The organism is Fodinicola feengrottensis, assembly GCF_039530045.1.
GTDB classification, from domain to species: Bacteria; Actinomycetota; Actinomycetes; order Mycobacteriales; family HKI-0501; genus Fodinicola; species Fodinicola feengrottensis.
In genome coordinates this window covers 124,510-171,571 of record NZ_BAAANY010000042.1, presented here as the reverse complement: position 1 = coordinate 171,571, position 47,062 = coordinate 124,510, and the positions used below count along the sequence as shown (strand labels likewise).

Annotated in this window: 45 protein-coding genes and 1 pseudogene (1 of these 46 cut by a window edge); 22 read left to right on the top strand and 24 right to left on the bottom strand. The window is 67.9% G+C overall.

Annotation, left to right across the window (positions count from 1 at the left end):
• Positions 1 to 320: 320 nt before the first annotated feature.
• The gene (locus ABD301_RS39070; protein ID WP_344315084.1) at positions 321 to 1,208 is read right to left on the bottom strand and encodes a hypothetical protein; all 888 of its coding nucleotides are present in this window, start codon (positions 1,206 to 1,208) and stop codon (positions 321 to 323) included.
• A 202-nt stretch (positions 1,209 to 1,410) separates the two neighbouring features.
• Between ABD301_RS39070 and ABD301_RS39065 the strand changes: the two genes are divergently transcribed.
• Together ABD301_RS39065 and ABD301_RS39060 are read left to right on the top strand one after the other, a co-directional pair.
• Positions 1,411 to 1,803, top strand: a complete 393-nt coding sequence (locus ABD301_RS39065; RefSeq protein ID WP_344315082.1) for a (R)-mandelonitrile lyase — start codon at positions 1,411 to 1,413, stop codon at positions 1,801 to 1,803.
• On the top strand, positions 1,800 to 2,123 hold the full coding sequence (locus ABD301_RS39060; protein ID WP_344315081.1) for a cupin domain-containing protein: 324 nt from the start codon (positions 1,800 to 1,802) through the stop codon (positions 2,121 to 2,123). Before ABD301_RS39065 ends, ABD301_RS39060 begins: the two co-directional genes overlap by 4 nt.
• 6 nt (positions 2,124 to 2,129) lie before the next feature.
• Here ABD301_RS39060 and ABD301_RS39055 read toward each other — a convergent pair whose 3' ends face one another.
• A complete protein-coding gene (locus ABD301_RS39055) occupies positions 2,130 to 3,197 on the bottom strand; it encodes a bacteriocin fulvocin C-related protein (RefSeq protein WP_163568311.1) in 1,068 nt (355 codons plus the stop codon).
• A 182-nt stretch (positions 3,198 to 3,379) separates the two neighbouring features.
• On the opposite strand from ABD301_RS39055, the pseudogene ABD301_RS39050 reads away from it, so the two are divergent.
• Positions 3,380 to 3,625: pseudogene (locus tag ABD301_RS39050) on the top strand (VOC family protein); the annotation flags it as partial.
• A gap of 42 nt (positions 3,626 to 3,667) precedes the next feature.
• On the opposite strand, the gene ABD301_RS39045 reads toward ABD301_RS39050, so the two are convergent.
• Together ABD301_RS39045 and ABD301_RS39040 are read right to left on the bottom strand one after the other, a co-directional pair.
• Positions 3,668 to 4,327 carry a peptidoglycan recognition protein family protein gene (locus ABD301_RS39045; RefSeq protein WP_344315080.1) on the bottom strand — a complete coding sequence of 220 codons (660 nt, stop codon included), beginning with the start codon at positions 4,325 to 4,327 and terminating at the stop codon, positions 3,668 to 3,670.
• A 110-nt stretch (positions 4,328 to 4,437) separates the two neighbouring features.
• A complete protein-coding gene (locus ABD301_RS39040; RefSeq protein ID WP_344315079.1) occupies positions 4,438 to 5,121 on the bottom strand; it encodes a hypothetical protein in 684 nt (227 codons plus the stop codon).
• Between the two features lie 218 nt (positions 5,122 to 5,339).
• Between ABD301_RS39040 and ABD301_RS39035 the strand changes: the two genes are divergently transcribed.
• Entirely contained in the window at positions 5,340 to 6,602 is a 1,263-nt protein-coding gene (locus ABD301_RS39035) for an MFS transporter (RefSeq protein WP_344315078.1), read from the top strand.
• 6 nt (positions 6,603 to 6,608) lie between these two features.
• The gene (gene hemW / locus ABD301_RS39030; RefSeq protein WP_163568313.1) at positions 6,609 to 7,826 is read left to right on the top strand and encodes a radical SAM family heme chaperone HemW; all 1,218 of its coding nucleotides are present in this window, start codon (positions 6,609 to 6,611) and stop codon (positions 7,824 to 7,826) included.
• A 176-nt stretch (positions 7,827 to 8,002) separates the two neighbouring features.
• On the opposite strand, the gene ABD301_RS39025 is transcribed toward hemW, so the two are convergent.
• From ABD301_RS39025 to ABD301_RS39015, 3 genes are all read right to left on the bottom strand, one after another.
• Positions 8,003 to 8,674: a nitroreductase gene (locus tag ABD301_RS39025; RefSeq protein ID WP_344315077.1), complete on the bottom strand. Its 672-nt coding sequence runs from the start codon at positions 8,672 to 8,674 to the stop codon at positions 8,003 to 8,005.
• A gap of 118 nt (positions 8,675 to 8,792) precedes the next feature.
• Positions 8,793 to 9,257, bottom strand: coding sequence for a MarR family winged helix-turn-helix transcriptional regulator (locus tag ABD301_RS39020; protein ID WP_344315076.1), 465 nt, complete (start codon positions 9,255 to 9,257; stop codon positions 8,793 to 8,795).
• Between the two features lie 147 nt (positions 9,258 to 9,404).
• Entirely contained in the window at positions 9,405 to 9,932 is a 528-nt protein-coding gene (locus ABD301_RS39015) for a DUF4870 domain-containing protein (protein WP_163568314.1), read from the bottom strand.
• Positions 9,933 to 10,279: 347 nt separating this feature from the next.
• Here ABD301_RS39015 and hrcA point away from each other — a divergent pair, with 347 nt between their 5' ends.
• From hrcA to ABD301_RS39000, 3 genes are all read left to right on the top strand, one after another.
• A complete protein-coding gene (gene hrcA, locus ABD301_RS39010) occupies positions 10,280 to 11,302 on the top strand; it encodes a heat-inducible transcriptional repressor HrcA (protein ID WP_344315075.1) in 1,023 nt (340 codons plus the stop codon).
• Positions 11,303 to 11,374: 72 nt separating this feature from the next.
• A complete protein-coding gene (gene dnaJ, locus ABD301_RS39005; protein ID WP_344315109.1) occupies positions 11,375 to 12,496 on the top strand; it encodes a molecular chaperone DnaJ in 1,122 nt (373 codons plus the stop codon).
• Positions 12,497 to 13,228, top strand: a complete 732-nt coding sequence (locus ABD301_RS39000) for a 16S rRNA (uracil(1498)-N(3))-methyltransferase (protein WP_344315074.1) — start codon at positions 12,497 to 12,499, stop codon at positions 13,226 to 13,228.
• A 117-nt stretch (positions 13,229 to 13,345) separates the two neighbouring features.
• Here the strand turns inward: ABD301_RS39000 and ABD301_RS38995 are convergent, their stop codons facing one another.
• The 3 genes from ABD301_RS38995 to ABD301_RS38985 form a co-directional block, all read right to left on the bottom strand.
• On the bottom strand, positions 13,346 to 13,891 hold the full coding sequence (locus tag ABD301_RS38995; RefSeq protein WP_344315073.1) for a dihydrofolate reductase family protein: 546 nt from the start codon (positions 13,889 to 13,891) through the stop codon (positions 13,346 to 13,348).
• A 71-nt stretch (positions 13,892 to 13,962) separates the two neighbouring features.
• Positions 13,963 to 14,346 carry a nuclear transport factor 2 family protein gene (locus tag ABD301_RS38990; RefSeq protein ID WP_279580226.1) on the bottom strand — a complete coding sequence of 128 codons (384 nt, stop codon included), beginning with the start codon at positions 14,344 to 14,346 and terminating at the stop codon, positions 13,963 to 13,965.
• Positions 14,347 to 14,696: 350 nt separating this feature from the next.
• Positions 14,697 to 16,310, bottom strand: a complete 1,614-nt coding sequence (locus tag ABD301_RS38985) for an L-lactate permease (protein WP_344315071.1) — start codon at positions 16,308 to 16,310, stop codon at positions 14,697 to 14,699.
• 161 nt (positions 16,311 to 16,471) lie between these two features.
• Between ABD301_RS38985 and ABD301_RS38980 the strand changes: the two genes are divergently transcribed.
• Positions 16,472 to 17,362, top strand: a complete 891-nt coding sequence (locus tag ABD301_RS38980; protein ID WP_163568316.1) for an alpha/beta hydrolase — start codon at positions 16,472 to 16,474, stop codon at positions 17,360 to 17,362.
• A 54-nt stretch (positions 17,363 to 17,416) separates the two neighbouring features.
• Here the strand turns inward: ABD301_RS38980 and ABD301_RS38975 are convergent, their stop codons facing one another.
• The 5 genes from ABD301_RS38975 to ABD301_RS38955 form a co-directional block, all read right to left on the bottom strand.
• A complete protein-coding gene (locus tag ABD301_RS38975; protein WP_344315070.1) occupies positions 17,417 to 18,700 on the bottom strand; it encodes a (Fe-S)-binding protein in 1,284 nt (427 codons plus the stop codon).
• Positions 18,700 to 19,932: an FAD-binding oxidoreductase gene (locus ABD301_RS38970; protein ID WP_344315069.1), complete on the bottom strand. Its 1,233-nt coding sequence runs from the start codon at positions 19,930 to 19,932 to the stop codon at positions 18,700 to 18,702. Before ABD301_RS38970 ends, ABD301_RS38975 begins: the two co-directional genes overlap by 1 nt.
• Complete coding sequence (locus ABD301_RS38965) at positions 19,932 to 21,383, bottom strand: FAD-linked oxidase C-terminal domain-containing protein (RefSeq protein ID WP_163568317.1); 1,452 nt, start codon at positions 21,381 to 21,383, stop codon at positions 19,932 to 19,934. Before ABD301_RS38965 ends, ABD301_RS38970 begins: the two co-directional genes overlap by 1 nt.
• Positions 21,380 to 22,975 carry a malate synthase A gene (gene aceB / locus ABD301_RS38960; protein ID WP_344315068.1) on the bottom strand — a complete coding sequence of 532 codons (1,596 nt, stop codon included), beginning with the start codon at positions 22,973 to 22,975 and terminating at the stop codon, positions 21,380 to 21,382. The genes ABD301_RS38965 and aceB overlap by 4 nt, the downstream gene beginning before the upstream one ends.
• 106 nt (positions 22,976 to 23,081) lie before the next feature.
• Positions 23,082 to 23,927, bottom strand: a complete 846-nt coding sequence (locus tag ABD301_RS38955; RefSeq protein WP_344315067.1) for a DMT family transporter — start codon at positions 23,925 to 23,927, stop codon at positions 23,082 to 23,084.
• 274 nt (positions 23,928 to 24,201) lie between these two features.
• Between ABD301_RS38955 and ABD301_RS38950 the strand changes: the two genes are divergently transcribed.
• Positions 24,202 to 25,623 carry an MFS transporter gene (locus ABD301_RS38950; protein WP_344315065.1) on the top strand — a complete coding sequence of 474 codons (1,422 nt, stop codon included), beginning with the start codon at positions 24,202 to 24,204 and terminating at the stop codon, positions 25,621 to 25,623.
• On the opposite strand, the gene ABD301_RS38945 is transcribed toward ABD301_RS38950, so the two are convergent.
• On the bottom strand, positions 25,609 to 26,217 hold the full coding sequence (locus ABD301_RS38945; protein ID WP_279580234.1) for a TetR/AcrR family transcriptional regulator: 609 nt from the start codon (positions 26,215 to 26,217) through the stop codon (positions 25,609 to 25,611). The two genes, ABD301_RS38950 and ABD301_RS38945, sit on opposite strands and share 15 nt — an antisense overlap.
• A 71-nt stretch (positions 26,218 to 26,288) precedes the next feature.
• Between ABD301_RS38945 and ABD301_RS38940 the strand changes: the two genes are divergently transcribed.
• From ABD301_RS38940 to ABD301_RS38920, 5 genes are all read left to right on the top strand, one after another.
• Positions 26,289 to 27,740, top strand: a complete 1,452-nt coding sequence (locus ABD301_RS38940; RefSeq protein ID WP_344315064.1) for a carotenoid oxygenase family protein — start codon at positions 26,289 to 26,291, stop codon at positions 27,738 to 27,740.
• A gap of 81 nt (positions 27,741 to 27,821) precedes the next feature.
• The gene (locus ABD301_RS38935; protein WP_163568320.1) at positions 27,822 to 28,835 is read left to right on the top strand and encodes a quinone oxidoreductase family protein; all 1,014 of its coding nucleotides are present in this window, start codon (positions 27,822 to 27,824) and stop codon (positions 28,833 to 28,835) included.
• A gap of 9 nt (positions 28,836 to 28,844) precedes the next feature.
• Positions 28,845 to 29,309 carry a MarR family winged helix-turn-helix transcriptional regulator gene (locus ABD301_RS38930; RefSeq protein ID WP_344315063.1) on the top strand — a complete coding sequence of 155 codons (465 nt, stop codon included), beginning with the start codon at positions 28,845 to 28,847 and terminating at the stop codon, positions 29,307 to 29,309.
• A gap of 40 nt (positions 29,310 to 29,349) precedes the next feature.
• Positions 29,350 to 30,819, top strand: coding sequence for a GTPase HflX (hflX, locus tag ABD301_RS38925; protein ID WP_425552020.1), 1,470 nt, complete (start codon positions 29,350 to 29,352; stop codon positions 30,817 to 30,819).
• A 477-nt stretch (positions 30,820 to 31,296) separates the two neighbouring features.
• On the top strand, positions 31,297 to 31,743 hold the full coding sequence (locus ABD301_RS38920) for a hypothetical protein (protein ID WP_344315061.1): 447 nt from the start codon (positions 31,297 to 31,299) through the stop codon (positions 31,741 to 31,743).
• A 33-nt stretch (positions 31,744 to 31,776) separates the two neighbouring features.
• Here the strand turns inward: ABD301_RS38920 and ABD301_RS38915 are convergent, their stop codons facing one another.
• Together ABD301_RS38915 and ABD301_RS38910 are read right to left on the bottom strand one after the other, a co-directional pair.
• Positions 31,777 to 32,514 (bottom strand): ABC transporter permease, encoded by a 738-nt coding sequence (locus tag ABD301_RS38915; protein ID WP_344315060.1) that lies wholly within the window; start codon positions 32,512 to 32,514, stop codon positions 31,777 to 31,779.
• The gene (locus ABD301_RS38910; RefSeq protein ID WP_163568324.1) at positions 32,511 to 33,221 is read right to left on the bottom strand and encodes an ABC transporter ATP-binding protein; all 711 of its coding nucleotides are present in this window, start codon (positions 33,219 to 33,221) and stop codon (positions 32,511 to 32,513) included. The genes ABD301_RS38915 and ABD301_RS38910 overlap by 4 nt, the downstream gene beginning before the upstream one ends.
• 130 nt (positions 33,222 to 33,351) lie before the next feature.
• Between ABD301_RS38910 and ABD301_RS38905 the strand changes: the two genes are divergently transcribed.
• From ABD301_RS38905 to ABD301_RS38895, 3 genes are all read left to right on the top strand, one after another.
• Complete coding sequence (locus tag ABD301_RS38905; protein WP_344315059.1) at positions 33,352 to 34,470, top strand: sensor histidine kinase; 1,119 nt, start codon at positions 33,352 to 33,354, stop codon at positions 34,468 to 34,470.
• Positions 34,467 to 35,129, top strand: a complete 663-nt coding sequence (locus ABD301_RS38900; protein WP_344315058.1) for a response regulator — start codon at positions 34,467 to 34,469, stop codon at positions 35,127 to 35,129. The genes ABD301_RS38905 and ABD301_RS38900 overlap by 4 nt, the downstream gene beginning before the upstream one ends.
• 67 nt (positions 35,130 to 35,196) lie before the next feature.
• On the top strand, positions 35,197 to 35,850 hold the full coding sequence (locus ABD301_RS38895) for a response regulator transcription factor (protein ID WP_163568326.1): 654 nt from the start codon (positions 35,197 to 35,199) through the stop codon (positions 35,848 to 35,850).
• A gap of 35 nt (positions 35,851 to 35,885) precedes the next feature.
• Here ABD301_RS38895 and ABD301_RS38890 read toward each other — a convergent pair whose 3' ends face one another.
• The 5 genes from ABD301_RS38890 to ABD301_RS38870 all read right to left on the bottom strand — a co-directional run bounded on the left by ABD301_RS38890 (position 35,886) and on the right by ABD301_RS38870 (position 40,759).
• Positions 35,886 to 37,178: a S53 family peptidase gene (locus ABD301_RS38890; RefSeq protein ID WP_163568327.1), complete on the bottom strand. Its 1,293-nt coding sequence runs from the start codon at positions 37,176 to 37,178 to the stop codon at positions 35,886 to 35,888.
• A 107-nt stretch (positions 37,179 to 37,285) separates the two neighbouring features.
• The gene (locus ABD301_RS38885; protein ID WP_344315105.1) at positions 37,286 to 38,524 is read right to left on the bottom strand and encodes an ABC transporter permease; all 1,239 of its coding nucleotides are present in this window, start codon (positions 38,522 to 38,524) and stop codon (positions 37,286 to 37,288) included.
• 5 nt (positions 38,525 to 38,529) lie between these two features.
• Entirely contained in the window at positions 38,530 to 39,210 is a 681-nt protein-coding gene (locus ABD301_RS38880; protein ID WP_163568328.1) for an ABC transporter ATP-binding protein, read from the bottom strand.
• Positions 39,207 to 40,268, bottom strand: a complete 1,062-nt coding sequence (locus tag ABD301_RS38875; protein WP_344315057.1) for a peptidoglycan-binding protein — start codon at positions 40,266 to 40,268, stop codon at positions 39,207 to 39,209. The genes ABD301_RS38880 and ABD301_RS38875 overlap by 4 nt, the downstream gene beginning before the upstream one ends.
• On the bottom strand, positions 40,265 to 40,759 hold the full coding sequence (locus ABD301_RS38870) for a hypothetical protein (protein WP_163568331.1): 495 nt from the start codon (positions 40,757 to 40,759) through the stop codon (positions 40,265 to 40,267). The genes ABD301_RS38875 and ABD301_RS38870 overlap by 4 nt, the downstream gene beginning before the upstream one ends.
• A gap of 109 nt (positions 40,760 to 40,868) precedes the next feature.
• Here ABD301_RS38870 and ABD301_RS38865 point away from each other — a divergent pair, with 109 nt between their 5' ends.
• Positions 40,869 to 42,020, top strand: coding sequence for a sensor histidine kinase (locus ABD301_RS38865; protein WP_344315056.1), 1,152 nt, complete (start codon positions 40,869 to 40,871; stop codon positions 42,018 to 42,020).
• A gap of 45 nt (positions 42,021 to 42,065) precedes the next feature.
• On the opposite strand, the gene lexA is transcribed toward ABD301_RS38865, so the two are convergent.
• Entirely contained in the window at positions 42,066 to 42,794 is a 729-nt protein-coding gene (lexA, locus tag ABD301_RS38860) for a transcriptional repressor LexA (RefSeq protein WP_163568395.1), read from the bottom strand.
• A gap of 474 nt (positions 42,795 to 43,268) precedes the next feature.
• Here lexA and ABD301_RS38855 point away from each other — a divergent pair, with 474 nt between their 5' ends.
• From ABD301_RS38855 to ABD301_RS38845, 3 genes are all read left to right on the top strand, one after another.
• Positions 43,269 to 43,751: a LysM peptidoglycan-binding domain-containing protein gene (locus ABD301_RS38855; RefSeq protein ID WP_344315055.1), complete on the top strand. Its 483-nt coding sequence runs from the start codon at positions 43,269 to 43,271 to the stop codon at positions 43,749 to 43,751.
• Positions 43,752 to 44,540: 789 nt separating this feature from the next.
• Entirely contained in the window at positions 44,541 to 45,065 is a 525-nt protein-coding gene (nrdR, locus tag ABD301_RS38850; protein WP_344315054.1) for a transcriptional regulator NrdR, read from the top strand.
• Positions 45,066 to 45,199: 134 nt separating this feature from the next.
• Positions 45,200 to 47,062, top strand: partial view of a vitamin B12-dependent ribonucleotide reductase gene (locus tag ABD301_RS38845; RefSeq protein ID WP_344315053.1) — the 5' portion only. Its footprint extends 2,091 nt past the window's final position; the window shows 1,863 of its 3,954 coding nt (coding positions 1-1,863); the start codon lies at positions 45,200 to 45,202; the stop codon falls past the right edge of the window.

Below are 47,062 nucleotides of genomic sequence, written 5' to 3'. Positions count from 1 at the left end.
CCCGCAAAGACCGCGGGCCTACAAAGGCGGACGCTCCTGCCGCAGGGGCGACTATCGGCCTGGCGGCCGATGGCGCCGGGCGCGGGGTTGGGTTTTACCGAAGGTGGCTGACTTTGGGGGGAGTTGAGGTGCCGCGCGGGGCTGGGTTTGCGGAGGTGCGGGGCGCGGGGTTGGGTTTACCGAAGGTGGCTGACTTTGGGGGCGGGAGTTGCGGTGCTGCGCGGGGTTGGGTTTGTGGAGGTGCGGGGCGCGGGGTTGGGTTTTATTGAAGTTGGGCGACTTTGGGGGCGGGAGTTGCGGGGCCGCGCGGGGGTGGGGGGCTAGGTGAAGGTGACCACGATGTGGCCGGTGGGGTCGGCGGTGGGCAGGGCTTTCCAGGTGCCGTCGGTGGCGGTCCATTTCACGTCTCGGTAGGCCACGGTGGCGACGCGGTATTCCTGGGCGTGGGCGACGAGCCAGAACTCGATCCGGCGGTAGGTCTGCAGGTCGGCGCCGGCGGGTTTGGCGGAGACGCGCAAGGAGGGGACACCGGCGGCGTTTCCGGGACCCAGCGCGAAAGACGCCGCGCTGCCCAGGTCGGCTCTGAGGTCGCGGCGGAGGTCCTCGCCGAGCGCGGAGGTGGAGTGGGAGTTGCGGGTGAGGCAGGTGACCGCGCCGGCGGTCTGCCCGGAGTACGCGGTGGCGAGCGTGGTGGCTTCGGGTTCCCAGCCGGCGTAAGCGCTGCCGTCGGCGGAGCGCTGGACCGCCTGGGCGGCCTGCGCGACCGGCTTGCTCTGCCAGTTGTCGACGGTTTCCAGCCGCCGGTAGAACGCGTTCGCCGCGTACCGCGGATCGGCGAGCTGCGCGGGCGTGCCCCAGCCCTGCGACGGCCGTTGCTGGAACAGGCCCACCGAGTCACGGTCGCCGCCGGGAGTGTTCTCCAGCTTGGACTCCTGCAGTGCGGTGGCCAGCGCGACCGTGACCCCGCGTACGCCGTCGCCGCGCAGGAACCCGATCGCGGCGATCGTGGACGAGTGCTGGCCCTGCTCCAGGGTCAGTTCGGCGGTGTCCGACCCGATCTTGATGTTGCATTCCTCGGGTTTGAGGGGGGCCGGCAGCGCCGGGATCGCGACCTGCCCGCCGCGGACCACGGCGGCGATCACCAGCGCGATCACCACCAAGACCGCCACGCAGGCGGTGACGACCCCGGCAATCAGCAGGCGGCGCACGGATCTCCTTTGATCTGGCGGTACAGGAGCGGTTCGGCCCCGAGCGTACGTGTCAGCCTAAGGCGTCCGACTCAGCCATCTGAGGTCGCGTCATAAGCCTTCTGGCGTACCGCGATGCATGCTCGGCGGCCATCTGACTGACATGCGCCGACAGGTCCGTGCCTGTTTGACTAACAAACGTACTAGTAGGTACAGTAGCGACGTGGAAATAGAGAGAAACAGCCCAACAATTGACGGCCCAAGCGAGTGGTTCACCGGCGTCGTACGGATGACGCCCATCGCCGCGCCGGATCCGCTCTCGCTGCTGCGCATTTTTGACGTACGGTTCGACGCCGGCGCGCGTACCGCGTGGCACAAGCATCCTCACGGGCAGATTCTCTACGTCACGGACGGGTTCGGGAGAGTGGGCCGCAGGGGTGGCCCGGTCGAGGAGATCCGTCCCGGCGACACGGTTCGGATCGCGCCCGACGAGTGGCACTGGCACGGCGCCGGCCCTCAGTCGTCTATGCGGCACCTGGCTGTTCAGGAGGCTGCGGCGGACGGCAGTACGGCCGAGTTCGACACACACGTCACGGAAAGTGGGTACGAGGGATGATCCGGACCACTGTGCTTGAGGCCCAGTTGGACCCGGCGAAGCGCACCGCGAGTGTCGAGATTCGCCGGATCCAGATGCCGTCGGACTGCGTGGCGGGGGAGCACATACACAACTGCCCGGTGGTGGGCAGCATTGTCGAAGGCTCGGTGACTTTTCAGGTCAAGGGTGAGCCGGAGGTCGTGCTGCGGCCAGGTGACGTGTTCTTTGAGCCCGAAGGTGTGTCCATCAGCCGGTTTGACGCGGGAAGCGACGGGGCCACGTTCCTCGGATATTTCCTTCTCGGTATCGGGGAGAAGCCCGAGCTGAGTTACCTTGACTGAGCTGGGTTAGGTCGTCTGGTTGCAATAGCCGTCGCATTGGTACTGGTAGGCAAATCCGCAGCCCTGGAAGCATGTGCATTTGATGTCTTTGCAGTGAGCGCAGTCCAGTAGGCGGCAGTAGCGGGCGGGATGCGTACACCAGTCGTCCTCGACGCTGCATTCGCACAGGGTGTCGCATTCGGGCGGCTCGGCGACGTTTTCGGTGCCAGGTAGCTGGACGGCGGATTGTTGGCCGCCGGTGCCGGGCCGAGCGGTCGACGCGCCTGGCCCGAGCGAGGCGAAAATGGCGAACGCGAGACGGTCACCGAACAGAGATCTCGCCGAGCCTTCCAGGCTTTTCAGCTTCTGCAGGACCTCCGGCCGGGACATCGCGTCGTCTTCGAAGATCGAAGCGTCGGTGAAGGTGGCCAGAGCCTGGTCGAGAAGAGCCTTCTGAGCCACCGAAAGTTCGGTGTGGTGGGCCGTACGGTAGCGGGTCAGCTGTTCGGTCCACAGACCCGCGCGGTCCGCCGCGCCGAGCGCGCGGTAGATGGCTTTGCGATAGATCTGTGAATGGGCAACGATCTCGTCGTAGGTCCGAGGCAGATCTCCGGCATTGGTGGCCACCCACCTGCTCGCCTCACCGAACGAAACACGCTGGGCGAACGCGGGCGTACGACCGAGCAGGATGACCGTGGACGCGATGCCGATTCCCGCCCCGAGGCGAAGAAGACTGCCGCGGCTCAATGCCGGCCCGGCGGCCGTATGCTGACACGGCGCGGCGCCATTCTGTTTTAGCTGGCCGAGTGCGCTCAGTACGCGAACGGTCGAACGTGGACCGAGCCGGCGGGCCAGCGGTGCGCTCATCCGCGCGCCAGTCCACGCGCGTACTTTCTGGCCGACACTGATCAGCGTTGGTGCCCAGGCAGCGTCGGCGCCGAACACGGCCTTCCGCCATTCCACCACGTCGGTTCGGCCCAGTGGCAACACTTCCAGACGTCCGCCACAGGCCGCTTCGACCGTTTGGGAAATCTCCCGACATGTCCCGCAGGAAGCATCAAAAGCAAGGATCCAGCGGTTCTCGGCCGTGTTCATGGCATCTCCTTGGGATTGATGGCAAAAGGCTAGACAGGCGCTGGATGCGTGTCCAGTTACCTTTGTCAGCAATGCCAAGGATGAACCTGGCCACTACCGGAATTCCACGAAGACTCTCGCCGAGCCGTTAGCCGCCGAGTTCTGGTTCTGCGCGGGGCGAGGTTCGCCGGGCCGAATGCGCCAGCACCCGCGCCGTCCCGCTGTTCGGGCCCACCTCCGCGAGCCCGGCCGACAACCGCAGCGTGATCATCGAGTTCCTCGTCGACGACGTGGACGTTGTGTACGAGAACCTGACCGGCTTCGTCGAGGACTTCGTCAACGAACCCACCACCATGCCCTGGGGCAACCGCGCTCTGCTGTTCCGCGACCCCGACGGCAACCTCGTCAACTTCTTCACTCCGGTCACCCCAGCCGCCATCGAGAAATTCCACCGGCCTCGCGGTGTCCCAGTGAAGGCCAAGATCCGTGCCTCAGCCGATGGCCGTACGTACGGCGGCGCGTAAGGCAGGGAGTTTCGCGTAGAGTTTGTCGCCGGGACACAGGGTGTTGTAGTAGTCCCGGTGTCCTTTGATCTCCGCTGGCGAGATCCCGTACTGCGCGCAGATGTAGGCACACATTTTGACCAGCGCGTTCCATTGTGCCGTGGGCGGTTCCACGGTCATGTACGTGCCTTCGTTCTCGATCCCGATGGCGTTGTCGTTCTGTCCCGGGCAGTGCGCGCCGCGAATCATCGTGCTGCCGCCCCGTAAAGCGGTCAGGCTGCCGTGCCTGCCTTCCATGTCATAGCCGCCACGGCTGATGGTGAAATGCTGGCCGGTGTCGGACCAGCCGTTGGTGTCGATGTGGTCGTTCTGAATACCGCGGGCCAACTGGAAGGCGTGTGCTTGCGAATAGTCCGTGCTGTTCGCGCTCGCGGTGTGATGGACCAGAATCCGGTTCGCCGGATGGTTGAGTGTCACCAGCGGATCGGCCGGCGGCCGCGCGCTCCACTCGGCGCAGCTGTAAATACGCGGGGCGGTGGCGGCTTGCGCGCCGGACGGCAATGCCAGGCCGGCGAAGCCGGCTCCTACGACAGCACCGGCGCCGAGCAGGAAAACACGGCGGTTGAGTGATCCGGAATCAGCATCCATGGGGCGAAGTATGGGGGTGGAACATACAACCGACGTACATCGCCGCGAACTCGCCGTTCCCGACAGGTTCGGGAAGGAGCCGGCGTCGCTCGATGCAGCTCAGCTCGCCATCACGACGACTCCGAGCTGGTGGCCGGGGACCAGTCGATCTCGATGGGGTCGAGCTTGTCGAAGTCGGTGGTCGAGAGCCGCCGCGCCAAGGAGAACACCTTCTGGGTTCTTTCCTTGACCCGCCCGTCCACCACCGAGCTGAGTTCGAAGGCGAGTCGGCCGGTCTGGCGCACCGTGGCCTCGTCGACCCGGGGACGGCTGATCGAGGTGACCACGATGCCCGCCGGTGCACCCGTGGAAGTCCGCGAGGCGCCAACGAAGAACTCCTCGCGGGTGTTGGCCACGCCGTCGACGGCGAAGTCGCGCAGTTTGCCGAGCAGCTCGTGCCATTTCGCGACCTCACCTTTGAGGGCGGTTGCCGACAGATCGGTCGGGGACAGCGCGGCGCCGCTTTCCCGGGATCGAAAGCACCGGGCGTACGTCGACAGTGCTGCGATCCACAGCGCCTCGACCACGACGGTGTCCTGCTGTTCACCCCGCGCCAGCTCACCGAGCAGTCGTTCACAGCAGCCGAGCACGAACTGCAGGTCGTCGAAGATCGCCGCGAGATCGGCGAGCGCGAGCGCATCCTTGCCGCCCAGTTGGCGCGCGGTCAGCGTCTCTTCTCCGGCACCGGCGACCTCGCCGGGCTGGTCGGCCACATGCTGGTGACTCGACTCCGCTCCATGGGGCTGCTGCGACATCGGCACTCCTTCCGAGACTCCCGTGCTGAGTACTCAGCTGACCGCATGACGGGACACTCCGGTGTCCTAATTTGAGACACCTCCGCATCATCGGTTCCACCGCGGTCGCCTCCTAGGCTGGGTGGGTGCTGACCTCGTCTTACAAAGGCCTGTGTCGGCGGTCACCCGCGGACGGAAAACAACTCGAAACAGTACGCGCGTACTGTTAAGATGTGGCGGTGACAGCGACCCCCGCTCCCGCGCCCCCGCAGTCCCGTACCGGCCGAGTTCTGGCCGCCGCCACCTTGATCAACACGTTCGGCAACGGCCTCTTCATGACCGTCAGCGCCATCTACTTCACCCGCTCGGTGGGGTTGCCGGCCGGCCAGTTGGCCGCCGCGCTGGCGGTGGCGGCCGCCGCCAGGCTGATCGCGAGCGTGCCGATGGGCCATCTGGCCGACCGGGTCGGCCCGCGCGAGGTGCTGGTCGTGTGTGCGTGTCTGAATGGCCTGGTCACCGCGTCCGTGGTGCTGGTGGACGGGGTGGTCGGGCTGGCTCTGGTGCTCGCGGTGCAGGGCGTTCTCGACGCCGGCTCGAACGGTGCCCGCGGCGCGCTGATCGCCGGCGCGCTGCCGACCGATCAGCGGGTTCGTACGCAGGCATTCCTGCGCTCGATGACGAACCTGGGCATCACCGGTGGCGCGGCGGCCGCGGCACTGACCCTGCACCTGGACACGGCGGTCGCGTACAAGACGACGATCCTGGCGGACGCGACGACCTTCGTGATCGCCGGCGTGATGGTGCTGGGCGTCACCCGGCTGGCTCCGGTGCCGGCGCCGGCCGGCGGTCGCCGGCTGGTCGCGCTGGCCGACCGGCCGTTCCTGCTGGTGATGCTCCTGGTGGGAGTGCTGACGATGCAGTACGGGCTGCTGGAGGTGGCCATTCCACTGTGGACGGTGCAGCGTACGCACGCGCCGGCCTGGCTGGTTTCGGTGCTGCTGATCGTAAACACCATTGGCATCGTGCTCTTCCAGGTGCGTGCCAGCCGCGACGTGACCACGGCGACGGCCGCGGCGAAGGCGTTGCGGTTGTCGTCGGTGATCATCGCGGTCGCCTGTGCGATCTACGCCTTCGCGGCGGGGCAGGGCATCTGGGTGGCGGTGGCGATCATGGTGGCCGGCTCGGTCGTGCACGTGGTCAGCGAGCTGGTGCTGTCCGCTGGCACCTGGGGAGTCGCGTACGGGCTGGCGCCGCCGCACGCCCAGGGCCAGTATCAGGGCGTTTTCGGGATGAGCATGTCGTTGGGCAACCTGGTCGGCCCGGCGCTGACCACCGTGTTGGTGCTCGGTACCGGCGGCCCGCACGGCTTCGGCGGCGGACTGCCCGGCTGGCTCGCGCTCGGCGCGCTGTTCGTGGTGGCCGGGGCGGCGGCTCCGCCGGTCGTCAGCTGGGCGCTGAGGACCCGCGCGACGGCGGAGCCGGTGGCGGCCGGGGCACAATAGACAGCTGTGCCCTCCACCTTGCCCGAAGGCGAGCCGGTGCCGGCCGACGGTTCGCTGCCGCCGGCGGCCCTGGACGAGCTGACCTCACGCGCCTTCGGGGCGTACGTCCACGTGCCGTATTGCACCACCAGGTGCGGCTACTGCGACTTCAACACGTACACGGCGTCCGAGCTGGACGGTGACCAGGGCGAGCACTACCTCGACTCGGTACGGGCCGAGATCGAGCTCGCCGCGGCCGCGCTGGGTGGCCGGACGCCGGCGATCGACACGGTGTTCGTCGGCGGCGGCACCCCGACGTTGCTGCCGCCGGCCGAGCTGGGCCGTACGCTCGCCGACCTGCGGGCCGCGTTCGGGTTCGCGGCCGGCGTCGAGGTGACCACCGAGTGCAACCCGGAGACGGTCGACGAGCGGTCGCTGGCGGCCCTGGTGGAGGCCGGCTTCACCCGGCTGTCGCTCGGCATGCAGTCCGCGCGGGAGCACGTCCTCGCGGTCCTGGACCGGCACCACACGCCCGGCCGCGCCGAGGCGGTCGCCCGATGGGCCCGGCGGACCGGCTTCGAGCACGTCAGCCTGGACCTGATCTACGGCGCGCCGGGGGAGACCGCGGACGACTGGCAGGCGTCGCTGGACGCGGTGTTGGCGACCGGCGTCGACCACGTGTCCGCGTACTCGCTGATCGTCGAGCCGGGCACTCGGCTGCACCGCCGGGTCAGCCGCGGCGAGGTCGCGGTCGCCGACGACGACACGCTCGCCGAGCGGTACGAGCAGGCCGAGCGGACCCTGACGGCCGCGGGCCTGGGCTGGTACGAGGTGAGCAACTGGTCACTGACCAGCGCGGATCGCTGCCGGCACAACGAGGGCTACTGGCGTAGCGCGAACTGGTGGGGTTTTGGCCCCGGCGCCCACAGCCACGTTGGCGGCACCCGCTGGTGGAACGTCAAGCACCCCGCCGCCTACGGCTCCCGCCTCGCCGAGAAGAACTCGCCCGCGTACGCGCGTGAGCTGCTGTCGGCGCAGGACCGCCGGGTCGAGGACATCATGCTGCGGGTACGCACGACTGACGGCCTGCCGCTGGGCGTGCTGACCGACCGTGGCCGGGATGCCGCCGCCGACGCGCTCGGCAGAGGCCTGCTCGAGCCCGGCCCGTACGCGACCGGCACCGCCGTCCTCACCCTGCCAGGCCGCCTGCTGGCCGACGCCGTGGTCCGCGACCTCGTCGACTAGGCAGTGTCTGGTTATTCCGGGGGGATGAGAGTCGAGATCCAGAAGTTGGCTGCTGGTGCCGTGGGGAAGCCTTCATAGCAGCGCTATGGGGGCTTTCCCACGGTGCCTGCAGCCGGCTTCTGGGCTCGGCTATCGCCCGGCGGAATAACCAGACACTGCCAAGCCAGCGCGATTTGTTAACCCGCGTCCCCGAGAAACGTGACCGTATCCTCCAACGGCGCTCGAGGGTAGCGAGCTTCCTGAACGGTCACGTCCTCGTACCCGATCGACATCCCGCAGAAGAGCATGAGCTCGTCCGGGGGTGACACGATTTCCGCGACGGTCTTGCGATAGTTGGCCCACGCCATCTGCGGGCAGCTGTGCAGTCCTTCGGCCCGGAGCAGCAGCATGACGTTCTGCAGAAACATGCCGAGGTCCGACCACTGGGGAGAGCCCAGGTCACGGTCGATGTAGCAGAACAGAGCAGCGGGCGCGCCGAAGCATGCCCAGTTCGCCGACGCGGCCCGTCGGGCGGCTTCCCAGTTGTCGCGCGCGATGCCAAGCCCGCCGTAGCGCTGTGCGCCGAAGGCCTGTCTCCGTTGCAGGTACAGGGACTTCAGCTCGGGCGGGTACTGCTGGTATTGCGGGTCGTCCCAGGGGTCGTTCGCGGCGGTCCGCTCGCTGGCGAGCTTCTTGAGCTCGGCCAGCGGTTGCCCGGTCAGCACGTACGCACGCCACGGCTGCAGGTTCGAACCGGACGGCGCCCAGACCGCGGCGGCCAGCACCCGCCTGAGTGTCTCGGCCGGGACCGGCTGATCAGTGAACGCGCGTACCGCTCGCCGGCTCGTCACTGCCTCGTAAACGTTCACGACAGGTATCTCCTCGCTCGTTGTCGCAGCCTCGATCACGAGAAGATAGTATCATTCACGACTATCGCGAATGATACTGATTGAGGGTATGCGTCGTCACATCCGAAGGAGGTGACGGTCAGGCTTCGGGGTAGACGAACCTGGTCAGCAGGTCCGTCAGCCGCTGGGCATCGTCCTGGCCGAGGTCGCCCACCAGGCGCTCGGCCAGTGGCACCGCGGCGCGATGGGCGGCCTGGAAAAGCTCCAGCCCGGTGGGCGTGATCTCGACCGACCTGGCGCGCCGGTCCCCGGGAATGAGCTTGCGTACGGCCAGCCGCCGGTGCTCCAGGTCGTCCACCACCCGCATGATCCCGGCCTTGTCCGACCCGGTCGCCGCCACCAGATCCTTCTGCATCGTGGGCCCCTGGTCGACCAGCACGTTGAGTACGGCGAAATGCCGCAACTCGATGCCCAGCGGACGCAGCGCCTCGAACATCACCTCGGCCGCATGCCAGTGCGCCCGGCGGAGCAACAACCCCAGGGCGAACGGCGAGGTCGTCTCCCAGCGACCAGTCGCACGCGGGGGGAGAGGATCGACAGCCACGAGGTGATCGTACGCCGATCCGCTCACTCGAAACCGTGTCATGTGAAACCAACTCGGCGTTGGCGACCTGTTAACTGGAAGGCCAAGACCCCGTCACCGATTGGGCGGTGGCGGGGTCTTGGGCAGTGAAACCCGGTCTGTCAGCTACTACTTGACGAGCTTGATGAAGGTCAGCGGATACGTCCACGGCTCGCCGTTGTTGGCCTTGATGCCGCCGATGATGCCGCAGACGATCGGGATGCCGGCGGTGGCGAAGACCAGGAAGATCAGCAGGCCACCGAGGCCGAAGGTGAAGGCGCCGATGCAGCTGGCCAGGATGTACACGACCAGGGTGGCCGCGGCCCACTGGATGAAGTGGTTGAGCGCGTCCACCGCCTGGACCCGCACCTGCGGGCTCTTCGGGCCCTGCACGAGCATCGCGACCAGCGGAGCCACCCAGCCCAGGAATCCGCCGGAGATGAGGTTGGCGCCGGCGCCACCGAAGTGGGTGACCATCAGCCAGGTCTTGTCGTCGCCGCTGCCACCGGCCGGCGGCGGGTAACCGCCGGGCTGGCCGTAGCCACCGGCGGGCGGCTGTCCATAGCCGCCGGCGGGGGGCTGCTGTCCGTAGCCACCGGCGTTGGGGTCGTTGGGCTTGTTGAAGTCAGGCTGCTGAGAACCACCCGGGTCAGTCATGCGGCCAAGATAGAGACTTTGTGGTCGGCGCGCGACCTACGCCACGCCGGAAGTCGCGCCCAACTGCCCTACTGGCCCTGCCAGGGCCACCGAAAAAGTGGCCGGATGCGGTAAAACCGGTGGTCAGGCTCGGCCGTTCGGTCGCCCAAATCTGACTGTGAGGTGGCTCGCGGGCTGGGCCGATGGTGCAACTGCCATGCCCGACTGTGCAGCCGGGCGGGAAGCCGGCCGGTCCCACCCTGACTCGCTGTCCGCGCGAGCCGACAGATGGTCGCACGGACACGTATGATTGGCACTCAGGATCGCGGAGTGCCAGGCGAGTGGCCTAGTGAGCGGAGGTGACGTCGGTGCCGTACGAAGACCGGAGGCTCGAAGTCCTCCGGGCCATCGTCGAGGACTACGTCAGCACCAACGAGCCAGTCGGCAGCAAGTCGCTCGCCGACCGCCACCAGCTCGGCGTTTCGCCGGCCACCATCCGCAACGACATGGCGGTGCTGGAGGAAGAGGGCTACATCGCCCAACCGCACACCAGCGCCGGCCGGATCCCGACCGACAAGGGTTACCGGTTGTTCGTGGACCGGCTGGCGACCATCAAGCCGATGTCCGCGGCCGAGCGGCGGGCCATCCAGACCTTCCTGGACGGCGCGCTCGACCTGGACGACGTGGTCGGGCGTACGGTCCGGCTGCTCGCCCAGCTGACCCGGCAGGTCGCGGTCGTGCAGTATCCGAGCCTGTCCCGCAGTGCGGTCCGGCACCTGGAGTTGGTGTCGCTGACCGCGAGCCGGCTGCTGGTGGTGCTGATCACCGACACCGGCCGGGTCGAGCAGCGCGCCGTCGAGTTTCCAGCCGCGCTGTCCATCGAGTCCGTCTCCTCGCTGCGCGAGGCGATCAACAGTGCCCTGGTCGGGCACTACCTGGTCGACGCGCCGGTGGAGATCGAGGGGCTGCTGGCCCGCGTCGACCCGCAGCTGCGACCGGCTCTGACGACGTTGTCGGCGGTGCTTCTGGAGACGCTGGTGGAGCGTCCGGAGGAGCGGCTGGCACTGGCCGGGACAGCCAACCTGACCCGCAGCACGATGGACTTCCCGGGCTCGATCCGGCCGGTGCTGGAGGCGCTGGAGGAGCACATGGTGTTGCTCAAGCTGATCGGCGAGGTCGAGTCGCCGAGCACGCTGCGGATCCGGATCGGGGACGAGAACCCGGTCGAGGACCTGCGGACCACGTCGGTGGTTAGTGTTGGATACGGCAGGGGCAGCACCGCGCTGGCCGGACTGGGTGTTCTTGGCCCGACCCGGATGGACTATCCGGGCACGATCGGGGCGGTGCGGGCCGTTGCCCGGTATGTCGGCGAGTATCTGGCCGGCGCTTAACAGGGTTTCCAGCCGTTCCGCGTGCTGGGTGGACGAGAACTAATGGGCTAGGACATAACTGTGAGAGGTTCAGTGGCGACCGATTATTACGCCGTGCTGGGCGTGCGGACGGACGCGACCAGTGAGGAAATCAAGCGCGCGTACCGAAAGCTCGCGAGGCAGCTGCATCCGGACGTCAACCCGGAGCCCGATGCCAAGGAGCGGTTCGCCGAGGTCAAGGCGGCGTACGAGGTGCTGTCCGACCCGGCCAAGCGGGAGATCGTCGATCTCGGCGGTGACCCACTGGCCCAGCCCGGCATGGGCGGCGCCGCCGGACAGCCGTTCACGATGGGGTTCGAGGACCTCTTCGGAGCGGTGTTCGGGCAGCGTACGGCCCGTGGCCCTCGACCGCGGATGCGGCCGGGTTCGGACGCGCTCATCCGGCTGGACCTGGGGATCGAGCAGACCGCGTTCGGGGTCGAGCAGGAGCTCACCATCGACACCGCGATCACTTGCACGACCTGCCGGGGCGCCGGCACCGCGGTCGGTACGCTGCCCAGCACCTGCGACATCTGCGCGGGTCGGGGCGAGGTGCAGACGGTCCAACGGTCGTTCCTCGGGCAGATGATGATGACCCGCCCGTGCGCGAACTGCCAGGGCTACGGCACCGTCATCCTGCATCCGTGTGGCGAGTGCGGCGGCGACGGCCGGGTGCGTACCCGCCGGTCGCTGACCGCGAAGGTGCCGGCCGGTGTCGGGGACGGGATGCGGATCCGGCTGTCCGGCGAGGGCGAGGTCGGCCCCGGTGGCGGACCGGCCGGCGATCTTTACATCGAGATCCATGAGCGCCAGCACGACATCTTCACCCGCGACGGCGACGACCTGCACTGCCGGGTCGCGGTGCCGATGACCGCGGCGGCGCTGGGCACCGACATGACCGTGCAGACGCTGGATGGCGAGGAGACCGTCGAGGTCAAGCCCGGCACCCAGTCCGGCACCGTGGTGCGGCTGCGCGCCCGTGGGGTGCCGCATCTGCGCAGCGCCGGACGTGGTGATCTGCACATCCACCTGGAGGTGCGGACGCCGGTCCGGTTGGACGCCGAGCAGGAGCGGTTGATGCGGGAGCTGGCGAAACTGCGGGACGAGGAGCATCCGGAGCCGATCCGGCCGAGCAGCAGCGGCGGGTTCTTTTCCAAGCTCTTCAACGGGCGCTGAGTGTCGCTTCCCGTCTTCCTGCTGGACCCCGTGCCGGAGACCGCGGTGTTCGCGCTCGACGGCCCGGAGGGCCGGCACGCGGCCACCGTACGGCGCATCCGTACGAGCGAGCGGGTGGTCGTCACGGACGGCGCCGGCGCGTGGGTGACCTGCGAGGTCTGCGCGGTCGAGCGGGACGCGCTGGAGCTGACCGTGCTTGCGCGGGCGTACGAGCCGGCGCCCGCACCGCGGACCGTGGTCGTGCAGGCACTCGCAAAAGGCGATCGCGGCGAGCTGGCGGTGGCCGTGCTGACCGAGGCCGGGGTGGACGAGATCGTGCCGTGGTCGGCGTCCCGCAGCGTCACCGTGTGGCGCGCCGAGCGGGGCGAGAAGGCGCTGCTCAAGTGGCGTTCCACCGCCCGCGAGTCGGCCAAGCAGTCGCGCCGCTGCTGGCTGCCGGTGGTCTCGGCGCTGGCCACTACCGCGGCCGTTTGTGCGCGAATCTCAGCCGCGTCCGCCGCGTACGTCCTGCATGAGGACGCCACCGAGCCGCTGGCCCTGGCCCAGCCGCCATCGGACGGCACGGTCATGCTCATCGTCGGCCCCGAAGGCGGCATCTCGCCCGATGAACTGGCCGCCTTCACCGCCGCCGGCGCGCTGCCCGTACGCCTGGGCCCCACTGTCTTTCGCACCTCCACGGCCGGCGTCGCCGCCCTTTCCGTCCTCAACGCCGCTACCTCCCGCTGGTCCTGACCCTCGGCGGCGGAGCCACGGACAGCGACACCTCGGCAGTCACACAAGCCCCACCGACGACAGGTCTGACGCCGAGTGCGGGACAAAATCCCACACTCGACGAAAATCCAGCCCTCGTCAGGCTGCGGAGGGGGTGTAGACGAGGTGCTGGACGCCGTTGCTGAAGGTGGTCGCTTCCTTCAGGGTGACGGCGTACGAGTCGTCGGCGAACAGACGCTGACCGTGGCCGACCACCACCGGGTAGTGCAGCAGGTGCAGCTCGTCGACCAGGCCGAGCGCGAGCAGCGAGCGGACCAGGGTCGGGCTGCCAACGGTGGCGATGTCGCCGCCGTCCTGCGCCTTGATCTTGGCGATGCTGTCGGCGAGATCGCCTTCCAGCAGCACCGAGTTGTTCCAGTCCGCCGCCTTCAGGGTGGTCGACGCGACGTACTTGCGGGTGTTGTTCATGTGGTCCGCGGCCGGGTCCTGCTCGGCGGTCACGTTCGGCCAGTGGGCCGCGAAGCCGTCGTACGTGACCCGGCCGACCAGCATCGCGTCGGAGTTGGCCATGCCGCCGACGACGACGGCCTCCAGGTCGTCGCTCCAGTACGACATCGACCACTTCTCCGGCGACTCGACCACACCGTCGAGCGAAATGAACAGGTTGGCGACGATCTTGCGCATCGAATTCTCCTTGGGGTGAGCGCCTGCTTGCTTCGATGCGTTGACCATGCCCGCCGCCATTTACGGTTTTCTTACGGCGCGGTTTTCGCCGGGACCTGGGTGAAGTGCGCCGCCACCACCCGCCAGCCCAGTCGGTCGTCCCGGAACCACGTACGCGTGTAGCGCAGCTGGGCCGCGAACGGCTCGCCGCCGACCGTGCCCTCCATCCACGCGAGCAGCCAGGTCACGCCGGCTCGCCCTTCGACCAGCACGGTCAGGTCTTCTTCCTGCACCTTGGTCAGCAACTGCTGGCCCGACTTCTGGAGGTCCAGGTCATCCTGCTTGCCGAAACACTCGCCGCCGTACGTGAAGATCAGCCGCTCATCCAACAACTGGTCCAGAACCTCGACATCCCTGGCCAGTTGCGCCCTCTGCAACCGCCGCTCAGCTGCCCGCAACTCTTGCTCACCATCCACCGCGCCTCCTCCTGACTGCTCCGCGAACTGCGCCGCGAAGGGTATGGTGGCGACGGTAGGCGGGGCGGGGCGGCGGTGATCACGGATATCTCGGACAGCGAAATTCGTTGGCACAGTCGGGCAAGATCGTTGGCGTGCCCACCTTCACCGCCGCTGACGGAACCCTGTTCGCGTACCACGTCACCGGCGAGGGCAATCCACCCCCACTGTGCCACCTTCGCGTCGGGTGGGGGGCTGGGTTTTCGTCGAGTGCGGCACTTTGTCCCACGCTCGACGTCGAGTGTGGGGTTTTGTCCGGCACTCGACGCTGGACCTGTTGCCGGTGGGGCTGATGTGACTATTAAGGGTAGTCAGGGAATCATCCAGGAAAGTACGGGTGTGGACTGCAGGACGACGATCAGGCACATGATGGCGAGCAACAGCAGGCTCCAGCCGAAGACTTTCCGGAAGAGGTCGCCCTCTTTGCCGGCCAGGCCGACCGCGGCGGCCGCGATGGCGAGGTTCTGCGGGGAAATCATCTTGCCGAGCACGCCACCGGAGGAGTTCGCGGCGGCCATCAGGAGCGGGTTGAGACCGGCCTTGTGGGCCGCCGCGACTTGCAGTGCACCAAAAAGCGAGTTGGAGCTGGTGTCGGAGCCGGTCACCGCGACTCCCAGCCAGCCCAGCACTGGGGAGAGCACGGCGAAAGCCGCGCCAGCGCTGGCCATCTGGGTGCCAAGCGTGGTCGTCTGACCGGACGCGTTCATCACGTAAGCGAGGCCCAGCACCGCCATCACCGTGACGATCGCGGTGGCCAGCTGCCGCAGGGTGCGCCCGTACGCCCGGACCGACTCGCCGATTTTGATAGCCAGCAACGGGATCGACAGGATCCCGGAAAGCAGCATCAGGGTGCCGGCGGCGCTGAGCCAGTTGAACTTGAACTGGACGAGCGAGAGCGGCTTGCCCGCGCTGTTCGCGACTTCCAGGCCCGGCCAGCCAAAACTGCCGCCGGCCGCGTTCAGCACCTTCAGGATCGGCGGCAGTTGGGCGACACAGAAGACCACGATGATGACCAGATAGGGCGCGTACGCACGAAAAACGTCCATCTTGCCGTCCACTGTGGACTCAGCGGTGCCAGTTGACTCGGTGGTGGTCGGCTCGGTGTCGATCCGCTCGATCGGGCGCAGCCGGAGCACCAGCACGACCGCGAGCGCGGACACCAGCGAGGCGACGATGTCGGCCAGCGGCACCGACACGAAGTTGGACGTAAGCCATTGCGTCAGACCGAAAACCAGGCCGCAGGCCAGCGCCGGCAGCCAGCCCTGGCGCACCCCGCGGCGGCCGTCGACCATGAACACCAGGACCAGCGGAACGACCACGGACAGCAGTGGAGTCTGCCGGCCAACCATCGATCCGAGCTGCTGGACCGTCAAGCCGCTGACCTGGCTGAGTGTGGTGATGGGCACGGCCAGCGCGCCGAAAGCGACCGGAGCGGTGTTCGCGACCAGCGCGACGCTGGCCGCTTTTATCGGCTTGAAACCGAGCGCGATCAGCATCACCGAGGTGATCGCGACCGGCGTACCGAACCCGGCGAGCGCCTCCATCAGTGCGCCGAAACAGAAAGCGATAATGACCGCTTGCATTCGCTGGTCACCGCTGATCCGGCTGAAGGACCGCCGTAGCACGTCGAAATGGCCGGTGCTGACGGTCATGTTGTAGAGCCAGATCGCGTTGATAACGATCCACAGAATCGGGAAGAAGCCAAAAGCGGCGCCCAGCAGGGCGGCGTCCGCGGTCTGGCCGACCGGCATTCCCCAGGCCGCGATCGCGATGACCGCGGCGATCGCCAGCGAAATCAGCGAGGCGATCCAGGCCCGCATGCGCAGCACGCCCAACAGCAGGAACAGTGCGACCAGCGGGATGGCGGCCAACAAGGCCGACACCAACAGGGAACCGGCGACCGGAGCGAGCTCCTGACGGTACATCGCAACACCACCGTGGTAGGTCCGACCGTACGAGCGCGGAGAGTGTAACGCGGGCCACCGGCGGCGCGCCCGTTCGGCGAAGGGCCAGCAGCGGACACCAGAAGTAGGAGACAATCTCGCCGTCCGGCCGGCGACGAGATGGCAACGAAACGGAGACCGCGATGCACGTACCCACCGGGGTGGCCAGGGCAGTGGCCTCCACGATGCTCCGGCCGGTGCTCAGCCCGCGGGTACCGCCGCGCTGGCAGCGGCGGTTGGTGGACGCCTGCTGCGCGACCATGACGATGCCCAGGGGTGTACGGCTCGCCCGCGGCTGGCTCGACGGCGTGCCGGCCCGGGTCGCGGTGCCGAACGAGCGGCTGGAGAGTGCCGCGATCGTGTATTTGCACGGCGGTGGCTATGTCACCGGCTCGTCCTTCAACCTGCGTACGCTCGCGGCCGGGATCGCCGCCGCGGCCGGTGCGGTGGCGTTCATCCCGGACTACCGGCTGGCGCCCGAGCACCCGTATCCGGCCGCCCTGCTGGACACCATGGCCGTCATCCGGGCGGTCCGTCGGCGCGGCTATTCGCGGCTCGCGCTGGTCGGCGACTCGGCCGGCGGCGGGTTGGCGATCGCGGCCGCCATTCGGCTCCGAGACGCCGGCGAGCCGCTGCCGACCGGGCTGGCGGTGATCTCGCCCTGGGTCGACCTGACCCTGACCGGCGAGTCCTATTTGACCAAGGCCGAGGCCGATCCGCTGCTCACCGAGGAATGGCTGCGATTCTGCGCCCTCGCGTACGCGGAGTCCGCTGACCCGGCCAACCCGGAACTTTCCCCGCTCTACGCCGATCTTTCCGGTCTGCCACCGCTGCTTATCCAGGCTGGTACGGAAGACGTGCTCATCAGCGACGCGGATCGGCTCGCCGACGCAGCCAAAGCTGCCGGCGTCAGCACCGAATACCGGCGTTTTCCCGGGCTGTGGCACGATTTCCAGCAATTCGCCGGCGTGCTTGCCGAAGCCGATGAAGCGGTCACCTATCTGGGCCGCCACATCCGCGCCGGCCTCGCTTAACCCGCGAATGTAACGATACGACTCGGTTCTGTCCCCGTTTTGTGAGCCGTATCGTTACATTCGCGGAGTGGGGTGCAGGGAAGCGTCGAGGATTTGGGCGGTGTGCAGGGCCGGGATCGGGGTGCCGCGGCGGTCGAGAGCGGCGGTGATTTGCATCAGGCAGCCCGGGTTCGCGGTGACCAGGAGTTGGGCGCCGGTGCCGGCGATGGCGTCGGCCTTGCGGGCGCCGAGGTCGCCGGCGGCCTCGGGCTGCAGGAGGTTGTAGATTCCGGCGGAGCCGCAACAAAGTGCCGCGTCCGGGGGCTCGACCAGGGTCAGTTCGGGAATTCCGCGCAGAAGTTCGCGCGGCTGCTGCCGGATTCCCTGGGCGTGCGAGAGATGGCAGGCGTCGTGGTAGGCGGCCCGGACCCGGACCGGGTGGCGTTCGGCGACCGGGCCCAACTCGACCAGGAATTCCGCCAGGTCGCGGACTTTCCCAGCGAAGTCAACGGCTTTCTGTGCGTACGCGGGGTCGTCCTTGAGTACGTCGGCATATTCCTTGAGGGCTGAACCGCAGCCCGCCGAGTTGATGACGACGGTGTCGACGCCGGCTCGGCTGAAGGTGTCGATCGTCCGGCGGGCGAACCGAGCGGCCTCGGATTCTCGGCCGTTGTGCAGGGAAAGCGCACCGCAACAGCTTTGCGATGGCGGAATGATGACCTCGCAGCCCTCGCTGGCGAGGATCCGTGCGGTGGCGCGGTTCACCTCCGAGAAGAAGGCATCCTGGACGCAGCCGGTGATCATCGCGACGACCGCGCGTTTCTGGCCGCGTGCCGGGACGCGGGACGGGAGGCCGCGGCGGCGGCCCAGCGGCGGGGCGATGGATTCCATCGCGCGCAGCCCAGTGGGCAGCTTCGCCAGCAGGCCGGTGCGCTGGGCCAGCCGGCGCAGACCGGTCCGCTGGTATGCCATCAGGCCCGGCCGCAGGGCACGCAACCGCCTGGGATAAGGAAAAGTCGCGAAGATCAGTCCGCGCAGCAGTTTCTCGCCGCCGGTACGCTGGTGCCGCCGCTCGATCTGCGCGCGGGTGTTCGTCACGATTTTGTCGTACTGAACACCGGAAGGGCACGCCGTCACGCACGCCATGCAGCCCAGGCAGCGGTCGACGTGGGTGACCATCGTGTCGGTCATCGGGCCACCGGACAGGCCGGTGTTGATCAGATCGATCCGGCCGCGCGGCGAGTCGGATTCGTGCCCCCACAACACATAAGTGGGGCAGGTGGGCAGGCAGAATCCACAGTGGACACAGTCGTCCACCAGCTCCCGCGACGGTGGCCGGTGGTCGTCGAATGCGGCCATCAGATTCCTCCCACGAAACGTCCTGGCGCGAGCCGGCGATCCGGATCGAACCGTGCTTTGACCCGACGCATCACATCCAGCGCCGGCACCGGTCCCCAGGCATCGGTGCCGAGCGCCGCCAATGCCTGGTGGACACCGAAAGCCGCGCTCTCCACTCGTACGGTGCCGTCGTGGTTGGCGGCCGTACGCCGTAGAGCGACGACCGTTTCGGCCACCGCGGCCGGGTCCGCGGTCGCTGGAAGTCCAAAATGGACAACGCCGAGCCCGAGGCAGCCGCGGCACCCGATGTCGAGATCCAGACTGGCCGCGTGGTCCATCAATGCGCCGATGCCGGAAGCTGCCACCGCGGACCGCAGCACGGTCCCGGCCAACGGCTCGTACCACCAGCCGGGCAACGACGTTTCGACGGTTCCGCCGCCCAAAAGATCAGCCACCGCCCCAGCGCGCGCCTGGATGCCGGCGGTCACGCCTTCGACCAGGACAGCGACAGTAGCCGGCCCGGAGCCGCTGCGGTTCACTTCTACGGCGGTTGGTACGACCTGGGAATGCCGTAATGCCAACGAAAGTTCGCCAGCCTGGGCGCCGCTGTCCACCGTTTTGGTGACGAGCGCGCAGGACTCGGGCGTCGGATGCAGCCGGAAGACCGCCTCGGTGAGGACGCCGAGGGTGCCCAGCGAGCCGGTCAGCAGCTTTCCCAGGTCGTAGCCGGCGACGTTTTTCACCACCGCGCCACCGGAATGCGCGACCGCGCCGTCCGCGCGGACCATCGTCACGCCGATGAGCACATCGCGGACCGTGCCGTATCCGTACCGCAGCGGGCCGGACGGGTTGGCCGCGATCGTGCCGCCGACGGTCCCGCCGAGCGCCCCAGTCTGGCCGGCCAGCCGGGTGGCCAGCGCGAGCCGCTGCCCGGCCGGCGCGAGTGCTTCGGCCACAGTGGACATCGGGGTGCCGGCGCGTACGCGCACCACCAGGTCGCCGGCCGCGTGGTCGACGATCCCGGTCAGGCCACCGGTGTCCAGCACGATGTCGACCCGCTCCGGCCGCTGCCCCCAGCTCAGTTTTGTGGCGCTGCCGCGCGGAACGACGGTCAGCCCGCGGGCGGCGGCGAGCCGGAGCAGCGCGGCGGTGTCCGATGTGGACGTGGGCCGGGCGACGAAGCGGGCTGGCACGCCGTCGACGACATCCGCGTCAGTGGCGTCGGCCAGCACGTCCTGCGCGGTGGAGGCCATCAGAAAATCTCCGCGGGAGTGCGCTCGCCAGCGCTGTGCACCCGCGGCACCTCGCCGCACATCCGGGGTGTCGGGAAGATCTTGCCAGGATTGCAGATATTGCTGGGATCGAAGGCGCACCGGACCAACTGCATAGTGTCCAGGTCGTCATCGGTGAACATCCGCGGCATATGTTTCGCCTTGTCCGCGCCCACACCGTGCTCGCCGGTGATCGAGCCGCCATGGGTGATGCACAGGTCCAAGATCGCGCCGGAAACCTCCTCGGCGGCCTCCTCGGCGCCCTCGATCCGGCCGTCGAACAGCACCAGCGGATGCAGATTTCCGTCGCCAGCATGGAAAACATTCGCCACTCGTACGCCGGAGGCCGCCGACAGTTCGGCCATCGCTCGCAACACCTCCGGCAGGGCGGTACGCGGGATAACACCGTCCTGCACGATGTAGTTCGGGCTGATCCGGCCCACCGCGGCGAAAGCGGACTTGCGGCCGCGCCAGATCAGCGCCCGTTCCTCGTCGGTGCCGGCCACCCGCACCTCGAAGGCTCCGCTGGCCCGGCAATGTTCTTGTACGGCCGCGAAAGTGTGCTCGACTTCGGCCGCTGGACCGTCGATTTCCACGACCAGGACGGCACCGGCGCCGGCCGGATAGCCGCAGCCGACGGCGGCTTCGGCGGCCTCGATGGCGAGCGCGTCCATCAGTTCGATGGCCGCTGGCACCACCCCGTCGCCGATGATCGCGCTCACCGCAGCACCCGCGTGGTCAGTGCTTTCGAAGCCGGCCAACAAAGTTTGTACCGACTCCGGGTTTCGGGTCAGTTTCACCGTCACCTCGGTGGCCACCCCGAGGGTGCCCTCGGAGCCGACGAAAGCGCCCAGCAGGTCGTAGCCGGGATATTCGACCGCCCGGCCACCCAATGGCACCTGGTCGCCGTCGGGAGTGACGATCTGACAGCCGGTCACGTGGTGGGCGGTGAAACCGTACTTCAAGCAGTGCGCGCCCCCGGAGTTCTCGGCGAGATTTCCACCGATGGAACAGATCTGCTGGCTGGACGGGTCGGGAGCGTAGTGGAATCCCTGCGCTGAAGCCGCCCGCGTGACGTCGAGGTTGATGACCCCCGGCTCGACGACGGCGCACCCGTCTTCCGGTGCGATCGCAAGGATCTTGCGCATCCGGGCGGTGACGATGAGGACCCCCTCGGCGTGCGGGAGCGCACCGCCGGACAGCCCGGTGCCAGATCCGCGGGCCACGAAAGGCACCCCAGACTCAGCACATGCTCGTACGGTGGCGGCGATGTCGCCGGCGTTTTCGGCCAGCACCACCAGACCGGGTTGGACTCGCATATTGGTCAGCCCATCGCAAGCGTACGTACCCAGCTCGGTCGGATCGTCGATCACCTTCCAACTTCCGAGGCTGGGCCGCAAAAGATCGCGAATGGCGGCCAGTCGAGGAGTCATGGCATGCGGTCGTACGCGGGCAGGGTCAGGAACTCGGCGAAGTCGTCGGCCAGCGCTACCTCTTTGAACAGGGCCGTGGCGTCGGCGTAGGAGGCGTCGCCGAGTTTTGCCAGCTCCTCATCGATGATCGTCTCGACCAGCGAGGTGGTGACGGTCTCGCCGGTGTCCAGCTTGACCTCATTGTGGATCCACTGCCAGATCTGCGAGCGGGAGATCTCCGCGGTGGCCGCGTCCTCCATCAGGTTGAAGATGTTCACCGCACCCGAGCCGGCCAGCCAGGACGCCAGATACTGCAAGCCGACGCTGACCGCGTTCGCGAGGCCATCGCGGGTGCACTTTCCGGGCGTACTGGCGACATCGAGCAAGTCCGCGGCCGAAACACTGACGTCCGTGCGGAGATTGTCGCGCTGGTTGAGCTTTTCGCCCAGAACGTCATCGAAAACTTCTCGGCACAGTGGCACCAGGTCTGGGTGTGCCACCCACGAGCCGTCAAAGCCGTTGCCGGCTTCGCGTTGCTTGTCCTCCCGCACTTTGGCGAAGGCAGTGGTGTTGATCTCCGGATCGCGGCGGCTCGGGATAAAGGCGGCCATCCCACCAATCGCGTGCGCGCCGCGCTGGTGGCAGGTCTGAACCAGCAGGTTCGCGTACGCGCGCATGAAAGGCGCGGCCATCGTGACCGCATTACGGTCCGGCAGCACAAAAGCTTCGCCTCGGGTCCGGAACTTCTTGATGATGCTGAACAAGTAGTCCCAGCGGCCGGCGTTCAGGCCGGCCGAGTGCTGGCGGAGTTCGTAGAGAATCTCCTCCATCTCGAACGCGGCCGGGATGGTCTCGATCAGCACGGTGGCCCGGATCGTGCCGACCGGGAGGCTCAGGACGTCCTGCGCAGTGGTGAAAACCTCGTTCCAGAGCCGGGCCTCCAGGTGGCTTTCCATCTTCGGCAGGTAGAAGTACGGGCCGCGGCCGGCCTCGATCTGAAGTTTCGCGCAGTGGAAGAAATACAGTGCGAAGTCGACGAGAGCGCCGGCGACTGGCTCACCGTCGACGGTGATGTGCTTTTCCGGCAGATGCCAGCCGCGCGGGCGTACGACCACGGTGGCCAGCTCGTCGGCCGGTTTCAGCGCGTACGACTTTCCTTCGTCCGTACGGAAGTCGATCTGCCGGCGGGTCGCGTCCAGCAGGTTCAGCTGGCCGCCGATCATGTTCTCCCAGAGCGGGGTGTTGGCGTCCTCCAGGTCGGCGAGCCACACCTTCGCGCCGGAGTTCAGCGCGTTGATGGTCATCTTTCGGTCCGTCGGGCCGGTCATCTCGACCCGTCGGTCGACCAGCCCGGGCGCCGGCTCGGCGACGGACCAGTCGGCGGCCCGGACGGCGGCGGTCTCCGCGGCGAAGTCCAGTGTGCCGCCGTCGATCAGGTCCTTCGCCCGCGCCGCCCGGGCCAGCAGCAAGGCGTCCCGGCGATCGCCGTACTCCCGGTGCAGCTTCGCGACCAGCGCCAACGCGTCGGCGGTGAGGATCTCGTCGTACCGGTCATGGATCTCGCCGGTGACGACGACGCCGTCGGGCAGGTCGAGCGAAGAATCTTGGGTCATGCCGGAAGCCCTCACTAGTCACTCTGTGTTCCACCGGGCGGAACGTCGTTTCCAGGATCGAAAATCGACGCTACCGCCCGGTTCAGGCGTTCACAACTGTGGCTGGCTACCCGAGATTGAGCAGCGCTATGCCGATCACGACCACCGCCGTCGCGACGATCCGCGGCCGCCCGAAGCGCTCGTGGAAGAAGAGTGCCCCGATGATCGCGCCGACCACGATGCTGGTCTCCCGCAGGGCCGCGATCGGCGCCAGCGCGCCGCGCGTCTGGGCCCAGAGCACCAGCCCGTACGCCAAAACGCTCAAGGCGCCGCCGGTCAGGCCCCGCACCCACACCGGTCGTACGGACGGCCACAGTTCCCGTCGCCGGACCGCCAGCGCGACAACCACCGTGCCGATCCCTTCGGTCACCATCAGCCAGCCGGTGTAGCCGGGTGCGCTTCCGGACAGCCGCACGCCGATGCCGTCCACAGTGGTGTAAGTCGCGATGGACACGCCGGTCGCCACCGCCGCGCCGATCGCCGGCAGGTGCGGCCGGCCGCCCTTGCCGCCCAGCAGCGCCACCGAGACGAGCCCGGCGGACACCACGGCGACTCCGCAGACCTGCGGCGGGCTGAGGTGCTCGCCGACCAGGACAGTCGCGCCGACCGCGACGAGCAGCGGCGACGTGCCGCGGGCCAGTGGGTACGCCTGGCCGAAGTCGGCCAGCCGGTAGGAAAGGATCAGCAGCATCATGTACGCGACGTGGATGGCCGCCGAGATGCCCAGCGGCAACCAGCTGGCTCGGGCCGGCAGTGGCGCGACCGCGATGAGAATGACGCCACAGCCCGCGCCGCCGACCGCGACCAGGGCGATGGCGGCCCATCGATCGGTAATCGCGTGGGCGATGGCATTCCAGCAGGCGTGCACTACGGCGGCTATACAGACCGCGATGACCACGGACAGAGGCAACATGTGAAGGCTCCTTTTTATGGCATGGCAAAGGAACCCCTCGTGGTTTTTATCCTGTCAGGTGTGGACGGCCTTGCGTGTCTCGGGAAATCCGCCCTGGTGCCGCTCGGTCCAGACCCGTACCGCTCTCGTTTTCGACACTGCCAACGAGCGAACGACGGAACCCTAGGCACAGCCTCATGCTGTCCTGGAGCCTAGAACGGGCGACCGGAAAACGGACGGTGGTAGTGATCTGGGCCACTGGCGCTCGCGGATTTTCGTACCAGGATGGACAGCGATGCGAGACCACCAACGCAAGCTCCTCATCCTCGTGATCTGCTGCATGAGCCTGTTCATAGTCAGTCTGGACAGCACGGTCGTGAACCTCGCGCTGCCGGCGATCGGCCGCGAGCTACGCAGCAGCGTTTCCTCGCTGCAGTGGGTGGTCGACGCGTACACCCTGGTGCTGGCGGCGCTGCTGATGCTGGCCGGTTCCACCGCCGACCGGCTCGGTCGGCGGCGGATTTTCCAGGTCGGGCTGGTGGTTTTCAGCGTCGGATCGCTGCTGTGCAGCGTGGCGCCGACCGACTCGCTGCTGGTGGCTTTCCGGATGGTGCAGGCGGTCGGCGGCTCGATGCTCAATCCGGTCGCGATGTCCATCATCACGAACACCTTCACCGTGCCGTACGAGCGAGCTCGGGCGATCGGCGTCTGGGGAGGCGTGGTCGGGCTGAGCATGGCATTGGGGCCGCTGGTCGGCGGCTTGCTGGTCGACTCAGTTGGCTGGCGCTCGATTTTCTGGCTCAACGTACCGATCGGCGTGTTGGCGCTGGTGCTCACCCGGTTGTACGTGCCGGAGTCCAATGCCCCGCGGCCCCGCCGGCTCGACCCGGTCGCCCAGGTGCTGGTCGTCGTTTTGTTGGCAGGCTTGACCTTCGGCATTATCGAGGGGCCACGGCGGGGCTGGGGCTCGGCGGTGATCATCGGCTGTTTCGCTGCCGCTGTGGTCGCCGTGCTGGTCCTCGTCCGGTACGAGCTGCGCCGGGAGGAGCCGTTGCTGGATCCGAAGTTCTTCGCCAGCGTCCCGTTTTCCGGAGCCACCCTGATCGCGGTCTCCGGTTTCGCGGCGATGGGCGGGTTTCTGTTCCTGAACTCGCTTTATCTCCAGAACGTCAGGGGATTCACCCCGCTGCACGCCGGGTTGCTGACGTTGCCGATGGCAGCCGCCTCGGCGGTGGCCGCGCCGCTGTCCGGCCGGCTGGTCGGGGCCCGCGGGCCGCGGCTGCCGCTGCTCGTCGGCGGGGCTGCGATCGTCGCGTCCGGCCTGCTGTTGACGGGGTTGACGGCCGGCACCTCGGTCGTCTTCCTGGCGGTCGCGTACCTGCTTTTCGGGCTGGGCTTCGGAATGATCAACGCGCCGATCACCAACGCGGCGGTGTCCGGCATGCCGCGGGCGCAGGCCGGCGTCGCCGCCGCGGTCGCCTCCACCAGCCGGCAGGTGGGCGCCACTCTCGGCGTCGCGGTCTTTGGCGCGGTGGTCGCCGGCGTCGGGGCCAGCGCTTTCCCGGCGGCCAGCCACCTCGGCTGGTGGATCATGACCGGCGCCGGCGCGGCCATTCTCGTGCTAGGGGTGCTAACGACCGGCGGATGGGCGAAACGGACCGCCCAAACGGCCTTCCCGACCGAAATCGCGGTGGGTGAAACCTCACTTGGCGGCTGATGCGCGAGCTCGCTCCGGCAGGTCGCCGAGGCCGATGACGAGGTTCGTGGTCAGTGACGGCAGCACGTCGGTGGCACCGGTCGTACCGAAATATCCGGCCATTTCCAACAGAACGTAGCCGTGCATGGCGCTCCACAGTTGGGCGGCGACGGTCAGCGGCGGCGCCTGATCCAGTCGGCCGGCGTCGATGCACCGGGTGGCGGCTCGCAGCAGGTAGCCGAACGCCGTACGTCCCTCGGCCGTGTCGCTTTGCGCGCCGGACTCGTCGAGCCCGAACATGACCTGGTAGAGGTGCCGGTTTTCCAAGGCATTCTGCCGATAGGCGCCGGCCATCTTCAGCAGGTCGGCGACGCAGTCGTCGGTTTGCGGGCTGGCCTTCAGGTGCGCGCAGAGCCGCGCGAAGCCCTCCCGGGCGACGGCTCGTACGAGCTCGGGCATGCCACCGAACCGGCTGTAGACGGCCATCGTCGAGGTGCCGGCGGCGATCGCCAGCCGGCGCGCCTGCAGGGCCTGCGGGCCGCGCTCGGCCAGCAGGTCGATGGCGGCCCGCACCAGATCGGCGCCGGCGTCGGGGGGAGTCGGGTCCTGGCTCACCCTTGCCATCCTGCCATAACACTGTTATAAATCTCGATATAACAATGTTATAGCTGGTCGGGGGCTTGCTGATGACGAACCATTTCGCGCGGGACAACTACGCCCCGATCCGGACCGAGCAGACCCTCACCGAGTTGCCGGTGACCGGGCACCTGCCGGCCCACCTCGACGGCCGCTACCTGCGCAACGGGCCGAACCCGCTGGCCGACATCGACGAGCAGGCCTACCACTGGTTCATGGGCGACGGGATGGTGCATGGCATCCGGATCCGCGACGGTCGCGCCGAGTGGTATCGCAACCGATGGGTGCGTACGCACCAGATTTCCGAGGCCCTCGGCGAAAAGCCCGGCCCGGTCCGGCCGGGTGCCGGGCTCAGCGGTTTCGGCGCGAACACCAATGTGATCGCTCATGCGGGCAAGACGCTGGCCCTGATCGAGGGCGGGGTGGCCTCGTACGAACTGACCGACGAACTGGACACGGTCGGGCCGTGTGACTTCGACGGCACTCTGCCCGGTGGCTATGTGGCCCATCCCAAGCGCGATCCGGACACCGGCGAGCTGCACGCGGTGTCGTACTTTTTCGGTCGGGGTAACAAAGTGCAGTATTCGGTGATCGGCCTGGATGGCCGCGCCCGGCGCACGGTCGACGTCGAGGTCACCGGCAGCCCGATGATGCACGACTTCTCGCTGACTGAGAAGTACGTGATTTTCTATGACCTGCCGGTGACTTTCGACGCGCGCCAGGCGGTCGCCGGCGCGGTTCCGCCGTTTTTGCGAGCACCCGCCCAACTTTTCCTGTCCGCGGTGCTGGGCGGCATGTGGGTGCCCGATCCGGTACGAGCGATGCTCATCGAGCGCGGCGGTGCGTCTAACGGCCGTTTCCCGTACCGGTGGAACCCGAAATACCCGGCGCGGGTCGGCGTGATGCCGCGGCACGGCGACAACAGCCAGGTGCGCTGGTTCGAGGTCGGCGCGTGCTTCGTTTTCCACCCGTTGAACGCATACGACGACGGCGACTCGGTCGTCCTGGACGTGGTGCGGCACCCGAAGATGTTCGCCACCGACTTTCACGGCCCGAACGACGGCGTACCGACGCTGGACCGCTGGACGATCGACCTGGCCGGCGGAAAACTCCGCGAGGAGCGCCTCGACGACCATCCGCAGGAGTTCCCGCGGGCGGACGAGCGGCTGCTTGGCCGGCGGCACCGCTATGGCTATGCCATGCAGGTGGGGCACCATGGCGGCGCGGCCGACTCGATTCTCAAGCACGACCTGGTCGCCGGCACTACTTCGGTGCGGTCGCTGGGAAAGAACACTCAGGCGTCCGAGTTCGTCTTCATCCCGAATGCGGACGACTCGGCTGAGGACGACGGTGTGCTGATGGGATTCCGGTACGACGGCGGCACGGATCGCAGCGACCTGCTGCTGCTCGACGCCGGCAGCCTCGACGAGGTCGCCGCGATCCACCTGCCGGACCGGGTCCCGCACGGATTCCACGGAAACTGGCTGCCTACCGAGGCATAGACCCCGTGATGCGCGACACTATATGGCGCGACATGGATGTCGTGTCATATAGTGACGTGACATGGAGATGGGGAGGTCGCGATGACCGAGATTCACTTCCGGAAAGTGGTCGTCGACCGGTTCGGCGGGCCTGAGGTCCTGCGTACGGTCGAGACGACCCTGGCCGCGCCGCCTCCTGGGCACGTACGGCTGAAAGTCCTCGCGATCGGCGTCGGCTTCACCGACCTGATGGCGCGAAGCGGCGAATATTTGTTGCAGCGCAAGGTTCCTTTCAGCCCCGGCTACGAGCTGGTCGGTGAGGTGGTGGACACCGGGTCCAATGTAGACCTGGCTCCAGGTGTCCGGGTTGCCGTCTCTCTCCCCGAAATGGGCGCGTACGCCGAGTACGTCACGCTGCCAGCGTGGCTGGCCGTGCCGGTGCCAACTGGTCTCGACACCGTCGTCGCCGCCACCATCCCACTCGACTACCTGACTGCTTTGAGTGTGCTGGAAACACATGCACGTGTCGGTGCGGGTGATCCGGTGCTGATCCAGGGCGCCGGTGGTGGGGTCGGGCAGGCGCTCAGCCAGCTGGGAAAACTGAAGGGCCTGCGGATGTACGGCACGGCCTCGGCGGAGGGCAGCGCGCAACGGCTGGCGCGTACCGGCGTCCGGTTCATCGACTATCGCCGGGACGATTTCGTTGCGAGGATGAGGGAATTCGAGCCCGGTGGCGTCCAGGCGGTGTTCGACCACATTGGTGGCGGCAACCTGCGTAAGGGATATCGGCTGCTCAAACCCGGCGGGGTGTTGGTGAGTTACGCCTTCGCCGGACGGCCTGGTCACATGGTCGGTGACACCGTGCGAGGTGGTGCGCGCGTACAGCTGATGGGTCTCCTGCCGGGAAAACGAACCGGCCTTTGTATGCTGCCCAAGCAGGCGCGATCCCATTCCGATTGGTATAGGGAAAGTCTGGGCCGGCTCCTCACGCTCGCGGACAAAGGTGACCTCCGACCGACGGTCGGTGCCACATTTGGCTTGGCGGAGGCGGCAAAGGCGCACCGGGCGCTGGAAGATCGCGCTGTCACTGGCAAAGTCGTGCTGGTGACCGGGTGAGGGAGGGCCATGAAAGCCGTCGAGGAGCTGCGCTATCTCGTTCTGGCCCTGCAGCGCGAAGGCAACCGGCTGCTGGCGGCGAGCCTGCGCCCGCTCGGCCTCACGCCGGCCCAGGCCGAGGTGGTCGGCATCCTCGCGACCCGGCCGCCGCTGTCCCTCAACGGCATCGGTGAGCTGCTGGTCTGCGAGTCGGGTACGAGCCCGAGCCGGATCGTCGACCGGCTGGTCAGTGCCGGTCTCGTACGACGGGAGGGCACGCCGGCGGACCGGCGGCAAGTCCTGCTGTCGCTCACCGACCAGGGCCGTGCGCTGGCCGAGCGGGTGGCCGAGGTCGAGGACGGGTTGCACCAGGCGCTGGAAAACCTCATCGGCGACCGGCCGATCGACGGCACAGTGGAGTTGTTGAGGGAGCTGGCGTCCGGTTTTCCGGCGGGACAGGCGATCCAACGCCGAAAAGGCGGCGCCGCTAATTGACATGCCGATTCACCGGTTCCCGTGCCAAGATAGACGGCAAATGGGAGAACCTTCTTTGAACACGAACATCTCAAACACTGGCACGGCCGAGATCGAGCTGGACGACTGGTCCCTCGAAGAGGAGCCCGTCCAGGAGTCCGGCTTCGACGGCGACCAGCTGGACCTTGCCGAGCGCCACGCGCTTCGCCGGGTCAGCGGTCTGTCGACCGAGCTCGAAGACGTCACCGAGGTCGAGTATCGGCAGCTCCGGCTGGAGCGGGTCGTGCTGGTCGGCATCTGGACCAGCGGCACGGCCGAAGAGGCCGACAACTCGATGACCGAGCTCGCCGCACTGGCCGAGACGGCCGGCTCACAGGTCCTGGAGGGCCTGCTGCAGCGTCGCGGCAAGCCTGACGCAGCGACGTACCTGGGCTCGGGCAAGGCCCGCGAGGTGCGCGAGGTGGTGCTCGCGACCGGCGCTGACACCGTCATCTGTGACGGCGAGCTGGCTCCTTCGCAGCGCCGCCAGCTGGAGGACATCGTTGGCGTCAAGGTCATTGACCGGACCGCGCTGATCCTGGACATTTTCGCGCAGCACGCGAAGAGCCGGGAGGGCAAGGCGCAGGTCGAGCTGGCTCAGCTGGAATACCTGCTGCCGCGACTGCGCGGTTGGGGTGAGTCGCTGTCCCGGCAGGCCGGTGGTCGGGTCGGTGCGGCCGGCGGCGGCATCGGCGGCCGTGGTCCCGGTGAGACCAAGATCGAGCTGGACCGGCGGCGGATCCACAAGCGGGTTTCCAAGCTGCGGCAGGAGATCGCCGCGATCAAGACGGTCCGTACCACCAAGCGCGCCAGCCGCAAGCGCAGTGAGGTCCCGGGCGTGGCGATCGCCGGCTACACCAATGCCGGCAAGTCCAGCCTGCTCAACCGGATCACCGGCGCCGGCGTGCTGGTCGAGGACGCGCTCTTCGCGACCCTGGACGCGACCACCCGGCGGTCCCGGATGAGCGACGGCCGGGAGTACACGCTGTCGGACACCGTCGGGTTCGTACGCCATCTGCCGCACCAGCTGATCGAGGCGTTCCGCTCGACGCTGGACGAGGTGGCGGACGCCGACCTGCTCGTCCATGTCGTCGACGGCTCGCATCCGGACCCAGGGTCGCAGATCTCCGCGGTCCGGGAGGTGCTCGCCGACATCGACGCGCTGACCGTGCCGGAGCTGCTGGTCGTCAACAAGATCGACGCGACCGCGCCGGAGACACTGCTCAAGCTGCGCTCGGAGCTGCCGAACGCGGTGTTCTGCTCGGCGCGTACGGGCGAGGGCATCGACGAGCTGCTCGCGGTCATCGAGGAGCGGCTGCCGCACCCGGCGGTCGAGGTGCGGGCGGTCGTCCCGTACGACCGCGGGGACCTGATGCACCGGCTGCACGAGCACGGCGAGGTGCTCTCCACCGAGCACACCGACACCGGCACCGCGGTCCACGCCCGAGTCGCCGGCTGGCTCGCCCACGAGCTGGCCGCCTACACCGCCTAGCTTTTTCACCGCATCGACGCGATGCGTGCGGATATCCGTTACGGCGCGAAACTGTCGTACCCCCCTGTATAAATTGGCCCCCACCCAGATCGGGTGGGGGGTGGGTTTGAGGACGCGCGTAGGCGATTTTTTTGCGTTTCTTGAGGTTTCTGGGGCCGTTGGGGCTGTACGTGCTGGAGTGGCTCGTTCCCGCTGGTGTTGATCTTGGAAGCTGGTCTTGGTCGTTGAGTGCGGAACAATGTCCCGCAGTCGATGTCGAGTGCGGGACATTGTGCTGTACTCGATGAGACATGGGTTGCCCAGTGGCGTTTCGCGCCGTACCGGGTATTCCGGTGGACCCTGGACAAGCGTAGGCAGCGGGGCGTTGCGGACACGGGCTTGAGAGACAGGGGAGACCTGGCCGTTCGAGTGGGCCGGGGCGGGATGCGACACTGGCGGGGAGGCATCGCGACGCGCTAGGCACTGGAGGCCGTGGGAATGACGTTGACCGGATTGGGCTGGATCGTCCTGGTGGTGGTCGTCATCGGCCTCGGGATGGCGGTGGCCGGCGGCGTCGGCATCTTCCGGCACCGGCAGAGCGTCCAGTCGGCCGGCGGTTCGGCGCCCCGGCAGTCCGCCGGTTCGTACAACCGGGCCGCGCCGAACCGGGCGACCCCGAACCGGGCGCCGAACCGGCACGACCACTCTGCGTACGACGACTACGAGAGCGACCGGTACGAGCAGCGCCGCGGCGCGGAGCACGACGACCAGCACGAACCCTTCGGCCGCAACCGCTCCGGCGCGGTGACCCGGACCTGGGTGCCTGGTGGCGGCGACCCGATGAACGACGAGACCGCTGTCATCCCGCGCTACGTCGAGGACGAGCCGCCGCCACCGCCCCAGCGCCGCGGCAACCCTCGCGCGCCCCGCGACGACCGCTGGTAAACAAGCTGGTAAACAAGCGGCTGGTAGCCAAACTCAGGTGATGTCGCGGCGCAGCGTGGTACGGGTCGCGACGAGGGTGAGTGCGGCGACGTAGGCCAGGAAGAGCGCGGCGCCGGCCCAGATCGGGAGCAGGTCCACACCCGGCAGGTGCCAGCCCAGGAGAGCCTTCTCGGCCCCACTAGGCAGCCATTTCCCGACCGCTGGCAAGAAGAAGACCAGCAGGAACTCGGCGTAGTAGAACCATCCGAAGGCCAGCGACACGGCGACGATCTGTTGGCGTACGAGCGCGCCGATGGCCAACCCCAACAGCGTGTAGAGCGTGCTGCCCACCACGCATCCCACCAGGATCGCCGGCACGTCCGCCTCGAAGACCTGCTTGCCGGCGGAAGCCAGGGACACGGCCGCGGTGACCGCGGTCGCCGCCGCCGCGACGGCCGAGATCAGCAGACCGGTCAACGCGTACGCGACCGCCTTGGCGGCCAGCACCCGCTCGCGTACGGGCGACGCCAGGAAGGCCCAGGTCACGGTCTGGTGCCGGTATTCCCCGGTGGTCCCGAGGATGCCGAAAATCAGCAGAAACAAGTAGCTCTGCTGTGCCATCTGGTAGATCCCGGCGATCCGGTCGTGCGCCGTCTCGCCGGGGCTCGGTTTCAGCACGAAGACATCAAGGATCGTCCATAAGACACAGAAAATCACCGCGCCCGCGGCGAGGATCCAGCTGCTGCGGACCGAGCGGATCTTCAAAAACTCGGCGCGTACGAGATCGTTCACCGGGCCACCGCCGCCCGGGTCAGGTCCAGGAACGCCTGCTCCAGGCTGCCGCCGGCGGTCAGCTCGGCCAGCGTGCCGGTCGCCAGCAGCCGGCCGGCGGCGACGATCACCACGTGATCGGCTACCTGCTCGACCTCGGTGAGGACGTGGCTGGAGACCAGTACGGTCCGGCCCTGGCCGGCGAGATCGCGTAGGAACGATCGCATCCAGTGCATGCCGTCCGGGTCCAGTCCGTTGCCTGGCTCATCGAGAATGAGCAGGTCAGGACGGCCGAGCAGAGCAGTGGCCAGGGCCAGCCGCTGCCGCATACCCAGCGAGAAACCGCCGACCCGGCGGTCCGCCACCGAGGTCAGGTCCACCTCGGCCAGTGCCTCCTCGGCGCGCTTGGCCGGCAGCCCGCCGGCCGCACAGTGCGCCAGCAGGTGTGTACGGGCCGACCGGCCGGGATGGAAGGCGCTGGCCTCCAGCACCGCACCGACGGCCCTGAGCGGGTCCTTCAGGTCGCGGTACGGCCGCCCGGCGATCGTCGCGGAGCCGCTGGTCGGTCGTACCAACCCGAGGATCATCCGCAGCGTCGTGGTCTTGCCGGCTCCGTTGGGGCCCAGAAATCCGGTGACCGCGCCGGGCTGGACGGTGAACGAGAGGTCGTCGACGGCTCGTACCCGCCCGAAGGTCTTGCCGAGGTGCGAAACGGTGATTGCTGTCATGGCAATGACGATGGCGAAACCGGCCGCTTAGCACGTGGTCCCGCGAGTGGACTTCGCGACGCGACCGGGTGGACTCCGTCTCCACCCGTGATCCGATGGGCGCCCCGGGCGCGCCGCCATACTGTGAGTTGTGGCATTCAAGGTCCCGCGGCTGCGTCCGGCCCTACTGACGCTTGGGCTGGTCTACGGGTTGGTCGGCGCGGCCGCCGCGGCGATCCCGCCGTACGAGGTGCGAGGTGTGCGCGGAGCCGCCGCGGTCGTGCTGCTGACCGCGATCGCGACCCTCGGGTACGGCGGTGGAGTGCTCGGCCCGGCGCGCTGGAAGACGGTCTTGTTGCTGGTGGCGACGGTGGCGGCCAGCGGCCTGAACGTGATCAGTCCGTACACCGGACTGGCCTTCGCTTTCACCCTCCCATGGGTGGCGGCGGTGGTGGTCCGGCTGTGGAGCCTCGTGGTGGTGTCGCTGGTGGGCGTCGCGGTCACCAGCGTCACGCTGTTCCTCGGTGGCGTGCCGGAGTCGACGAATTTCGGCATCACGATGGGTCTACTGTTTACCGGTGCCTTCGCGGTGGCCATCGAACAAGTGGTGGCCGCTCGCCGGCAGACCGAGATCGCGGCCCGGGCCCGGGCCGGCGAGGCGGTGCTGGCCGAGCGGCAGCGCCTTGCCCGCGAGATGCACGATCTGCTGGCGCACACGCTGTCCGCGCAGATCGTGCATCTGGAGGGCGCTCGGCTTCTTATGGAACACGGAGATCGGCAGGAACAGGCTCTGCAGCAGGTGACCCGGGCGGTCCGGCTGGCTCGCGACGGGCTGGATGAGACCAAACGCGCGCTGGAGGCGCTGCGCGGCGATGATCTGCGGGTGACCGACCGGTTGGAAATGCTGGCGGGCGAGTTCCGTGCGGTCAACGATGGGCAGTTGGCGCTGGACATTGCCTTGGAACCGGAGTCGCTGGCCGCCGAGGGGCGGTGGGCGATCGTACGGACGGCCCAGGAGGCGCTGACGAACGTACGCAAGCACGCGGCCGGCGCGAGCGTCGCGGTCCGGCTCCGCTGCGTCGGCACGTGGTGCGAGCTGGAGGTCACCGATTCCGGCGGCCGGCCCGGCGACCTCGCGGACACCGGTGCCGGCTTCGGCCTGACCGGCATGCGAGAGCGCGCCGAGCTGATCGGCGGGTCGCTGCTGGCCGACCGGTCCGGCGATGGCTTTCGGGTACGCCTGCGGGTGCCGCTGGGAGACCCCGGATGACCGGCCCGGCCCGGGTCGTGGTGGTCGACGACCAGACCGTCGTACGCGAGGGGCTCGTACTGATCCTCGGGCTGCTGGCCGGTGTCGAGGTGGTCGGCACCGCGGCGGACGGCGAGCAGGCCGTCCGGCTGGTCGCCGACAAGCAGCCTGATGTCGCCCTTATGGACCTGCGGATGCCGCGGATGGACGGCGTGGAGGCGACTCGGCGGATCCGTACGCACCATCCGGGCACCCAGGTGGTGGTGCTCACCACCTACTCCGACGACGAGTCGGTGTTGGCCGCGCTGCGGGCCGGCGCCCGCGGCTTCCTCACCAAGGACGCGCATCCGGACGAGATCGCCCGCGCGATCTGGGTCGTACGAGACGGGGACGCGCAGTTCGATCCGGCCGTGCAGCGCCGGCTGGTGGACGCGCTCGCGGCCGCCGAGCCGGTCGCGCCGGACGGCCTGACCGCCCGCGAGGTGCAGGTGCTGGCCATGATCGCGGCCGGCAAGTCCAATGTGGAGATCGCCGCCGAGCTGTTTATTTCCGCCGCTACCGTCAAAACGCACATCAACAACCTGTTCGCGAAGGCTGGCCTGCGGGACCGCGCGCAGGCCGTCGCCTACGCCTTCGCGCATGGTCTCAGCGATCCGCAGCCGCCGCCCCGCTCGCGCTGAACCTGTTCGTCTGGAACATTTTCGTAACACCGGACGTGGCACGATGCGGCGCGGGAGGAATCACTGGATGCGCGTACTTGTCGCTGAAGACCAAACCGTGTTGGCCGATCTGGTGGGGGAGGGGCTGCGCCGGGAGTCTTTTGCGGTGGACGTTTGCTATGACGGTTTAGCGGCTGACGAGCTGCTCACGGTGAACGCGTACGACGTGGCCGTCCTGGACCGCGACCTGCCCGGCCGGGGCGGCGACGAGCTGTGCGCTGGCATTGTCGCGTCCGGCGGCTTCACCAGGGTGTTGATGCTGACCGCCGCGGCCAGTCTCGGGGAGCGGGTGAGCGGGCTCAACCTGGGCGCCGACGACTACCTGACCAAACCGTTCGAGTTTCCCGAGCTGGTGGCGCGGATCCGGGCGCTGGGACGGCGTTCGCATCGGGCCGTACCCGCCGTCCTGACAGCCGGTGACGTGGTCCTGGACCCGGCCCGGCACACGGTCAGCCGCGCCGGAATGGACATCCGGCTGTCGCCGCGGGAATTCGGCGTACTCGAAGTTCTGTTGCGGTCACAGGGAAACGTGGTGAGCGCGGAGGATTTGCTGGAGCAGGTCTGGGACCTGAACGCCGACCCGTTCACCGGCACGGTCCGGGTGGTGATGTCCCGGCTGCGGACGAAACTGGGAACGCCGGCGGTGATCCAGACCATCCCCGGAGTCGGATACCGGATCTGACCGGCGGCTGGCGAGATCCGCCAGCCGCCCGACGGTCAGTGCTGTTTTAGTAGCGCTGGTACGAAAATGGCTGCGTCAATGGTGCCCCATCCGGACACCACGTCGAAACCTGGGGTAGCCGCGAATCCGGGAACGTCACCGTAGTTGTTGTTTCCGGTCGTCACGTCGACAATGCCGGCCTTGAGGCCCTTCGGGCCGAGCTGGTAGAGCTTGCGGTTGAGGTCCCCAAGGGGCTTGCCGTGGTTGGACTGGGTGGCCAGCGCCAGTACGCCGGCGAAAAGCGGCGTCGCCTGGGACGTACCGCTGATGCCCTCCATCGAGATGTCCGGGATGGACCGCTGGTTGCCGCCGATGATTTTCTTCACCCCGGCCTGGAAAGCGGGCCGCTGGAAGACCTTGGACAGACCCCCGCCGGTTTCCGGCCAGACCGTGTCCGGCGTCGTACGGGCGCCGGTGGAATCCAGGTGCAGCACGGTGCCGCCGATCGCGGTCACCAGCGGATCCGAGGCCGGCCAGCCGACCGCACGGAACGGGTAGACATCCTGGCACTGGTACGCCGAGTTGACCGTGTTGCTGGTCGCGCCGCAGTCACCGGTCGCGGCGACCACCGGCACGCCGGCCAGTTTGGCCCGCCGCAGGGTCGGATCGAGCGTCTTCATCGCGTTGATCGGGGTGAAGGTGTCCTCGGTGGCGGACAGGCTCATCGAGATCACCTGGGCGAGCTTCTTCCTGACCAGGTAGTCGATCGCGGTCATCATCTCGGGCAGCCCGACCAGGCCCTGCGTCTCGTTCACCGGAGTGGCCGCGACGATGATTTTGGCCTGCGGCGCCATCAGGTGAATCATCATGACGTCGAGGTCGGTCTCGCCGATCCAGTCCCGGCAGCCGTTGGTCGGTGCGGTCTGGTCGTTGCAGGTCGGCAACGGCCCGGCCGGAGTGAGTGTTTCGACATCGGCTGGCGGTAGCCCGTGCGAGGCGTCGAAGGTGTCGATCACCGACTTGATATCGGGATCGCCGAAGGACACGATCGTCGCCACGCTGGTGCCCAGGCCGGTGATGCCCTTGTTCCACAGGCCCTGCACGCCGTACGCCTTGACCTCCCGCGGCAGCTGACTGGCCGCTTGGCTCATCAGCCTCGCGCGGTCGGCCGGGGTGGCGCCCTGGCCGACCTGGTGCGCGAGCTGACTGAGATGCGCCTTTTGCTGCGTTTGGGTGGCGGCCGGGCTCGGCGGCGGTGCGGCGCTGGCCGGCGCGCCGGCCAGGCTCAGGGCCACCACGGTGGCGGCCAACCCGGCCAGCGCGCTGGTCGTACGACGGTGCTGAGTCACTCTGGGCCCATCCTCTACTGGTCGTCGGCGACTGCGGGCGACTTTACGGCCACCTTTGTCCAGGACGAACAGTGTGCAAGGATTTTTAAGAGTCCAATAAGGGACAACTATTGTCCGGCCGCCAAAACCGTGCTCGGCGCGAGTTTGGCGGCCCGGGCCGCCGGAAACCAGCCGGCGATGGCCCCGGCTGCCACCGCCGCGCCCAGCCCGAGACCCAGCGCCGGCCACGGCAGTTGCGGCGGCCAGTGGCTGATCAGCGCGTAGCAAGTGCTGACCCCGAGGCCAAGCACGATGCCGAACACCCCGCCGAGTCCGGAAAGCAGAATCGCCTCGGTGAGGAATTGGGTACGGATCTGCCCTCGCCGCGCGCCCAGCGCCCTTCGCAGGCCGATTTCCGGGGTTCTCTCCAGCACCGAGATCACCATCGTGTTGGCCACCCCGACACCACCCACCAGTAGCGCGATCGCACCCAGCCCAAGGAAGAGCTGGACGAAGGTCGCGTCCGCCGACAACTGGGCGGCGAGCGCGTCCGACGGCCTACTCACCGTGACCTGACTGGGATTTTCCGGGTTGACGCTCTGCGCGAGGACGTTGCGTACGTCCGCCACCGAGTCGTTGTCGCTGCGCTCGTACACGGTCGTGGGGTGGCCGTCGAACCCCAGCGCGCTGCCGGCGATGTCCCAGCCGACCATCGCGGCCCAGTCCAGGTCCGGCGCCAGCGTGATCGGCGCGAGAATGCCCACCACGGTGAACCATTTGCCGCCGAGGTAGACCTGCACACCCGGAGCGTCGATGCCGAGCTGACGGGCCGCTTGAGCGCCCAGCACGACGGCCGGGAAATGCGCGGTGGCCGGGTTCAGCCAGACGCCTTTGGCGAGATGACCGGAAATAGTGCCGAGCAGGTTGAGTTTGACCGCGGTGACCTTGATGTTCCCGCTCGCCAGCCGGTTGATTTTGTCGTTGCGGTAGACATTCGCGTTTTCCACGTTGCCAATCGCACTGGCGGTCTGGACGGGACCGATCCGCTGGACCATGCCGACCGCGTCCTTGGGCAGTTTGGCGTTGCCACCGAAAATGTCCTTGCCGGGGCCGACGGTCAGCAGGTTGGTGCCGAGTTGTTTGAGCTGGTCGTTGAGTTTGGCGTGGCTCGCGGTGCTGATGCCGAGCACCGCGACCATCGCGGCCACCCCGATCCCGATGCCCAGCGCGGAAAGGATGGCGCGGGTGGGCCGCCCGACCAGGCCGGCGAGCCCGGCCCGGATGAGATCGACGGGTGCTTGCCGGGCCCTGCCCGGAATCTCGGTCACGCTGTGGCTGGTCGCCGTCCGCAGGGCACGGCCTGGCATGTCGGTCACTGCCGCCTCCCGCTGTCGTGCCGCACTTCGCCGTCCAGGATCGCGACTGTACGAGGCATCTCCTGCGCGATGGCGTGGTCATGGGTGATGACCGCGATGGTGGCCCCTTCCGCGTTCAGGTCATGGAAAAGTCCGAGGACACCGCGACCGGACGCGGAGTCGAGCGCGCCGGTCGGCTCGTCCGCGAGCAGGATCGACGGCTCGCCGGCGAGCGCGCGGGCGATCGCGACCCGCTGGTTCTCGCCGCCGGACAGTTCCCGCGGCCGGTGCGTGAGCCGGTGGCCCAGGCCCACCCGGTGCAGCGCCTCGGTCGCCCTTCTGCGTCGCTCAGCGGGCCGGATTCCCTGATACAGCAAGCCAGCGGCGACGTTTTCCACCGCCGACAAATACGACGTGAGGAAGAACCGCTGGAACACGAAACCGACCCAGTGCGCTCGTACGGCCGACAACTGCCGGTCCGGCAGGTGCGCGACATCGTGGCCGTTGACGCGTACGACACCCTCGGTCGGATGGTCCAGCGTGCCCATCATCTGCAGCAATGTTGACTTGCCGGAGCCCGATGGTCCGACCACGGCGAGCAGTTCTCCGGACTGGATGCGCAAAGAAACCGAACGCAGTGCGCGTACGTCGCCGGGATATGTTTTGCTGACCCCGGAAAGCTCGATCACCGGTGTCATTCGGCGGCCACCGTGATCTTCATGCCCTCGGTCACCCCGGCGCCGGAGACCTCCACCCGGTCGCCGGCGTACATGCCGGTGGTGACTGGGACCAGTCGCCGGCCAGCCGGCGTCACCTGCTGGACGGCGTACCCGCCCTCGGCCAGCGCGAGCAACGCAGACACCGGCACGGTCAGCACCTTTTCCTTGTGTTCGGCGACAAACAGCACCTGTACGGGTGCTTGGTCCAGCACTGTCCCACCTGCGCCCAGGGTGATCGTCACCGCGACAGTAGGCCCTGAGTTGGAGTCCGGACCATTGGGTGACGGAGTCGTCGCGATCGCACCGACCGAGGAGATCTTTCCCGGGACATTGCTGCCGTCCGGCATGGTCACCGTCACCGCACCGCCAGCCTGCGCCTCACTTTGCTTGTCCACCGGCATTTTCACGGTCACCACCCGCTGTGTCCCGGAGGCGTCGAGGATTTTTCCCTGCGCGGGCTGGCCCAACACGCCACTGACCCCGGTCACCCTCAGGTCGCCGGACTGCAACACCACCGACGCCGGATCGATCCGACCGGTTTCCGGGACAGCCAAGGATTTCTGCCACTTCTTGACTGCGGTCGTGGTGGCGTCGGTGAATTCCTTGTTCGGCGTACGGTGGAAATATCCGAGGTCGGACAGGTTCTGTTCCAGCTCCTTCACGTCCACGCCGTCGCTCATGCCGGCCGCGAGGGGCCGCCAGAACGGGGTGGATCCGCGCAGCAACGGGACCGGCTGGTTATTCACCCGATAAACCGTTTCGCCCTGGCCAATCACCTTGCCCACCGAAGGTAACCAGGTGATGATCCCAGCGCCGGCCGCGGACACGGTGAATCCGCCGCCGTAGCCCAAGGTTCCGGCCACGCTGTCCTGTCGTACGAGATCCTGCCTGGTCACCGCCGTGGTCGGCGCCGCCAGCGGCTGGTTGTTGGCCGCGCTGGCCCCTTGGTCCCGGGTGGCGATCAGCACGGCACCGCCAGCGCCGGCGGCGACCACCGTTCCGAGGGCCGCGAAAATGACATTTCTGCGCGTCGTCATTTGCCGGTCGCTTCTTTCTCACATTTCTGGAAAGTTGGCGCGTCCTTCTCGTCGATGGTGGTGCCTTCACGTGGGTCGTCGGAGACCTTGATGCCGTGGGCACGCAAGCACTTGTTGAACTTCAACCGCACCTGCGGATCGCTCATCGTGCCGGGCCCGCTCGGCGGTGGCGGCGGCGCGTACTTCTGGCACGCCTCGTAGGCCTTGGTGGTCTTGTCGCCGTCCTCGCCGGCCGGGATCGCCTGGGTCGCGCCGGCCGGCATTTTCGGGTCCGGGTCGGGCATATCGACACCATGCGCGCGCATGCAGCCGGAGAACTTCAAGGCCCGCTGATAAGCGTCGGTGGGCACGTCGTTGCCGCTGTTACCGGTCGCGTTCGCGCTGGGAGTGCCGACCGAGGCCACCGGCGTCTTGGATCCGCCGCCGCAGGCCGAGAGTGTGACCACCGCGACGGACAGGACGACGAGAGTGGAAATCCGAATGATCTTCATGTTGGGATTTCTAGTCGCGATGGCGTTACAGCGACGTTTCGATAGATGGGAACGTTAGTGAAACATCGGACATGACAGCATCGGAGCAGTCACGAAAAGGAGAGTGCCGATGACCGCGCGTGCTCGGCTGGTCCTGGCCTTCGGGGCCCTTTATGTCGCCGGCGGCATCGCACTGATCGCCGCCATCTATTTCCTCGTCCAAGCCAACCTGGTTCACCAGCTGAGCGACACGATCATGGTGGCGGCTGTCAAGGCAACGCCCGGAGACTACACGGGCTATCAACCGACTTATCCGACCTACCCGGCAGTGCCGGCCGCCCACGGGATCGCGCTGGCCCACGTTGCGGAGGCGTCCGGGCAGACTGTGCTGACGAAGCTGTTGCTGACCTCCGGGTTGTCGTTGCTGATCATGACGATCCTGTCGCTGGTCATGATCTGGTGGTTGTCTGGGCGGGTTCTGCGGCCCGTGCACGAGATCAGTGCGTTGGCCCGCCGGCTGTCGTCGCAGAGCCTGCATGAGCGGATCGAGATGGGTGGCCCGAAAGACGAGCTGACGGAGTTGGCGGACACTTTCGACGCGATGCTGGAACGGCTGGAACGGTCCTTCGAGAGCCAGCGCAGGTTCGTCGCGAACGCCTCACACGAGTTGCGTACGCCGGTGGCCGTGCAGCGAACGGCGATCCAGGTCGGGCTGGCCGATCCGACCCCACGGCAGCTGGTGAAGACCAGGGAAAGCCTGCTGGAAGCGAACCGGCGGATCGAGCACCTGCTGGACAGCCTGCTGGTGCTGGCCCGCAGCGACCGCGGGCTGGACCACCGCGAGCCGGTCGACCTGACCAAGGCCGTTGATCGCCGGATCTCCGTACACACGGCGGCCGCGGCGGCGCGTGGGGTCGAGATCGAAGCGAGCCTGGACGACTGTTGGGTGGCTGGCGACCCGGCGCTGTTGGATCAGCTCGTGGACAACCTGGTTGGGAACGCGATCCGGCACAACGTGGACGGCGGGCACGTCGCCATTCGTACCAGCCAGGACGACGGCCTGGTCGTCAGCAACAGCGGCCCGAATGTGCCGGACGAGCTGGTGGGCAGGCTTTTCCAGCCGTTCCAGCGTGGCGACGGTCGGACGATCGCGGCCGGCAGCGGTCTTGGACTGTCCATTGTGGAGTCGATCGCACACGCGCACGACGGCACCGTCCAGGCCAGCCCGCGTCCCACCGGCGGTCTGGACGTCACCGTGTCGCTGCCGGCCGCGCCCTCGTGAGAACCGACCCGCCCCGGTGGTGGCGGCGGGTCGGTCGTACCGGCGTCAGAGCCGGCGCAGCACCGTGACGACTCGGCCGAGGATGGTCGCGTCGTCGCCGGGGATCGGCTCATACGCAGGGTTGTGCGGGATCAGCCAGACGTGGCCCTCGCGGCGGCGGAACGTCTTGACGGTGGCCTCGCCGTCGATCATCGCGGCCACCACGTCGCCGTTCTCGGCCACCGGCTGCTGCCGGACCACCACCCAGTCGCCGTCGCAGATGGCCGCCTCGATCATCGAGTCACCGGCCACCTTCAGCAGGAACAGTTCGCCGTCGCCGACGATCTCGCGGGGCAGCGGGAAGATGTCCTCGACGGCCTGTTCGGCCAGGATCGGGCCGCCGGCCGCGATCCGGCCGAGCACCGGCACATAGGTCGGGGTGGGCCGCTCGGTGACCTCCGCGGTGCCGTCGGCGCTGGCCACCGCGCCGAGCCGGTGCGGGCTTCGCACGTCCACCGCGCGCGGCCGGTTCGGGTCGCGGCGCAGGAAGCCCTTGCGCTGCAGCGCGGACAGCTGGTGCGCGACGCTGGACGGTGAGGCCAGGCCGACCGCGTCACCGATCTCCCGGACGCTGGGCGGATAGCCGCGGCGCTCCACCGAGTCGCGGATCACCGCGAGGATGCGGTTCTGCCGCTGCGTCAGGCCGGCCGGGTCCGGCGGGCCGTCCGGGAAGGTGCTGACCTTGTTCTCGGTGCTCGCGGCCTTCGCCTGCGGCTGGACACTGTCGTCGGACACCTTCGCGGTCTTGGCCGGCCCCTTGGACCCCTTGCTGGCGCGTCCTGTCTTACCAGCGGCCCGTGTCTCGTTCGACACCGTGTCCTCCCACGCTCGTCAATAGCCGACTCACGCCGACTCACCGCCATCGACCGGTCATCGCCGCCGCCGGTGAGCGCTCACCCGCGGTGCCCGCGGCGGCGCCCACAGCTGCGGGCCACCGGCTCGATGGCTACCGGCGGACCCGACGCTAGCCACCCGTACCGACAATTTCAAACATCTGTTCGAAGACACGCCGGGCGGCACTCGATTTTGTCGCACCCTCCTGGTAGACAAACCCGAACAGCTGTTCTATCGAACGCGCGTTCGGGTTCACGGTCTGGCTGAGTGGAGTGAGACGGCATGACGGAGATGGCGACAACGGAGCTCACGGCGATCCGAGCCGGCCTGCGTGCGCTCGATCACCGAAGCGTCGCGAGGGTGACGGAGGATCCGATGACGATGACCAGCGAGGCGTTGGCTCCGGTGATCGAGCTGTTTCCGGGGCGGTTCTCGACGCAGCCCCTGGAACAGGTCGTGCCCGAGCTCGACCCGCGGGTGCGGGAGCAGGCGATGTGGCGGCACCCGGCCGGCAAGGGCCGCCGGGTGATCGTCGGGCAGCACGGCCGACGCACTGGGCGGCACCCGGGCCTGCGGCTGACCCGGCGCGGCCGGGCCGTGCTGGTGATCGCCCTGGTGCTGCTGGCCGCCGGCGCCGCCTTCTGGTCGGCCCGCGCGATGGCCGCCCAGGAGAACCCGTCCAGCGCACCGGCGAGCGTTGTGGTCCAGCCCGGCCAGTCCCTGTGGTCGATCGCCGTGCGATATGACCCGAGCCGCGACCCGTCGTCGGTGATTCGCGATATCCAGCGGCTCAACGGGCTGTCCGGGTTGACGGTGTGGGCTGGGTATCGCCTGGTCCTACCGCCTCGTTCTGCTTAGTTTTTGGCTGGTTTGGCTCGAAGGTCACGGGCGGCGGTTGCCTCTGAGGAGAGGTAGATCCCGCGCTGCTCACTTGGTGAGTTGGGTGTCGTTTCGTACGGGCGCGGTGGGTTGGGCTGGTTCAGTGCCCCGTTTGTTCCGTTGGGATGGTTGGCCCTTCGCGAGGGTGACGTTGTAGAGGTGACAAACCAGGGCATTCCACCGCCTACAACGTCACCCTCGGCTGGATTTTCGTCGAATGCGGGACTTTGTCCTGCGGTCGACGTCGAGTGTGAGGTTTTGTGCCGCGCTCGACGCTGGACCCGTTGCCGGTGGGGCTGATGTGCCTACCGAGGCGTCCCAGTCCCGCCTGCCGGGACGCTCGATGTTGATCTTGGTTAGTTAGCCCGTACGAAGTGGACATTTTGTCGATTTGTCCGATTCGTGCGGGCCAACTAACCAAGATCAACAAAATGTAGCGGTACATCGGCGTCGCGGGCGGTCGGGTCGGGGGATGTGGAGCGCTGATTGTGGGGCATGCGGGCGGCGGGGCGACTGGGGGAGCGGCGGGAAAAGTGGATGTCTGGAATGTCCGGTGTGTTGCGCGTGTCACCACTTGCGGTTGCGGCGGTCTCGGCATAGCCTTCAAACCCAACATCTAGTAGTTACATGCGTGTAAGTCATCCACAGCTAGTGGAGGGTTACATACACCTCGTGCACAGCTTCTGCACAACCTGTCCACACATTGCTCCACAGGACGGGGTTGGGCGGCGCTGAAGCGGGGTAGGTAGAGGAGTGGGGGAGGTAGCCGTGCGGTGTCCGTACTGTCGGCATCCGGAGTCGCGAGTGGTCGACTCGCGGGAGGCCGACGAGGGCGCGGCGATCCGTCGCCGGCGTTCGTGCCAGGAGTGCGGTCGGCGGTTCACGACGGTCGAAGAGGCTGTGCTGGCGGTGGTGAAGCGCAGTGGCGCGAGCGAGCCGTTCAGCCGGAACAAGATCATCAACGGGGTCCGGCGGGCGTGCCAGGGCCGGCCGGTGGATGACGACGCGTTGGCGCTGTTGGCGCAGCGGGTCGAGGACTCGGTACGGGCCACCGGCAGCGCCGAGATCGGATCGCACGACGTGGGGCTGGCGATCCTGGGCCCGCTCCGTGAGCTCGATGAGGTGGCCTATTTGCGCTTCGCGAGCGTTTACCGCGGGTTCGACTCGCTCGACGACTTCGAGTCCGAGATCGCCGCGCTGCGGACCGACCGGAGCCAGAAGCGCGGCGACCACGCCGTCGGCGCGCCGTCGCCGCGGCAGCCGGACGCGGACAGCGCGGGAGCGACCAGATGACCGCGGTGGATGGGGACAGAGCACGTGGGGACATAAGTGGAGCCGGCGGCGGCCAGGGCGCACAGCGGGGAGCGGTGGGCCGTCAGATCGGCGTTCGGGGCAGATTCCAGCGTAGAAAGGCAGGGGGGAACGTCATGACCGAGACGGTCGAAACCTCGACAGCTGGGGGGACCAGCGAGGGACCGGCGGATCGGAAGGGGGGCGCCGGCAAGGCCGGTACGACCGAACGCAAACGTTCGAAGGGTCTGAAGATCGAGCGCCTCTACACGAGCGCCGGCGTGCATCCGTACGACGAGGTCACGTGGGAGCGCCGGGACGTCGTGATGACGAACTGGCGAGACGGCTCGATCAACTTCGAGCAGCGCGGGGTGGAGTTCCCTGACGCGTGGTCGTTCAACGCCGTCAACATCGTGACCAGCAAGTATTTCCGCGGCGCGGTGGGGACCCCGCAGCGGGAGTCGAGCCTGCGCCAGCTGATCGACCGGGTGGTGCTCACGTACGGTAAGGCCGGCCGCGAGCACGGCTACTTCGCCACCGACGCGGACGCGGAGATCTTCGAACACGAGCTGACCTGGATGTTGCTGCACCAGGTGTTCAGCTTCAACTCGCCGGTGTGGTTCAACGTCGGTACGCCGTCGCCTCAGCAGGTCAGCGCCTGCCAGCCGTACGACGCGCTGGTCAGTTCACCAGCCGGCCTGATCCCGATTGGCCGCTTGGTCGACGATCAGGCGATCGGCGCCAAGGTGTTCGACGCGCACGGCGTGACCCGCGTCCTCGCGGTGAAGGCAAATGGTCGGAAGTCAGTTCTGCGCATCCACACCAAGGCCGGCCACGCGCTGGACGTCACTGCGGACCACCTGGTGTGGAAGAGCACTGGCGAGGGCACCGGACGGTTTGTCCAAGCCGGCACCCTCCAGCCCGGTGACCAGCTTGAATGGCACCGGCGCGACTCGTACGGCGAGGCCGAGATCGACCCGCGGGAAATCGCCGAGGCAGCGCTGGCCGGCTGGCTGCAGTCTGACGGATTCGTCGGCCAGTACGCCACCGGCACCAACCGGTCGCTCACCATCGAGGCAATGACTGTCACCGATGCGGAGCGTGCCTGGGTGGCCGATGCCGTCCGCCGCCTCTTCCCCGACGTGCACAGCCACGAGCAGAAGGTCGAAACTCAGGACAAGGTGATCGACTGCCGGCGCCTCCGCCTTTACGGCGAGTCTCTGCGGTCCTTTGTCGAACGCTGGCAGCTGTTGGTGCGCGGCCCGGCGATGGAGGTGCCGCCGCATCTCTACACGGCGCCGCTGCCGGTTGTCGCGGCATATCTGCGGAGCGTCTTCCAGGCCGAGGGCTATGTGTCGGCTCGGGAGCGCTCCACGCTGGTCGGCGTCGACATGGTCGGCGAGCAGCTCATTCGCGGTTTGCAGGCGCTGCTGGGCAGGTTTGGCATCTTCGCCCGGGTGAGCTTCAAGAAAGACGAGCGGCCGGGGCGCGGCGGCGGAATCTGGCACCTCGGCATCCAGTCAGCCGGCGACCGGCGGACCTTCGCCGACGAGATCGGCTTCATCGACCCGGTCAAGGCCGGCAAACTGGAGCGTAGCTTCGACCTGCCCGGTCTGCCGGCGAGAGAGACGAAGCGGCTGGAGATCGCCCGAATCGAAGATCGCGGAGTGTTGGATGTCTACGACATCCAGACCGAGAGCGGCGAGTATCTCTCTGCTGGCCTTCGTGTCCACAACTGTTTCATCCTGGCTGTGGACGACTCGATGGAGTCGATCCTGAACTGGTACAAGGAAGAGGGCCGGATCTTCAAGGGCGGCTCTGGCGCCGGCCTGAACCTGTCCCGGATCCGCTCGTCCAAGGAGCTGCTCTCTTCCGGCGGCACCGCGTCGGGCCCGGTGTCGTTCATGCGCGGGGCGGACGCGAGTGCCGGCACCATCAAGTCCGGTGGCGCGACCCGCCGGGCGGCCAAGATGGTCGTCCTGGACGTGGACCACCCGGAC

Bases quoted from the DNA above. Each gene is read 5' to 3' on its own strand.
- ABD301_RS38870 (WP_163568331.1), bottom strand. From the start codon at position 40,759: ATGAAGATCATTCGGATTTCCACTCTCGTCGTCCTGTCCGTCGCGGTG.
- ABD301_RS38995 (WP_344315073.1), bottom strand. From the start codon at position 13,891: ATGCGCAAGATCGTCGCCAACCTGTTCATTTCGCTCGACGGTGTGGTC.
- ABD301_RS38895 (WP_163568326.1), top strand. From the start codon at position 35,197: ATGCGCGTACTTGTCGCTGAAGACCAAACCGTGTTGGCCGATCTGGTG.
- ABD301_RS38955 (WP_344315067.1), bottom strand. From the start codon at position 23,927: ATGTTGCCTCTGTCCGTGGTCATCGCGGTCTGTATAGCCGCCGTAGTG.
- ABD301_RS38975 (WP_344315070.1), bottom strand. From the start codon at position 18,700: ATGGCCGCATTCGACGACCACCGGCCACCGTCGCGGGAGCTGGTGGAC.
- ABD301_RS38855 (WP_344315055.1), top strand. From the start codon at position 43,269: ATGACGATGACCAGCGAGGCGTTGGCTCCGGTGATCGAGCTGTTTCCG.
- ABD301_RS38985 (WP_344315071.1), bottom strand. From the start codon at position 16,310: ATGTACCGTCAGGAGCTCGCTCCGGTCGCCGGTTCCCTGTTGGTGTCG.
- ABD301_RS38970 (WP_344315069.1), bottom strand. From the start codon at position 19,932: ATGGCCTCCACCGCGCAGGACGTGCTGGCCGACGCCACTGACGCGGAT.
- aceB (WP_344315068.1), bottom strand. From the start codon at position 22,975: ATGACCCAAGATTCTTCGCTCGACCTGCCCGACGGCGTCGTCGTCACC.
- hflX (WP_425552020.1), top strand. From the start codon at position 29,350: ATGGGAGAACCTTCTTTGAACACGAACATCTCAAACACTGGCACGGCC.
- ABD301_RS38930 (WP_344315063.1), top strand. From the start codon at position 28,845: ATGAAAGCCGTCGAGGAGCTGCGCTATCTCGTTCTGGCCCTGCAGCGC.
- ABD301_RS38875 (WP_344315057.1), bottom strand. From the start codon at position 40,268: ATGACGACGCGCAGAAATGTCATTTTCGCGGCCCTCGGAACGGTGGTC.
- ABD301_RS38940 (WP_344315064.1), top strand. From the start codon at position 26,289: ATGACGAACCATTTCGCGCGGGACAACTACGCCCCGATCCGGACCGAG.
- ABD301_RS38950 (WP_344315065.1), top strand. From the start codon at position 24,202: ATGCGAGACCACCAACGCAAGCTCCTCATCCTCGTGATCTGCTGCATG.
- ABD301_RS38935 (WP_163568320.1), top strand. From the start codon at position 27,822: ATGACCGAGATTCACTTCCGGAAAGTGGTCGTCGACCGGTTCGGCGGG.
- ABD301_RS39040 (WP_344315079.1), bottom strand. From the start codon at position 5,121: ATGTCGCAGCAGCCCCATGGAGCGGAGTCGAGTCACCAGCATGTGGCC.
- ABD301_RS38965 (WP_163568317.1), bottom strand. From the start codon at position 21,383: ATGACTCCTCGACTGGCCGCCATTCGCGATCTTTTGCGGCCCAGCCTC.
- ABD301_RS38880 (WP_163568328.1), bottom strand. From the start codon at position 39,210: ATGACACCGGTGATCGAGCTTTCCGGGGTCAGCAAAACATATCCCGGC.
- ABD301_RS39060 (WP_344315081.1), top strand. From the start codon at position 1,800: ATGATCCGGACCACTGTGCTTGAGGCCCAGTTGGACCCGGCGAAGCGC.
- ABD301_RS38865 (WP_344315056.1), top strand. From the start codon at position 40,869: ATGACCGCGCGTGCTCGGCTGGTCCTGGCCTTCGGGGCCCTTTATGTC.
- ABD301_RS38980 (WP_163568316.1), top strand. From the start codon at position 16,472: ATGCACGTACCCACCGGGGTGGCCAGGGCAGTGGCCTCCACGATGCTC.
- ABD301_RS38900 (WP_344315058.1), top strand. From the start codon at position 34,467: ATGACCGGCCCGGCCCGGGTCGTGGTGGTCGACGACCAGACCGTCGTA.
- ABD301_RS38920 (WP_344315061.1), top strand. From the start codon at position 31,297: ATGACGTTGACCGGATTGGGCTGGATCGTCCTGGTGGTGGTCGTCATC.
- ABD301_RS38885 (WP_344315105.1), bottom strand. From the start codon at position 38,524: ATGCCAGGCCGTGCCCTGCGGACGGCGACCAGCCACAGCGTGACCGAG.
- ABD301_RS39045 (WP_344315080.1), bottom strand. From the start codon at position 4,327: ATGGATGCTGATTCCGGATCACTCAACCGCCGTGTTTTCCTGCTCGGC.
- ABD301_RS39015 (WP_163568314.1), bottom strand. From the start codon at position 9,932: ATGACTGACCCGGGTGGTTCTCAGCAGCCTGACTTCAACAAGCCCAAC.
- ABD301_RS39055 (WP_163568311.1), bottom strand. From the start codon at position 3,197: ATGAACACGGCCGAGAACCGCTGGATCCTTGCTTTTGATGCTTCCTGC.
- ABD301_RS38910 (WP_163568324.1), bottom strand. From the start codon at position 33,221: ATGACAGCAATCACCGTTTCGCACCTCGGCAAGACCTTCGGGCGGGTA.